This window comes from Candidatus Saccharimonadales bacterium, assembly GCA_036388415.1.
Classification (GTDB): domain Bacteria; phylum Patescibacteriota; class Saccharimonadia; order Saccharimonadales; family UBA4665; genus UBA4665.
Genome location: DASVRW010000002.1, coordinates 1,037,313 through 1,094,983 on the forward strand (window position 1 = coordinate 1,037,313; position 57,671 = coordinate 1,094,983).

The window sequence follows — 57,671 nt, forward strand, 5'->3', positions numbered from 1 at the left end:
GTGCAGAACATGTTATTTTGCCTGCGCCGCTGCAGTATGCAGAAACTGACGAACTAGTAGAAAAGACTATAGATGTCGCGGCGGATTCAATTGGTTTAACAGAGCCGCAAAATACCGAACAAAATATTGAACTTGGCGAGCGAGCAGTGCCAGCCGAACTTGAAGCGCTCACCGCTGCAATAACCGAACGGTACAAAGGAGAGCTCCGCAAACGTGCCGATAATGTAGAGACTACCAGCCCTCAATTTGCCCGCTTGGCAACAAGCATCGAACAATTATCGACCACCAAAAATCGACTACCCGTCGAGGCCGCCCATGCATTGATATTGGAACAATTGCAGCTCCTCGGGTTTGAGCGGCCTATGCAAACACTTCAGTATTACCACACACATTACGGAGAAGAATTTCTGCATGACATACTGAATCATTTGCGCCAGTTGATTGTCGACGGCAATACATTCGAAAGTATCGGTGGTCATGCCCGGCCGACTGCCGCTACGTTCCGTCATGGTGACGATATCACCGCCACTGTCGGTAAGTTTGTATTGCTTATTTTTGGTAATAAAGCCAGGTTCAGTACTCAGGTATAAATTGGCATGCAGTTGCATGTATTGTACTCAGCGTGATCTTTCGATGTTCGCAGAAACTTATATCAGCAAAACACTTCGCGTTTAATGCTGTCTTAAGTTAATCTTAATGAATAGAGCATATACTGAATACGTAGTAGCAATAATAGGGGGCAGATATGGACAATGACAGAGGCAATACCAGGAGTGCTGATAATAAAAAAACAAAGCTCATTGCGTGGGTTGTTATATTAGCTGCAATCGCAATAGTATATATTGTGGTAGCGTCGAGAAATAGCCAGGAGCCGGCGCCAGCATCAAGCACGACAACTTCGAAAACCAGCGCTGCTGACACTACTGGTGCTAGCGAGACTAACGCAGGCGAGCAGGACACTGCTGCGAGCAGTGCGTACACCGATGGCACATACACGGCGACTGGGTCATACCGCACGCCCGAAGGCACGGAATCGATCGATGTGACGCTGACAATTGCCAAAGGCGCGGTAACCGATTCATCGGTTGAAACCTCGGCCAGCGACCCGAAGTCAGCAAGGTATCAAGAGGACTTTACTGACAACTACAAGCAATATGTCGTTGGCAAGAGTCTGGACGAAATTAATCTGTCGCGTGTTTCCGGCTCATCGCTGACTTCGAACGGTTTTAATACGGCGCTGGAAGACATAAAGACAGAAGCAGCCACGCCAGCTGGCTAGGTACGAAGATAACATGCAGGATACACGCTACCGTTTCGAGGCAATCGGCACAACCTGGACAATTGATATTTTTGATGCGATTGCAGCGGATAGCGCTGAACAATTAATGCAGGCTGTGCATGAGCGGATTGAACGATTCGACAGCACCTATTCGCGCTTTCGAGAAGATTCAATGGTTACTAGCATGGCCGCTGAAGCCGGTACATATGTACTACCGGATGACGCTAGACCGCTGATGGACATGTATCAAAAGCTTTATGAAATGACAGATGGGCTGGTGACGCCGCTGATCGCCAGTACACTTGCTGAAGCTGGGTATGATGCTGCATATAGCCTGCGTCCTGGACGCATTATAGCGCCGCCAACATGGGAGGACGTCTTGGTGTATGACTTTCCAAACTTAACGCTCCAGCAGCCAGCGCTGCTGGATTTCGGCGCCGCTGGCAAGGGCTATCTGGCTGATATTGTCGGAAGTATACTGGAAGAGCAGGGCATATCGGGGTACTGTATCGATGCCGGCGGGGATATGGTGTATCGCACGCAGAACACTGAAAAATTAGATGTTGCGCTCGAACATCCGTCTGATCCGACGATGGCGATCGGCGTAGCAAAAATATATAATCAAAGTATCTGCGGATCATCCGGCAACCGGCGGGCATGGGACAAATATCATCACATCATAGACCCGGCATCTCTTGAGTCACCGCGTCATATCGCTGCACTCTGGACGGTGGCTAATACGGGGCTGATGGCCGATGGGATCTCGACGGCACTGTTTTTCGTCAGTCCCGATGTGCTAGCGCGCCATTTCGAATTTGAATATGCTATTGTGCGCAGCGATTTATCGCTGGATGTGTCATCCGGCTTTCCAGCAACATTTTTTGATAATACAGCCACGCCGCCCGACAGGACGCAGGAGTAATATGCTACGACCGATTGACGACTTCTTGAACAAAGTAACGATGTACCAGCTGACGCTATGGGGTCTGCGACTGTTGGCTGTGATCAGCATTGCCCTGAGCTTGACGGGTGCTCTGCCGCTGCCGACGACGGGGTTGCTGCTATCGGCGGTCCTATTGGCCGTCAGCAGCCATGTATCGAACAAAATACTGTCGCGCATCTGGCGGGCACCAGCCAACAATGAGTCGTACGCCATTACCTTACTTATCCTATTCTTTATTCTGCCGCCCGTCACATCTGTATCAGAAGGAGCGTTCACTGCTGTAGCTGGTGTCTTGGCAATGGCGTCAAAGTATCTGCTGGCGTACAACGCGAAGCACCTGTTCAATCCAGCTGCATTCGCTGTTGTTGTACTGGGTGTGCTTGGTGTGCTGCAGGCAACCTGGTGGGTAGGCAGTGCTGCTCTGTGGCCGCTGGTGCTGGTGCTTGGTCTGCTGATATTGCGCAAAATCCGCAGATTTGAGCTCTTCGTGGCGTTTGCGGCCGTCGCTCTGTCCGTACTAGTTTTGACTGCCGTAACCGACGGAGATAGCGTCGCTGATACGATCCGGTTTGCGATCACATCGTCGCCGCTTATCTTTCTCGGGACTATTATGCTGACTGAGCCTGCCACGATGCCTGGGCGAAGGCGGCAGCAAATTATTTTCGGTGCCTTAGTCGGGCTGCTCTACGCCTTGCCGTGGAACATCGGCCCGCTGACGCTGTACCCCGAGACAGCCCTGGTCATCGGCAATTTGTATGCCTTCGCAGTTAATCCGCGCTACCGGCTGCGACTTCGTTTGAAGGAAATTCAAAAGGTGTCGGACCGAGTATACAACTACGTCTTTACGCCAGACAGAAAGGCTGATTTCCGACCGGGCCAGTACATGGAATGGACATTGCCGCATGATAAGATCGACAGCCGCGGCAACCGGCGAACATTTTCTATCGCGTCGTCACCAACTGAGCCAGAAATTCACCTGGGCGTCAAATACTATACGCCGCCGAGTAGTTTCAAGCGAGCGCTCGCGGCCATGCAGCCGGGCGATGAGATCATGGCAGGTCAGATCGCCGGAGATTTTACTCTGCCATCTGACGCAGGTCAAAAACTACTAATTGTAGCTGCCGGCATCGGCATTACGCCGTATCGAAGCATGCTGAAATATGCTACAGATACCAAGGCGAAACGCGACATGGTGCTTATTTATGCAGTGTCAGACTCTGCAGAAGTTGCCTACAAGGACGTGCTGGCCGATGCCGAAACACACGGTATCCGTGCCATACTGCTGCTGACTTCTGGTACATCGCCCGCCAAGAGCACATCATCAGGCTGGAAAGGCTTAATTGGTACATTGAATAGCGACTTTATTGAGCAGCAGGTACCTGACTACAAAGACCGCGTAGTGTATCTATCGGGCCCGAATACGACCGTCGACAATGTCCGTAGTGGTTTGCTGCAATCAGGCATGAGCCGCAAACGCATTAAGACTGATTATTTCCCCGGATACTAAATTCAGTGTGCTCCAAGGTAATAATATTGACAAATAAACATAAACATAGTAATATATTGTGTGTACGTATTCTAGTATTTCATAGGCCATGACAATGTCAGAAGCATTTCCAACATCAGACGAGCAATATCCTAAAATCTTACCTTTATTCGAAGACGTTGATCCCGATGCTGTGCAGTTTTTAATAGATAAAACTACTCGCGGGAAGGATGTGCTTACAACGCTGCACTATTTGCAGCCGGATGACACTGCATATGAAAGACAAGTGGACAATATGCTTTTATGGGGTACAACGACAGGACTGATTCCAAGTAAGTGTACAGTCGAATTGCCTGATCCAACCAATCGCAAGCCTGATGGAACGCCAGTTATCAAATCTATAGAACTTGGGGATGAGCCATCGTATACAGGCACGCGGGATGCCTTAACCCAGACTTTTGGTGAAGATAACGTTACGCAGTCTACAGAACTGCTCGTTGAGCGCTTGATTGATGACGGCCATTATAATAACAGTTATGTACGATGCACGCAGCATAACGAATTTGCGACCCAAGAAGCAGACGCTATTGCCAGCGAATTAGAAGCATTACGTCGCCAACTCGGCGAGGATTTATAATCGTCTCAGTCAGCTCGGTTGCTTGTAATCTATATCGAGTCTCTACTTTAGTTTCGAGGTGATACCTTGCAAGCTCTGCAGACTGGGCAGTTCCTGCTTTTGGAATTTATCTGCCTCTTTTTTGATTTTGGCAACGTGCTTTTTGGCTTCTTTGACTTGTTTTTTGGTTTGATCGATCTCTTGCTGAGCCTGTTTTATCTCAGGGTCAGGGGGTTTATTATCAGCCGGTTTGGGGGGGCGGAAAAAGGCTTTGGCGAGTTCAGCGACCGGATAACCGGCTATTGTTGCCGCGCTACTGCCAGAGCCGCCCGATTTTTGCTTTAATTCATTCTCTGCCTGTTTGATTTCTTGTTCGGCTTTGTCGAGCTCGGCTTCTGCACGGTCGGCCTCGGATCGAAGTTTGCTTGCAAGCTGTCTGGTTTGCTCGCCGGTTGCTGTGACCGGCTCAATGGCAGAGCCAAGTTGTTTTTTGGAGTTTGCCGGCTCGTCTTCGACACTGTCTGACTGCGGAGTGGTTTGTTGCGCGTTACCGGATTCGGACAGCTGCTCTGCAGGTATTTGTGTCATTTGCGAAGCTCGGGCTGCTGGCAATGCTTGCTCGACAATCACAGCTTCATCAATCGATGGAGTGGGTTTTGTTGGCGTGACGGTCGCATCGGTAGACGACGTAGCTGGATTAACGTAAATATATCCCTCACGGCTATTTTGAGTTGTGTTTGGTTGCATGTATTCTCCTTACCGGTATAAGTCTAGCAACCCGCTGAATTGCAGCAGTAATTTATCTCGCTTGCTACAAAAGACTTTTCAGCCACGAGCAGGCGTGGACATCTTACTCCGTGCGGTTACTAGTTCGTTATCGCACAGCTTGAATAATTGGTGTGTATTTGGGAAAATCAAGTCAACGCAGCAGAAAATCAAGAGAGGAACTGGATGACTGTAGTGAGGACGCATGGAGCGTAACGAAGATCTGTACCGCCTCTTACGGGTGATACCTGCAATGGTCTCTGTCACTGCAGGACCCGAACATAAATATGAGTTCGCTAATTCGCAGTATCTCAAAATTGTCGGTAAAACGCAGGCTATTATCGGGCGGTCTGTCGCGGAAGTGTTTCCTGAGCTAAAGGGCCAAGGGATACTTGAGATACTCGATAAGGTATACCGCACCGGCAAAGAGTACCGAACGAACGAACAGCTGGTTGAGCTTGATACGCGTAACGACGGCAAGCCCAAAAAACTATATTTCAATTTTGTCTATTCGGCACTACGCGGCACTGACGGAAAAGTGAACGGTATTATGTCGCACGCCGTCGAAGTATCAGATCAGGTGTATGCCCGCCTTAGAGCCCAAGACAATGAAATACGTTATCGCTCACTCTTCAACTCAATAGATGAGGGATTCTGTCTGGTAGAAATGATTTATGACGCGACTGGCGCTCCGATTGATTATCGCTTTGTAGAAACTAATAAAGTGTTTGAAAGCCAGACCGGCCTGAATCGGGTTGTCGGCAAAACAATCAAACAAGCGGTTCCGGGTATAGAGGCATTTTGGATCGAACGCTACGCTAAAGTAGCTGCAACCGGCAGGGCAGTGCGGTTTACGGAAAGCTCAGCTGTTATGGATCGTTGGTTCGATGTACACGCTTCTCGTGTCGGAAGTCCGGGCCAATATCAGGTTGCGATACTGTTCAAAGACATTACCGCACACAAGCATCTGGAAGCCCAACAGCAGACGGCTATGAGCCAAGTTAACGAAGTTCTGGAGTCAATGGGCGACGCATTTATTATGCTCGATAAAGACTGGAATATTGTCAGAGTCAATAAAGTGTATGAAAAGATATCAAGAACGAAGCGCAAAGATGTCGTTGGTGTAAATTTTTGGAATGTGTTTCCAGATGCCGCGCATCTAAAATACTGGACTGAGTATCACAAAGCTATGACAACGCGACGGTCATCTCACTTCGTTGAGCGCTACGCCCCGCTGGATATATGGACAGAGACTGACGTATTTCCGACAAGTGAAGGCGGTATATCGATCTTTTTCCGCGATATTACTGCATCACGCAAGACTCAAACGGCTCTGCGTCAGAGCGAAGAGCGATTCCGAACTTTGATCGAAAAGAGTACTGATGCTATCCAGCTGGTCAATCCAGAGGGCAAAATACTATACTCAAGCGAATCGCTGAAAAACGTCCTGGGATATACACCGGCCGAACTGCAGGGAGTCGGCGTCAGGCCATATCTGCATCCCGATGACGTTGATTATTTTTATGAGAAGTTTGCTGAAATTGTCGCTAAGCCAAAGCGCACAATTTTGCTGGAATACCGCGTCAAGCACAAGGATGGTTCGTGGGCCTGGATAGAAACAACGGGCGTCAACCATTTGGATACACCGAATATCCAGGCAATTGTCGGCACGTTTCGCAATATAACCAAGCGCAAGCTGAATGAGGAACAGACGCAGTACCAAAAAAGCCTGCTGGAATCACAGCAGGAAGTGTCACCGCTAGGAATCATGATTGTGTCTGAATCTGGAAAAATAATGTCATACAACCAGCGGTTTGCGACTATGTGGCGTTTTCCGCGCCGGATGCTTGATACAGAACCGGACGAAGCCGTGCGGGAAGCGGTCAAGTCGCAATTAGTCCATCCGCAAGGCTTTATTGATAAGGTTAACGAAGTCTACACACGACAGATTCCCAACAATGAACAACTGCATTTTATCGATGGGCGTACTTTCGACCGCTACGGCGCGCCGCTGTTCGGCCATGACAAGCGCTACCGTGGTTATGTGTGGTATTTCCTCGATGTGACGGAGGAGAAACGAGCCAATGATGCATTAAAGGCAAGCGAAAAACGTTTGCAGTTCATGGCAGAATCAATGCCGCAGCTGGTATTTACCGCCGGACCTGACGGTAAAGTAGATTATTTTAACTCACAGTGGGCTGAGTATACCGGAATATCAGTCAAGGAGCTGCGCCGGAACGGCGTTCGGAACCTGATACACCCTGAAGATCTAGAGCCCAATATGAATCAGTGGTATAAGGCGCTGAAGACTGGAAAAGGTTTTCAGAATCAACAGCGAATGCTACGGGCGGACGGTACGTACCGCCACCACATCAGTCATGTCCGGCCGATGTATGATGACAATGGCAAAGTGCTGCGCTGGGTCGGGTCGATTACTGACATCGAAGATATACTGGTAACGACAGCCCGCAACACAGAGCTGGAGCGTATTGCTGCCGCCCTCGAGGAGCAGCGCAGCCAGTTGATTATCGTCAACAAAGCCAAAGATGAGTTTATTTCGCTCGCTTCTCACCAATTACGAACGCCCGCCACAGGTGTCAAACAATACGTCGGTATGCTCCTGGAAGGCTACGCCGGTGAAATCACTGACGAGCAGCATCGTTTTCTTAAAAGTGCATATGAAAGCAATGAGCGGCAGCTGAAGATTGTTAACGACTTGCTGAAAGTAGCCAGTGTCGACTCGGGCAAGGTTGCGCTGCGGCTCGAATCAGTACCGGTCGCACCGCTTATAAAACTCATTTTTGCCGAAATGGCATCACAGTTTGAGTCCAAGCAGCAAACAATTACTTTTAAGCACGCCGGCGATGATTGTGTTGTGCATGCCGACGCGCATTTGCTGCGCATGGTTCTGGAAAATCTGATTGATAACGCCCATAAATATACCTATGAAGGCAAGGCGATCGAGGTGTCGGTTACAAAGCATCGCAATACTGTACGCATTAATATACGCGACGAAGGCGTCGGTATACCGGCCGGTGATATCGAGAAACTGGGTGAGAAGTTTATCCGTCTGGACAATCCATTGTCGACACAGGTTGGCGGCACTGGTCTGGGGCTGTATTGGGTGAAAAAGGTGGTTGAGCTTCATCAAGGTACGCTGACGATTACGTCTGTAGAGGGAAAGGGTTCGACATTTAGTATTAGTCTCCGACAATTTGCGTAGGTGGTACTGTTATATGTCGTAGTCAAATATACAACTATATGTAGATACGGATACGATTCGTCATAAAAACAGGCCGCAGGCGTTTCATTACGTTTATGGTTTTGTTATACTGACTGCATAGTGAAAAATCTCAGTAAACGCAGTACGTTGATTCTTGTAAGTTTTGTGGCTCTGGCGCTCGTCATTGCTGGCGGCGTGTTCCAGTACAATCATATTCAGCAGCGGGAACGCGAGCAGCGCCAGGCAGCCTTGGCCGCTGATACTCAGAACTTCAAAGTAGTAATGAAACAGGCTTCAGGTCTGCGACTACAGAAACGCTATGCAGAAGCAAATATTGTACTAAAGGCTTACAACTCCAAGGCGTTAAGTGTCCAGAATAAGACTGACGCACTGATCTCAACTGCGATAAATTACGAAATGATAGGCGACAATAAAACAGCCTACGCGACGTACCTAGAGGCCGAAAAATTGAGTCCAAAGGAAAATTATGCTATCTACTTTGGTGCAGCCAGAAGTGCAGAAACGGCGGCTGACCACGGCTCAGCACTGAAATACTACCAAAAATGTCTGAAGATGCTACAAGCTCTCAAGCCGGATGATGTCAATCAGTCAGACATAGAGATGATTATGAATGACATAAAAACACAGGAGTCCAAGGTATGAACCGTAGAAAACTCTTGATATGTACCGGGCTCATAGTATTACTTGGTGCGGCGTATGGACTGGTCCGGCCACAAACTGCATCTGCCGATTACGGGCGGGAAGTTGATTTTACGTATTATACCAACTCGGTAACCACCAGAGACTGGTTATTTTTTGATTCCCCAGACATCCCATACAAAGGCATATCTGCTGATTGGGCGACGCCTGGTTCGATGAACGTCGATAAGCTTATAGAAGAAATGAAAAAGCGTCTGAATTCAACTACTGACTATAACAGCAGCCGGGCTGCCGCTGTAATCAATATGATGATGGGCATAGATGGTAACAGCGCGGCCTATGACGGCCCGGAATCCGAACGCTGGCGTAATGGCGTAACGGTAGCGAAGGCGAATTTAGCTGATTGGGAGAGGCGGGTTCGTTACTATGACGCGCAAGGCAGAATAGAGTTTAATGCAACGTATACAACTAACCCAGGTGAAGTCACCAGGGATTGGCTCGGCTCCGTCACGGCGAGGAGGGGAATACGAACCCAAAACCCGGATATTATCCTCAAAGACATTACTACCGAATACAATGACGCCGCTATACAGTTTTTAGCAGCTGACAAACGGACGCCAACATTTACCATAATCAAAAAATGCGCTAACTTAGTCGGTAATTTGTCACCATTGGAAGAACCGCCCGTTATTGTCACACCTCCGCCACCACCGCCTCCGCCACCACCGCCACCAGTTGCGCGTCCGTACTTCCAGACTAATGGTGGGGATATCGTTGCCGGATCTAGCATTGCAACAGACGGCCGCACTTCGACTGATATTCCGATCGCATGTTCGGCAGCTAAGAAAATTGCAAATGCCGGAATTGCCGGCTGGAATAACCGGGGTACGACTAACTTTGCTGGTGCTGGCGGCGAGTATGCGGCCATTGCCTTTGGTCAAATCCAAGATTATGTAACCAGGCAGGGAAGCGGCCCGCAGACTCCCGCCAATGTGAACGAAGCGACGCGATTGGCGATCGCTAATACTGCCAACGTAGATGCAGCTAATGGTATGTTTGGTGGTATGTTTGGCAATGCGCCATGTGCGAATTATTGGAGTGACCGTCCGGCTGTAACTACGGCAATTCCGACTAACCGGGTTTGGGATTTGCCGAGTGGCACATACTACATTGACACCGCTCAGACGACACTCGATACAGATATTCTCCGACAAATAGGTACTGGTAAGCATATAACATTGTACGTAAAGGGTGATGTATCTATTACCGGTAACGGTATCAGATATCAGGATGTTGGCCCAGGTGCAACGAGAAGGGACATCCCATCCTTCAAGCTCATCGTCAACGGACGTATATTCATACAGTCGGGCGTGGAGCGGCTGGACGGACTGTATGCCGCCATACCCGATGCCGGCTACGATACAGCGGCACAAAACGAATTTGCCAATCCGCCAAATGGAACGATCTCCACTTGTAGTAACGGGTTTGCAAGCTACAACCCGACAGTGGCTGCCGGGGCAATGTATGCCGCTTGCAATCGTCAACTGACTGTTAACGGCAGCTTCGTCGCCCTGCAGGTCTGGCTTCTGCGCACCTACGGAACGTATAATGGCTCGCTTGGACCAACGGCCACCACAGGACCGGTAGCACCGGCCGAAATATTCAACTATGTCCCGGATACCTGGCTAACACAGGACACATCGGCTGGGGGTGGGGCATTGGATCAGGGCTATCAATCAATTATTGGATTGCCACCAATACTGTAGGTAAAAAAATGAAAATAATTAGCAACTTTACGTCACGCTTATGCTATAATCGGAGTTAATATGAGTTTACTGAGTGGGGTTTCAGAATTTTTCGGATTAGACATCGGCACTACGGCCATTCGGCTGGTAGAGCTGAAGGGTACGAGTGGCAATAAGTCGCTCGTAAAGTACGGATATTTACCAATTGATCCTAAAATCGCTATCAGCGATTCCAAAGCAGATCAGCAGAAGCTGGCTGAAGCGATCCGCGAATTGGTAGAGAAGTCACGTATTACGACCCGCAATGTTACGGTTGGTATACCGTCGCTGCGCGTCTTTACGACGGTTGCTGACATCGACAAGCTGCCAAGCTCCGAGCTCGGCAAATCGATTCGCTACCAAGCTGATTCGTTGATTCCGACACCGGTTGCCGAATCTAAGCTTGATTGGGCACTGATCGGCAAATCTCCCGTGGAAGAGTCGAAGCTCGAAATATTACTATCCAGCGTCCCGAATACCTATGTTGAACAGCGGCTGGACATGCTGGAGAGTATCGGACTTAATGTCATAGCCTTTGAGCCGGACAACTTAGCGCTGACGCGGGCACTGGTGCCGATCGCGGCAACTGCACCAATGGTGATTGTCGACATCGGCCGGCGCAGTACGGATATCGTCATCACGATGGACGGTATTCCACGCTTAACCCGTGCTATTCCGACTGGTATCGACGCTATCGTCAAGGCTGCAACCCAAAACCTCAACATCGACGAAAAACAAGCTGAGCAATTTATCTTTAAGTTTGGTGTCAGCAAAGACAAGCTCGACGGGCAAGTCTATCAGGCGATCATCGGCACGATTGATTCATTGACCAACGAAATTGATAAGTCTGTCACGTTTTTCCAAGGCCGTTACGCTGGCGTCAAGTTGGAGCGGCTGATCGTGTCCGGCGGGGCAGTGATATTGCCGGAGTTCCCGTTGTATGTCGCCAACCGCTTTGGACTGAATGTAGAAATAGGTAACGCCTGGCGCAATGTTGCATTCGCACAGGATCGTCAAAATGAGTTAGCTGCACTGTCCAATCAATTTGGGGTGGCAGTCGGACTCGCAGAAAGGGACGAATAGATGATTCAGTTTAACTTACTTCCCGATATTAAGCTCGAGTATGTCCGCGTGCAGCGTATCAAGCATACTGTCATAAGTGCTTCATTGATCGCGGCAGGCACCGCCTTCGCGGTCTTTGCGCTATTGTTCATAACAGTAAATGTCGTCCAAAAAAAGAGTATGAATGATCTGACCAAAGACATTAAAACATACAGTACTGAACTCAAAAATACGCCTGATCTCGACAAGATTTTGACAATCCAAAATCAGCTGGGCGCATTGCCAAACTTGCATGCACAAAAGGTTGCCAGCAGCCGGACATTCAAATATATCGAGCAGGTGACATCTCCGGATATTTCGCTCACAGATTATACGAATGATTTTGATGCAAAAACGGTCAGTATTACCGGGGTATCACCCAGCTTGGACAAAGTGAATACCTATGTCGACACACTGAAGTACACAACTTACAAAGACGGTGCTGACACTGACAAAAAAGCTTTCTCGAACGTCGTCATGTCACAATTTACTAAGACGCCACTCGCTACTACATTTACTATCACCGCGAATTACGAACCGGCCCTGTATGACAACACGAGTAACGTGGCGCTGACCGTTCCGAACCGCGTCAGTACGTCGTCAGTCGTCAATTTACCGACAGTTTTATTTAAACAAGCTCCGACTAGCGGAAATAATTAAGCGGACAATAATACAATGGCTCAAACATCCAACAGACCACTATCAATGAAACATATGGGCGTCAGCAAGACGAATTCCCGGATTGTTGCCGTTACCGCAGGGGCAGCCTTTCTGGTAGTTTTCTTCGCAGTCGCCTCAGTATCGCTGTACGGTACACTGACCTACCAAAACCGCATTATCAAAGCTAAAAAGGAAGCCACGACGCAGCTCAAGGCTAACCTGACGGCCCGCGACAGTCTGGTCGAATCATACAAGAGCTTTACCAACTCACCGACGAACATCATCGGTGGGTCGGCTGACGGTGTCGGCGCCAAAGACGGCGCAAATGCAAAATTGGTTCTCGATGCGCTGCCAGGCAAATACGACTTTCCGGCTGTTACTGCTAGTCTTGAAAAATTAGCTATCGAACAGCAGGTGACTATCGAAAGTATTACTGGTACTGATGATGAGGTCGCGCAAACCGCGCAGCAATCCGGTACACCGGCGCCAGTTGAAATTCCGTTTGAACTCAAGGTGTCAGGTGATTACCTGGCAGTCCAACGGCTCGTAACGGCTATGGAGCGATCTATCAGGCCAGTTCAAGTACAAAAGTTACAAGTTACCGGCGATCAGAAAGCCATCAATCTCGTCGTTACCGCCAAGACATATTATCAGCCCGAAAAAGCGCTTAACATCGGCACAAAGGTCATAAAATGAAACAAAAAGATATAGCTCTCATCCTTGTCATCAGTATCGTCAGCGGCATATTTTCGCTGATAATCGGCCACTTCATATTCGCAGCTCCCAAGGACCGCCAGCAAAAAGTAGAAGTTGTCAGCGCGATCACGACGGATTTCGCGATACCAGACACGAAATATTTTAATAACGATTCTATCAACCCGACGCAGTTGATCCGCATTGGTGAAAGTACCAACAGCGCACCATTCAAAACCGGCACCCAATAAGCAGAAAGGACTGTAGCGTATGAACGTCCTGTCTGCGGCCAATCAAAAACAGGTAGAAGATAGTCTTGTATCAAGCAAACTGTTGACTGCCGAAGCCTTGGCCGATCTGAAGGTGCAAGCCGATGCTCAGCATGTGCCGCTACTGAGCTTTTTGGTGCAGAAAAAAAACGTCAGCAACGAAGCGCTGACAAAGATTATTGCCAATATTAACAAGGTGCCATACGTAAATCTGAGCGATACAAAGATTGACGCCAAGATTCTGGCGCTGCTACCGCAGGACATCGCTGAGCGCTATATGGCGGTACCGCTTGGTGAAATGCAGAACCGTATGGTTATCGCTATGCTTGACGCTGACAATGTGCAGGCTGTCGACTTCCTGAGCAATAAAATTGGCCGACCGCTCAAAGTCTACGCCGCCTCCGAAGAGGGCATTCGCCAGGTGCTGCATCAATACGTCTCGAACATATCCAACGATATGGCAGGTGCCATCAGTGGCTTAGAGAGTTCAGTGGCTATGACATCCGCCGAAACTGCGCAGCAAGTCGCTGACAACGGTGGCTCGGCTGAGAAGAACATCCGGACGCTGGTGCAGGATTCACCAATCAGTAAAGCCTTGTCATCAATCCTCGAGTTCGCCGCGGTGCACAACGCCAGCGACGTGCATATCGAGCCACTTCAGGACGCGCTCAAGATTCGTTGCCGGATCGACGGCGTGCTACGGGAAATTATGAAGCTGCCGAAGTCAACTGAGCCGCCGCTGGTGTCACGTATCAAAATCCTAGCCAATTTGAAGATTGACGAACACCGTGTGCCGCAGGACGGTGAATTCAGCATATCGGTGGCTGGTCGTGACATTGACCTTCGTATCTCGGTATCACCGGTGGTGTGGGGAGAGCAGGTGGTTATCCGTCTACTCGACAAGTCTGGCACTAGCTTGCACCTGGAAGACATGGGCTACGCCGGCCGTAGTTTGCGCATGATCCGGGAAGGTCTCAAGCAGACCAACGGCATGATCCTGACATCCGGACCAACTGGCTCCGGTAAGTCGACCTCACTGTATGCGCTGCTCCAGGAAGTCAAAGACGATAGCGTTAACATCGTTACCCTGGAAGACCCAGTGGAATACAAAATGTCCGGAATCAATCAGATCCAGGTGAACGGTGATGTTGGCCTGAGCTTTGCAGCCGGACTGCGCAGTATTCTGCGGCAGGACCCCAACATCGTCATGGTCGGGGAAATCCGTGACAAAGAAACTGCCGAACTGGCAGTGCAGGCATCGCTGACCGGGCACTTAGTGTTTAGTACGTTGCACACCAACTCCGCAGCCGGCATCCTGCCACGGTTACTCGATATGGGTATCGAGCCGTTCCTGATCGCCAGCACGGTGCATACGGTTATCGGCCAGCGGCTGGTGCGACGGATTGGTGCCGAGTCTGAAGAATATCAATCCAGCAAAGCCGAAACAGAGGCAATTCACAAGGTACTCGGCCATCTGCTGCCAGCCACAGAAGCCGACCGCGCCAAAGTATCTGCAGATATTGGATACGAAAACTTGCCACTGAAGGACGATAGCGCTTATACTTTACGCAAGGGCATCGATGGTCCTGGCCAGCCGAATGGGTATAAGGGACGTATGGGCATCTACGAGGTGTTCAGCGTCACCGATCAGATTCAGGATTTGATCCTCAAACGGTCGACCAGTTCTGAGATTCAGAAAGTGGCCCAAACGCAGGGAATGGTCACCATGCGCGAAGACGGCTATCTGAAAGCACTCGCCGGAAAAACAACTATCAACGAAGTTAACCGCGTCGCGGCAACTGATATAGCATAAGCTCACCAGGAGATATAGATATGGCAGAAACAGTACGGATCGAAATATTACTCGAAGAAGTTATCAAACGAAAAGCTTCCGACCTTCACTTGCAGGTTGGGCTGCCACCGATGATTCGGGTGGACGGCGCTTTGGCGCAGGTGTCTGGCATGAGCCCGCTCAACGACGAAACCATTGAGACACTGATCTTCTCAATTCTCGATGAGGACCAGAAACAAATCCTGCTCAAAGACAAGGAATTCGACTTCAGCTTCGCCTTTGGTGATCTCGGTAGGTTCCGCGTCAACGCCTTCCACGAACGAGGCAATTTGGCTGCGGCGCTTCGTCTTATCACCAACGACATCCTGACCATCGAGCAGCTCGGCTTGCCGCCGATCGTCAATAAGTTTGCCGATTATCCGCGCGGACTTGTCCTGGTGACTGGCCCAACCGGCTCCGGTAAGTCGACGACACTGGCAGCCATGATCCACAAGATCAATAGCGAACGCGCCACCCACATCATCACCATCGAAGATCCAATCGAGTATACCCACCGTTCAATCAAGTCGGTTATCGTGCAGCGCGAAGTTCACTACGACACATATTCCTTCTCGGCTGCACTACGAAGCGCGCTGCGTGAAGACCCGGATGTCGTGCTGGTCGGAGAAATGCGCGATCTGGAAACCATCGCCTCCGCCATTACTATTGCCGAGACAGGCCACTTAGTATTTGCAACCCTGCACACCAATAGCGCTGCTCAGAGTATCGACCGTATGATCGACGTCTTCCCACCGCACCAACAGCCACAGATCCGCTCACAGCTGTCGAACATCCTAACGGCCATCGTTTCGCAGCGCCTGGTGCCGACGATCGGTGGCGGCCGAGTCGCAGCAGCCGAAATCATGGTTGCGACGCCAGCTGTCCGTAATATTATCCGTGAAGGCAAAACGCATCAGCTCGATGCTGTCATCCAGACCGGTGCCGAATTCGGTATGCAGTCCATGGATAAAACACTGGTCAATCTGATCCACGCTGGCACTATCACCTATGATGAGGCCCGCCTGGTAGCTGTCGATATCGATGAGCTGGATCGGTTAATGAGGAGTTAATGAGATGACGGTAAAGACATGTTAAATTATCAATACGTTGCCCGTAATCCTTCGACCGGACAAAAGGTATCGTCCGATGTCGAAGCCGACAGTGAAGCGGCCGCAATCCGGCTGATCCGGTCGGAAGGTTTAGTTCCTGTCGACATCAAGCTCGGCAAATCTGCTACAACTACGAACCGGTTCGCCCGTGTATCCGCTAAGGACCGGGTGCTATTTTCGCGCCAGCTATCAACACTGATTAATGCCGGCTTGCCGCTCGTTCAAAGTCTGCGCAATGTCAATCTGCAAACAACCAATAAGCAGCTTCGGGCAGTGTCGGGCAAAGTTATAGCCGATGTCGAAGCCGGCACGACGTTATCGACGGCGATGTCCCGTCACCCGAAAGTATTCAACAAAGTCTACATCAGCATGGTTGCTGCCGGTGAGGTGTCCGGTACGCTTGATATGTCGCTGGTGCGGCTGGCCGATCAGCAGGAGAAGGACGCTGACATCGTCAGTAAAGTCCGCGGTGCCATGATTTATCCGTTGATCGTCTTGGTCGTTATGGCGATCGTGATGGGCTTCATGCTGGTTAAGGTGCTGCCGCAGGTGCAAGTGCTCTACGACGGCTTTCCAGGCGCCGAACTGCCACTTGTCACGAAGATACTGTTGGCGCTGTCAGCGCTTCTCAGTAAATTCTGGTGGATAGTACTCATCGTCGCTGTGGTGCTGTCGGCTGTGCTGGGTAAGTGGGCCAATACTGGTCCTGGCCGGGAAGTCTTCGACAAGCTGAAGATGCGTTCGCCGCTCATAAAGGGACTGTTCATGAAAATGTACATGGCGCGGTTCTCGCGGACGGGTTCAACGCTGGTATCCAGCGGTGTGCCGCTGCTGCAGATGCTGGACATCACCGGCGACGCCGTCAACAATATCCACGTCAAGCGTTCGATCGATAAAGCAGTCGAAAAGGTCAAGGGCGGTAAGTCGCTGGCTGACTCAATAGATGGTGATCCGAGCTTTTTGCCGCTGCTTCCGAACATGCTGCGTATCGGCGAGCAGTCGGGTTCGATCGAGCAAATGCTTGTCAAAACGGCCGATTACTATGAAAAGGAAGTCGACAACGAGATCAAAAACGTCCAGACCATCATCGAACCAGTCCTCATGGTGGTGCTCGGTATCGTAGCCTTCATCATCGTGGCTGCCGTGCTGCTACCGGTGTATGGATTGGCTGGCAAGTCGTTTACTGTATAGACGCATCGATGGCGGTGGATAACATAGCACTGCCTATCATGGCCTCATCACCGGTCGGTTCGTAAAACGCTTGCGTTTTAATCAACAATTATGTACTATTTTAAGCATAAGCTAATAACACAACGCAAAGGGGGCATTTGCAATGTCAAAATTCAACATTAAAGATAAAAAAGGTTTCACGATCATCGAAGTTTTGATCGTCCTAGCTATTGCTGGTCTTATCCTGCTTATCGTATTCCTAGCCGTGCCGTCTTTACAGCGTAATTCACGTAACACTGCCCGTAAAACTGATGTTTCGAACATCCTCGGTGCAATGTCAGAGTATACGAACAACAATGGTGGTCAGTATCCTGCTAGCTGTGGTGCCGGTGCTTGTACTACAACGCCTTGGTTAACGAATGCTAAACTTGGTACGATTGACGGCACAAGAGTAGCGTTTAGTCTTCAAACCGGTCCAGCTGTACCGGCAAGCCCAGCTGGCCTTGACTCGGTCGTTTTGGCTAACTACGCAAAATGCTCTACAGCTTCTGCAGCAACCGCTACTAATGCCAGCAAACGAAGCTTAGTCGCGCTATACTATGTAGAAACAGGTGGCGCCAATCAGTTACAGTGTGTTGAGTCCGGTTCATAATATTACCAACATACTCATTAAAACAGGCTCTTCCGGGAGCCTGTTTTAATGTACTCACATAAAATGCTACTATATCCGTAATGGTTATAGTTATATTACTCCTGCTCGGCATCTGCTTCGGGAGCTTCGTCAATGCCTTTGTCTGGCGGTTCCACGAGCAAGCCGAAATTGCTGAGCAAAAGCAGCAGGGAATTGTTAGTAAAGCCGTCCAGGCAGTCGCGGGCAAACTCCGCGGCAAACGGCAGCTGACTGCAGACGAATTGTCGATCACCAAGGGACGTAGCATGTGCGTGCACTGCTACCATGAGCTGGCAGCCAAGGATCTGATCCCTGTTTTTAGCTATTTATGGCTGCGTGGCCGCTGTCGCTATTGCGGCCAGCCAATTCAGGATACGCCGTTGCCGGAGCTGGTCACGCCACTGCTGTTCGTCGTGTCATATCTGTTCTGGCCGATGCCGCTGAGCGGAGCAGGGTTATTCGTATTCTGTCTGTGGCTCGTGTTCCTGGTCGGGTTTGTGGCGCTTAGTCTGTATGACTTACGCTGGTACGAGCTGCCACACCGCATTGTATTGCCGCTGATTGGGCTAGCCTTGTTGCAAACGGTTGTCGTATCGACTATCTACGGCGGCGGCCTGCAGACATTGGGCAACGCCGTTGCCGGTGCGCTGATTGGGGGAGGCCTATTCTATTTACTATACACATTTTCGCCCAAAATCGAGCTAGATGACGGCACGCGTATCAGCAAATGGATAGGTGGCGGCGACATTACGCTTGGGACGCTGCTGGGGCTTCTGGTCGGCGGACCAGGCAATGCCTTGCTGCTGATATTTACCGCTTCACTGATCGGAACGATTATCGCAGTTCCGCTGCTGGCAGTCGGCCGAGCCGACCGGGGCAGTCACTTACCGTTTGGGCCGTTCCTGATGGCTGGAGCAATTATTGTCATGCTGTGGGGCGCCCGATTGATCGATTGGTACACGAACCAACTCGCGTTGTAGCCGCGGCTTAACGCACAAAAATGCTAAGCTATTTTGCTATTTTCTGGACAAAATGTTTATCATGCTTATGGTATACTTATAGACATGAAGCGTAGTCTTTTCTATCGATCGCTCTCCGGGGGAATGAGCCGGCACTATAAGCGCGTGTCTGCCGGCGAGGACGCTGGATTTACGATTGTCGAAACTATGATTGTTTTGCTCGTCACCAGCGCACTTTTCGCGAGTGCCGCTGCATTGATCAATGGCAGGCAGAACGCAACGTACTTTAGCCAGTCCATCCGCGATGTACAAACACAGATGCAACGCGTCATAAGCGACGTCGGCAGCGGCTATTATCCAAATGATGGATCGATCAAATGTGAGACAGGCGGCCCCGGCGGCGGCGTAAGCTTGACATCTGGAGTCGCCGAACAGGGAACCAATAAAGGCTGCATATTCCTCGGTAAAATCATGCAGTTTGGCGTAACGCCCTCCACTGATCCAGAGGTATTCAATGAATACACAGTAGTCGGACTAAGCGGTGCCGGCAGTGTGGCCGGGAGGAATTTAGCCGAAGCGAAAGCCCGGGTTGTGGCACGGGCCGCAGGTGAGCCGGCTAGTGTACCAAACGACTCATTTGAGCAGCGCAAGCTACTCTATGGCCTGACAGTATCGAAGATGTATTACGACGGTGTCGCTACGAACAATATTCGTGCTTTCGGTTTTAGTTCACGACTGAACAGTCTGGCTGATGATGATCCGTCGCAGCAGTTAGACCTTGTGGCCATTCCATCTAATCCTGCTCCCGTTGATACTGCAAATGGGGTCAGACAGATAAATGGCAGCCTTATAAATGCTGCCGGCTTCCCGGCAGCCGTCGTCAATCCGTCCAAAGGCATTCAAATCTGCTTCAATAGTGGTTCCACAGACCAGTCCGGATTGATAACGCTCGGCGGATCAAACCGACAGGGCAGCGTACAGCTAAAAATTTATGAGGGGCGGAACTGCGTATAATGAACAGGTTGTCTTCGCATCAATCTACACGCACCAGGCAGGCTGGCTTCACGATCATTGAACTGCTGATCGCCACCAGCGTGTTCTCGGTAATGCTGATCGTTATTACAGCGGCTGTACTGCAGTTCAGCCGCCAGTATTACAAAGGCGTCATATCAAGCTCGACGCAGGCGACGACGCGGGCGCTGATCGATGAGGTCAATCGTTCGCTGCAATTCAATGGCAGCAGCTTCAGTAAATTTGGCACAAACGACGGGTACTGCATTGGCGCAAAGCGCTACAGCTACAAATTGAATCAACAAGTGATTGACGACGGCCCGAATGCAGCGGCTCACCAGAGCTACCATGCGTTGGTGACGGATACGTTTTCCGGCTGTAATACTGGAACACCACCATTGTCTCTAGCGGCGGCAAATTTCCCAGGAACAGTTGAAAACCCGCGCGAACTGCTCGGTGAGCGTATGAGGCTGCTCAAGTTTGACATCGTCGAGGTCAATGATATGTATACTGTTACTGTCCGTGTTGCCTATGGTGACGACGATCTGCTCTGTAGTCCATCGACAACAGGTGACTGCACTAACCCCAATTCATTAGCTGGCGTGAACAACAATATGTCTGATCTTACCTGCCGCTCAACGATCGGTTCACAATTTTGTGCAGTATCAGAGTTAACAACAACCACAAGGAAACGAGTAAACTAATGGCAAACCAAGCACTTCGACGTAGTAAATCCACAAACCAGGCCGGTATGGTATCCATTCTAGTTACTGTAATTATGATGTTCGTCATCAGCCTGATTGTCCTAGGATTTGCCCAGGTATCTCGCCGCGAGCAGCGCCAGTCGCTCGACCGCCAGCTCAGTTCGCAGGCCTTCTTCGCGGCCGAAAGCGGTGTCAATGATGCCCGCCAAAAAATTAATGATGACCTTGCAAATGGTCTCGGCGTCACTGAAAAGGAAAACTGCGAAATGGGCGAGGGGTATACTGCTGTTCCAGAAATTGACACCGCCGTATCCTACACCTGCCTGCTGGTCACCAGCAAGCTCAAAAATTTATTCGTCAGCCCGCTGACGGCCAGTGGCCGCTCGGTAGTATTGCCAATAAACCCTGACAGTGGACGCATCGATACGATGCGTATCAAGTGGTCGGCTCTGAACGAGCCGAGTTCTGCTGAGATAGCTCAGTGCCCTAATGATGCAAATGATGGTTTCCCGCAAAGCTCAGCCTGGGTTTGTCCCTACGGCGTTCTGCGAATGGATATCGTGCCGACTGATAGTCTGAGCCGAGCGGACACGACTAATCGACAGAAAACGATATTTCTATATCCCGTAAAGAATGGGGGTATACCGAGTCATAATTACGCCGATGCCGGTATCGACGGCACCGTCCGCGCTATATATTGCCAGCCTAGTGCAAAGATCTGCGAAGTTGATATCGCCAATATGGCCGGTTTTGATAATTACGCCTTGCGACTGAGTGCACTCTACGAGGATGGTTCAGTCGACGTCACGGTGAGCCGCGGCGGTACAAGTGTACTGCTCAAAAACGCCCAAGTTCAAATCGATGCCACCGGCAAAGCCCAGGATGTCCTGCGCCGCATCCAGGTGCGCATACCGTTCACTTCGTCGACGAACGTACCAGAGTTCGCGTTGCAATCAGGTAGCTCGATCTGCAAGCGCTTTGAGGCTAGTCCCGCTGCATTTACTATCCCCGCTGGCTTGACCGGCCAGGATACGCGCAACCCGATGTGTCGATAACTTTGATATATTTGTAGATTAGACTTTCGTTCATTGCCTAAGACTATTTGTGACGGGAGTGCATAAACGCGCGGATGGACGTAAGTAAGGTATGAGCCGATTAATCGGCGTGCGTGCCGTGAAACTTCTCGTGAATTTTCTTGAGATGCGGATCGGTAACGTGGGTGTATATTTGGGTCGTCGCGATATTGCTGTGCCCGAGCATGGCCTGTACGCTGCGTAGATCAGCGCCGTTCATGAGTAGATCAGTCGCAAACGAATGCCGCAGCGTATGCGGGCTGACATGCTTGGTGATACCGGCCAGCAGGGCATAGTGAGCGACCAGCCGCTGCACGCTCCGAGCTGTTAGCCGATGATAGTTTCCAGATAAATCAACCGTTTTGCGGCCGCCGTAGCGGACGAACAGCGGATTGGTGCTGTCTGTCCGTTTGTCGATGTAGGCCTGCAGCCACTCGGCCGCTGCGTCGCTGATGAATATCGGCCGGTCCTTTTGGCCCTTACCGCGTACCATGAACTCCCGGCGCTTGAGATTGATGTGAGATTTATCCAGCCCTACCAGCTCAGATACGCGCAGTCCGCTGCTGAACAGCAGCTCCAGTATCGCCCGGTCGCGCAGTCCAGCTTCGGTTCGTATGTCGGGCTGGTCGAATATCCGCTCCAACTCTTCCGGATTTAGGAACGTCACTTGTTTGCGGACAGTTTTGGCCAACTCAATTTTGTCGGCAGGCAGCGCAGGGATGTCTCGTTTGGCACAGAACTTTAGAAAGCTACGCAGGGCTATTAGATGGTAGTTTTGAGTGCTCTTTTGCAGCTCGTCAGACACATTGGTGCCCAGCCGGTTGAGCCACAGCCGCCACTTGCGGATCAGCTCCGGGTCGATATCGCTGATCTGGATATCACCAGCAAAATCGCTGAGCCGGCTCAAATAATGATCGTAGTTGGCGATCGTCTTTTGTGATCGGCCTTGCTCGACTTCGAGATATTCCAGGAAATCTACGATTGCTTTGTTATATTTCATCTTGCTTAAGTATAGCGCAGGCTGTCGACGTAATGACAGCAGCTTATCTCGTGCCCCTCCATAGAATCATAAGCTCGACAGCGGTGGAAATCTCACACGTATTCTGTTAAAATCAGTAAAACTAATCAGGAACCTCACCCCGTATGGAAAAAACACTTATAGTCTTCAAACCAGATGCCGTCCAGCGTGGCATCGTCGGCGAAATCATCACTCGCTTCGAACGCGTCGGCCTCAAAATCGTCGGTACCAAGATGTTGCAGCCTGACTACGACCACTACCACAAGCATTACGAAGGCATTGGCACTCTCAAGACACGCAAAGGCGACCAGATCTTTGAATATCAGCTCAAGACCATGCTGGAAGGCCCAGTAATCGCCATGGTCCTTGAGGGCGTCGACGCCGTCGAAACCGTCCGCAAAATGGTCGGTGCTACCGAACCCAAGTCAGCCGTCCCCGGTACCATCCGCGGCGACTATGCCCACGTCAGTTACAGCGCCGCCGATGCCAGCGGCCGCAGTGTCAACAATGTCATTCACGCTTCAGCCGATCCCGCAGAAGCCGAGCAGGAGATTGCCCACTGGTTCAGCGACGTTGAAATGTACGACTACCAGGCAGTCCACGAGAAGTTCACGCAGCCTAAGTCATAATCGCCACCAAATATCGCCGAAGTGGGATAATTTATAGTCGCCTCCACATTGCCCGGTTATAGTAATGGGTACTATTCGGACGCGGGTAGTCACAGTCAATATAAGTCGTTGAGACAAGTAAAAGACGGAGGACAACACTATGGCAACAGGCAATCAAGGACTCGGTTCTGACAACATGAGCCAAACAGACAAAGATAAGATCCACTCAATGGGCGGCAAGGCGAGTGGCGGCAATAACTCACGCAGCGCCAGCACCGGCAGCAGCAATGTCACCAAGAACAGCTCCGGCGGTGGCGGCATCGACAAAGACGCCCAAAAGCGTGGCGGCCAGAACAGTCGGCGCAGCTAGCCAGCATTATATAGAATACAAATTCGCTCCCGAACAGGGGGCGAATTTTTTGTTGTCTAGTATAATACGGTCGTAGCAACCATCCAGCCCCCGTAGTTCAATGGATAAAACAACTCCGTCCTAAGGAGAAGCTAGCGGTTCGAGTCCGTTCGGGGGCACCAGATTAATGTTTAGGTGGCTCGTCGATACTACCCGCATAACAGCTGTGGTACTATCAGATTATGAATAAAAAGCATAACCACATTAAACTGAACCGTTATACGATTGGAACTCTTGTTATTTTGACCGTTTTGGTGGCATCATCCGCCGGAGTAATGATAAAGAATAATCGGGCCCAAGCTTCTCCTGCCGTCAATCAAGCGGTGCCTAGAAATGTTCAGTCGCAGTTTACCTTCAATGGGGCAGCAGATTGGCGACAAGGTCCAACACGGCTGAAAGACATGGCATTATTCCATGATATTCAAGATAGTTGTTTTACCTCAATGCAACGTAAGACAGGTAGTGTTGCTGCCGACAAAACTGAGCACGATAAAACTAATGCTGACCTCATACGTGACGGACGCGCAGTTACACCGGGTAATGCTGTATCTGTGACGCTGCAGACAAACGACGGTCTAAAATCATACCAATTACAGCAATTCATGATTACCACACCTCCTGGCGGAGAAAAACTCCTCGGCGGCATGGAATACGGCTACCTGCCACTGTCAGAAAATGATTACATACTCATTGAAGGACACTGCGAGACGTACGAGCAGCTAGCAGCCACCATCCCAGCATTGCAGGCAATCACATTTGATGCTTCTCAAGGCGCGGCTAGTAATTAGTTGCTGGCTGGCAAATGTGTATACAGCCAGACTAGCTCCGCAATCTCATTTAATTAGTGCCTGTTTAGCATAAGCTCGGCGAGTTGTAGTTCGTTTGCAGTCACGCCGCCCCGCGAGCGGTATTATTGACTTTCCGGTATAACTTTTGTTATACTATGTACATGAAAACTGCAATTTCAATTCCAGATAGTTTATTTCAATCAGCTGAGCAGCTGGCGTCCCGATTGGGAAAGTCCCGAAGTGAGCTGTACGCCAATGCCATTACCGATTATGTGGCCCGGCATTATGATAAAAAGGTAACTGAAAAATTAAACACCGTGTATGGCCAAGACGATACCATAATTGACCCGGTGCTTTCCAAATTACAGGCAGCCTCACAACTGAAAAACAATTCATGGTAGCAAAGAACGCGGCCAGAAAACTAAAAAGGGGTGAGCTATGGTGGGCTGAACTCGGTGACCCAAGCGGCTCAGCTCCCAGCTTTAAACGCCCGGTGCTTGTTGTACAGGCTGATGCGTTTAACGCCAGCAAAATTAGCATGGTCGTCGTCATTGCCCTAACGTCCAACATGCGACTAGCCGAAGCCCCCGGTAACGTCAGTTTGCTGAAAAGCAAATCTGGGCTCACCAAAGACTCAGTTGCCAGCGTCTCGCAGATTATAACAATCGACAAAACTTCTCTACAAGAATCAATTGGCAGCATTGATAAACGCGTAATGGCTCAAATCGATGACGGACTCAGACTCGTATTGGATGTGTAGATCTATGACGCATAAGTGTTAGGTGGACAACAGCATAACTGCAAATTACAACTGATTGGTTCTTGCATGGATGCTGCTTCGTCCGCCTCACGTATACTTTCTATGACAAATTTCAGTATATTCTCAGTTTTTATCACCCCCGTTAGTGGGTAATTTTGTGAGAAATCTTACTGCTTCTGGGCATATGCTGGCATATCATCTCTTTACCAACTAATAAGGAGATACCATTATGGCAGACGACTACAATACAAGAGACCGAGACTACGACCGAGTACGGGATGCGCACACTAATTCACATGTAGCTAAACTGCTATCGACACTAGCCCTCATCGCTTCTGCTATTGCACTCGCTGTGGCACTTAGCGCCATGAACAAGGCAACCGACGCACTGAACCTCGCCAACCGAAATATGACTTCCATCCAGCAGACTCCGTAACAGATTCGCTTAATCCTTAACGACCCGCTCTTCAGGGCAGGCAGAGGTACGGCCATTTAGAGAGCCCCAAGCGGGCTCTCTTTGCTATTCATATTCCGGATGATATCTGAGATACTGTCTGTAGATACGGCTTATGGCAGAAAAATATTTCGAAGATCAATTTGACGGCGAGGAAGTCCTATTTGTTTTTCGCAAACATCCGGTTGTTATGCGCAAAGGGCTGATCATCGCCATGGCGATGTGGCTGGTCGGACCGGTCTATACGCTGGCATTAACGTACCTGCGGCCGGATAATTATCCCTCTGTCAGTTTCTTTTTCCTGAGCCTGGTCGCGAGCATCGTCCTGGGTATCGTCGTCTTTATGCCGTGGTATATCAGCTGGCATTTTAGCGTCTTTATCGTGACCGATCAGCGGCTGATACAGATTACCCAAAAGGGGTTATTCAACCGTAGCGTCGTCGATATGGGGCTGGGTCAGATACAAATGGTAAACTATCAGGTGGCTGGCCTGCAGGAAACTTTGCTGGGATTTGGTACAATAACAATGCAGACATTTGTCGGCGACCTGATAATCCATGATATTCACCATCCTGCCAAGATCCAAAAGAAGCTTTTGGAAATCCTGCGTGATAGTGGGGTAGCAGTTGATTCGTATCCAGCGCCCGGTGACGCGTCGCAGCAAGATCAAATTCCCGGGGATGCCTAAATTATATGAAGCATAAAAATTCCACATCGAAACTGAAGCTGCCGAAATTTAAACGGCCGGCTGTTCTACATGCCGTCAAACGCCGGCTGCCAGGCCGCAAAAAGTCGAGTAGCCCGCTGGAGACGCTGAGCGATCTGCCGCGTATCACCAACGAGACGATCGCCGAGCACCGCGAAGAAATCCTCGGCAGCGCTCGCAAATACATTTACCCGCTGCAGCACTCCCGCGACCGCATTCTCAAAGTGTCTGCCACGCTGCTAGTAGTAGCAGTCGTCGCTTTCTTCGCATACTGCGGACTGGCGCTGTACAAGTTCCAATCGGCCTCGACATTTGTCTACGAAGTCACCAGAGTTATTCCATTCCCCGTGGCCAAAGCCGGCAGCAGCTTTGTATCCTACGAAAATTATCTGTTTGAGCTGCGCCACCTGACACATTACTACGAAACGCAGCAAAAGGAAAACTTCGCGGACGAATCGGGTCGGCGCCATCTGACGAAGTTAAAGCAGGATTCTCTGCAAAAGGTTATTGATGATGCCTACGTTAAACAACTAGCCGCCAAGAACAACATTACCGTCACCAACGGGGAAGTCGAAGATCAGATCGCCCTCGTTAAGTCGCAGAACCGTCTTGGCAGCAACGACCAGATGCTGGCCGACGTCCTGAAGCAATTCTGGGGCTGGTCAATCGTTGATTTCAAACGTGAGCTCAAATCACAGCTGCTATATCAAAAGGTCGGCTCCGAGCTCGACACAGCGACGCATGCCCGTGCAGACAACGCACTTGCCGAACTACGCGGCGGGGCTGATTTTGCGGCTGTCGCCGCAAAGGTTTCTGACGATGCGACCACCAAGGACAAGGGCGGCGCCTATCCGGCAGCAATCGGCAAAACCAGCCGCGACGTGCCACCGCAAATTGTTGATGCGCTATTCCGTCTCAAGCCCGGAGAAACCTCAGACGTCATAGAAACCGGGTACAACCTTGAAATCCTGAAGAGTATCTCAGTCGCCGGCGATAAAGTGCAGGCTGCCCATATATCCTTCAAACTGCAGGATATATCTACCCATCTCAAACCACTCAAAGAGCAGGCCAAGCCTACCCGGTTCATAAAAGTCTAGCCCGCACTCCTAATGTTGACGCCAACAGTTGCTTTTTGTGCCATAGCTTGGTATGATTACCCCTGTTGTTTACCGTACATGCGCCGCATGTGCTCTCAGCAATACCGATAACCCAGATGCGCTCGTAGTGAAGTGGTTATCACGCCTCCCTGTCACGGAGGAGATCGCCGGTTCAAGTCCGGTCGAGCGCGCCAATTAAAAAACTCCAGCCATCGGTTGGAGTTTTTTAATTGCATGTCCCACTACGGACTCGAACCGGCGATCTCAGCGAACGAAGTGAGCAAAGAGATCGCTGGTTCGTCGGCAAGCTTCACGCACAGGTGCTTCATCGAGCATGAGGCGCAGGCGTGCGCTAATCCGGTCAATCCCATCAAATAAGTATATTAAAAAAGCTTTTTAGAGCTTTTCGTATTTTTTTCAAGTACGTTTTTCAAACACCAATCTCTCTGTCGAGCGTGTATTTACAAAAACACGTCCTACAGGTAAAATAAAAGGTATGAAAATCTTCCTGTCCTATAGAGATTACTTGCGCAATTTTGAGTCATTTCTGCATGGCTTTGATCCGAGTGAGCCAGATAAACTTGAAATAACAACTCATGATACATGGGTTAACGTTCATCCAGTTGTACTCACTATGATTGCCGCTTTAAGTCAAACGGTAAAGGTTGATCGCATCACAATCGATGATGTTACTGCTACATCGGGACATTACTTGGCTCGTATGGGCTTGTTTGAAGTTATGGGAAAGCCGTCCCCGTATTCAATTGAAGAGCATGAACCGGCAGGTCGTTTCATTCCTATCACACAGATTCGTACGCAGGACGAGCAATCAAAATTCATAACGGAGATGATACCGTTACTACACTTGGAGCCCCAGCAAGCTGACGCAATTAAGTATATGGTCGGAGAGCTCGTGCGCAATGTGCTAGAGCACTCCGGTGCTAAGGCCGGGGCATTCGTAGCAGCGCAGTATTACCCGGCGGCGAATATGGTAAGGCTGGGTATTTGCGATGCGGGTGTAGGCGTCTGGCGAACTATTCACGAGAACTGGCCCGCAAAGACAGACATTGATGCGATTAAGCTGGCACTGGCTCCGGGTATCACGGGCACTACTAAACGCGAAGGTGGAACAGATAATAACGCAGGCGCAGGCCTGTTTTTCGTAAAATCGATGGCGATGGTTGCACGTGACTATTTTATAATCTATAGCGGTACAGGGCTTTACAAGCTAACGAAACGTGATAAGCGGAGAAAGGGTCTGCCTCGTCTGCGAGCGAATCCGGAACAAGACGCTCATGCGGAGACTAATCAGGCACCAAAGTTTCCAGGAACTGTAGTTGGTATCGATATATCACTAGATCAAACCAAAGAGTTTACTTCTTTGCTATCAGTTATTCGCAGTGCGTATACCGAAGCAGTAAAAGAACGTAAGAAACTTCGATATAAAAAGCCTAAGTTTATATAAGCAAGGAAAGTACAATGAAGACCATAGTTATTAAAGATGCAGCCGGGACGTTCGCCGAGAACAAGGACGTGGCACGTAAACTTCGCGTAGAGATTATAATGCCTGCCCTGGAACAGAATGAGGAAGTGATCATAGATTTCGAGGGTGTAACTGGTGCTACTCAATCATTTGTGCACGCCCTCATCAGCGATGCAATTCGTAAATATGGCAACGAAGCGTTGGAGAAGATATCGTATAAAGATTGTAGTCCGGTAGTACGGGAAATTGTCATTACAGTAACTGAGTATATGCAAGAAAGCTAATGATTTGTAAAAGAGTCGCACCCGTACCTATCTTCATAACAACTGACGTTGTAGGTAGCTAGTCCTTGAGCTGGCTCTTGAACATTCGGACGTATCTGTCTTGCTGGGTGATCAGCTCTGCATGCGTGCCACTCTCGACTAGTTTACCGTCTTCGAGCATGAATATAGCGTCGGCTTTTTGAACAGTTGATAGGCGGTGACTAATAGTGATTACCATACGCTGTTTATCGGCAAACAAGTGTTTGAAAATACGTGTTTCAGCGAGGGCGTCGATGGCTGAGGTTGGCTCGTCAAGAATGACAATGGGCGCGGCGCGGTAAAAATCGCGGGCTAGCGCCAGCCGCTGCCACTGGCCGCCAGATAGGTCGACACCTTTGTTGCCTTTATCGTCTTCCATCCAGTTGTTAACGTACGTATTTTCTCCCTGAGGTAGTTTGGTTACAAATTCGTCAGCCTCCGCCAGTTTGAGCGCTTCTCTTATACGTTCGGTAGTGTGCGGGCTGTCTACCGCGCCGAAGCGGACATTGTCGCGGGCAGTAGCAAAATTATAATGTATGAACTCTTGCTGCAGTACGCCAAGCTGTTTATGCCAGGAGGCGATGTCATATTCGTCGAGACTAATACCATCCAGTAAAATTCTACCCTTGGTCGGTATATAAAGTCCGGTCAGTAGCTTAATAAGTGTCGATTTGCCGGCGCCGTTTTCGCCGACGATGGCTACATGCTGATGAGCGGAAATTGTAAACGATAAATTATCGATAGCCGGAGCCTTACTGCCAGGATAAGAAAACGTTACATGTTCAAAAATGATCTGCTGTGGGGGAGTAGTCAGTACTTTGCCGCCTACTTTGCGCGTCGGTAGCTGCATAAACTGCTCGTAGTCGAACAAGTTGGCAATGTCCTCGTCAATCTGTCCCAGGGTGGAAATAAACGACGAAGCGTTCTGCATGGCGCGCGACACGACCTGCTGAACATAAATGAACTGTCCGACCGGTTGATTGCGGCCGATAATCTGCAAACTTATCCATATCAGTGCACCGAGTTCAACTATGGCTTCGAGGGCATCGGTGGCAATCCGGATCGGCATGAAGGTCTTTTCAAACTCAATCCGACCCTTCTCGTCTGTGTCACGTAACTTGCGACGGTGGCGCAGCATGAAATCAACCATACCGTATAAACGGAGTTCAGAGATGTATCGCGGCTGGTTGAGGTGCCATTCCAGTAAATTCTGGGCACGGCGGACTTCGACGTTTTCGTTCCAATGGGCGATTTGCTTACGGGACAACCTGAATTGCAAATATATGCCCGGCGCAATGGCCAGGATCACTGCCAAGGCGAGCCATGGCTCTAACAGTGCCAGTGCGATAGTCGCAGCCGCAACCCCGATCAGTTGTGATATCAGTGAAGCTAGACGGTCAAATATCCAGGAAAAGAACTGTGAGAATTTCAGCGCCCGGTCGTATAAGTCGGCAGTATCCTTGTCGTCATAGCGCCAGAATTCCAGCGCCAGGAAATGGGCATACATCCGGTCGCTGACTGCCGCTTCGACTACATAGCGCATCTTTGATTGGATATAGCTGTCCAGGCTTCTCCAAACGGTCATCAGCAGACCGAGCAGGGCAGTAATTACAATGAAGATTATAGCTTGCCTGCCGGCGTCACTGTTACCGGCATACGCATCCACTAATGCGGTCGTCGTTCGTGCCGCAAAGTAGGTGGTCAATATTGGCAGGACGGCATCTATGAACGCGCCAGCTAACTTGAACAGTACGGGCCCGGGAGCTATTTTGAAGCTGAGGCGTGCTACACCGCCAATTGCTTTTGCTTGTTCTTTGGTAGTCAACTTCTTCGGTTCGCTCATTGGAGGTCTCGAATTATAGTATAACAATAAAGAGAATAGACGGGTTTGTAGCGCGCATCGAGAAAGCCCGCAGCCGTGCGATTAATCCGGTCGAGCCACGCCAATCTAAAAACCCCACTTTGTCTGGGGTTTTTAGATTACATATACGCGGCAGGGAATGCAGCATAATGCTTACTACCACCGATGAGCAACATCGATGACGATGCGGTTGTCCAGGCTGAATACTCTGAATGGTAGTTTGGAGCGCACGCCGAGCCCAATCGTGGTTTGACCTTCGAACGAGCCCGCATATTTGGCGTCCTTAAATGTCGTGTAGCCAGTTAGATTCACACCCGGTAACGTTCTGTTGATTCGACCTGCATAAGTCGGCGAACCGCCAGAAGTGTAGGCCGGTGATTTGGCGATAATACTGAGCTTCGCGCCGCCAGCCAGTGATATCAGCTGTCCGGACCCATCAGCGCGCACGTTTGATACGTACCGCACATTGTAGCCTGATTTGTTTGCCGCCGATACACTGATGACCATGCGATCAAAACAAGCGTGCCGGCCGGTTTTAATATTTTTGAGTACTTCGCCCGCGCCTTTGTCGGCGACTGATTTTGGCTGACTGCCCCATGCAATACCGCAATAGGGTGCCGCCGATGCGCTTGAGCTAAACACTAGACCCGCTGTCAGTACAACTCCCAGTAATAAGCTTACGTAATATTTTTTCATGCGTGATCCTCCTTAGTACTTACGCTATACCACACAAATTGTGCTTATGCAATGGATTATTTAACACATACAGTGGTCGATGCCTACGTCTGTCGTGCATGGTAATCCTAAAGCCACTCGCACGAACTTCGTAAGTAGATCGGCCGACGGGGCAAATCTATCATATTCATTGCATAACGCTTCTGGCAGTCTTGACACATGACTGCCAGTTTTGCTATACTAAATATAGTAAATCACATCTCTTCAGTCGCCCGCATACATACTGCATCTGGCTCATAACCGCGGGAATCCGAGTGGTACGTCACGTCTAACAGACCTTACCGGGAAGGGGTAAGGCACGATATAACAGGGAAGCTCCACTCTCAAAGAGGCCCAAACAGGAGCAAGAATAATATATAACTATTATATATAACTATTATAAAGCTAGCACCGCCAATACACACTATGCGGGCGCTATATAGATACGAGGAACAAGCATATGCACGTAAAGACAACTAACTCTCAGCAAATTTGGCAATCGCCAGACGGCAAGCGGACAATTTGGGAAGTAACCCTACGCGCAGCCGACGGCAGCGACTATAAGCTCAAGACGTACAGCCGTGACGTGGCCAAACTCGGTTTCGGTGGCGAGGTTCGCAGCTACCTGAACCCGCGCGGTGACCGCTTTGTGCGACAGGTAGCCGATGTCTCCAAGGCTAAGCCGAGCTACCAGCGCGATGATAATGCCATCCGAGCCCAGTGGGCAATCGGGCAGGCTATCAACCTGGCCTCTGTCAAGATGGACCGTGAGGCAATTACGCTGCCGGTTATCGAGCAGTACGCCCGCGAGCTCTATGAGACAGTCAGCCGCGTCAAAGGCGAGCCGATTAGCTCTGCCGACAAGGCTGAGGCTGAGAACTACATCAAGGGACTAACGCAGATAGCCGGGACATTCTAGCCCTGCTACTCGGCTTGTCCGAACGCTATAAAAGCCAGGGAGACCTGGCTTTTTTGCTACTAACTCGATTTGGTTGGGTATATACTGAATATACAATTCAAGTAGTAATAGATTGGAGAAACAATGCAGACCCGGTTAAATCCTTACCTGAGTTTTCAAGGCAATGCCGAAGAAGTCGTTGCATTTTATCAAGAAATTTTCGGTGGTAACCTAACGAAATCTACGTTTGCCGAGGGCGGCATGCCGCATGATCCGGCTGAAGCTAATTGGATTATGCACGCCATGCTTGAAACTGAAAACGGCATGGTGCTGATGGCATCCGACACGCCGACGAGTATGGAGTTTAAGCCGGGCAGTAACGGAGCAATATCGCTCAGTGGTGATAATGAGCCAGAGTTACGCGGCTATTACGAAAAGTTGTCCGCTGGCGGTACCGCCACGCTGCCACTGAGTGCCGCGCCGTGGGGTGATGCATTTGGCATGTGTACTGACAAGTACGGTATAAACTGGATGGTCAATATATCAGGCGTGTCAGATTCGGCACAGGAGTAAGAATTATTTGAAATTGTGCAAACTGGCGTGAATATTGCTGGCGGCGCTCGTCCCCATAGCGCAAGCGACGACTACTAACTCTTCGCGTGGGGTGATATCACCGGCTGCATAGACACCGGCGACGCTCGTTTCCTGCTTGTCGTTGATTACAACGGCGTCGTCGGCAATATTGCAGCCCAGTTGCTCAAGTAACTCCAGACGAGGGCAGTGTTTGATATTGTAAAAGATCGCCTCTGCCGGTATCGATCCTCCATCGGCCAAGGCGAGCGAGCGGATTTTGCTGGTGGTGTCTGGTTTTGGCTGCAGACCGACGATCTTGGTGTCAATGACAGGAATGTTACAGCCCTGTAAGATCTGTCTGGCCTCGTTGTCGATCTCATTGGCGTGCCCATGCGTCAGTACTAGTATGTCTGAAGTATAGGTTAGGAATTCCTGGGCGTATCCGGCAATGTGTGCGCCCCAGCCGATGATAGCAACACGGCGACCGCTGTATTCGTGGCCGTCGCAGGCGGGGCACTGCCAGGCTGTGACACCAGCAAAGGCGGCAAAGTTGGGAATATCAGGTGCGACGTCTGACACGCCTGTAGCCACAAGCACGCGTTTGGCTAAATATTGTTTTTCCTCTGTCTGACACGCAAAGTATAGCTTTCGTTTCCGAATTTGCGTTACCGTACCATGCGCAAACCCCGCTCCGTAGCTTGCGGCTTCCTGCAGTATCTTTTTATGTAAATCCATGGGATTTTCGCCGTCATAACCCGGATAACCATGGATGACATGCGCTGCAGCGTTGCGCGGCTGGCCTGAAGATATCACGACCACCGACCGGTGGAACCTGCCAAGCCAAATCGCAGCGCTCAACCCGGCGTAACCACCACCGACTATTATGACATCATATATTTTTGAGGTTTTCATGCCAGCGCTATTATACTCATATGACCAAGCCTGAAATTTAAGAATTTTCACATTCAAAGAAATATAGTAAAAATACAGACGCTAGGTAACAATTTCAGGGTCGTCTGTCTGCTATAATATTGTTTGATCTGGTCGCAACTACGACCATCAATCTGCCGTCTTAGCTCAGTTGGCTAGAGCACCGCTTTCGTAAAGCGGGGGTCAAGGGTTCGAATCCCTTAGATGGCTCCACGATATATAGACACTTGACTCTCAAAATCTCCACCTTGAGTGGCAACCTGCGGGGCAGACCCAAAATTATTTATCTATGATAAAAATTTTAGGGGCGGACAGGTTGACGAGGCTCATGGGTAGGTTTCGAGAGTCAAATATAAACGTTTTGCTATACTCATCCATGTAGATTTGCGGGTATCGTATAGTGGCTAATATGCGACCTTCCCAAGGTCGAAAGGAGAGTTCGATTCTCTCTACCCGCACCACAGTTCTATTTAATCTTTTGAGCTAGTTATTCTTAATATTGAATTAACGGGTGATCGTGCTCGACAAGCTGCAGAGCAAAGCTAGATACTTAAACGTTAGTTACTGGGTCCATTGCCCAGGTCTGCGTATCCGGCCCGTGAAGTGATACAATATGATTAACAATGGTGACGATTCCAAAAAAGTATTTTCATGACCGGCTGATCCTGTTGCTACTTAGTATTAATGTCTTTATGGCGTTTTTGGCGAGCGTGTGGGTCTTATTTAAGCTCGACAGCGGTCGTAGCGCCGGCTATATCGTGGAATACCGGTCAAGCCTGGGTATCAGCGCCCTCAAAACGGGAGATGCCGGTGAGCTGATTGCCTTTATTGGCTTTGCGCTGCTAGTGCTGGTGGTGCACTTTGTGCTGAGTGTTCGAATATACGATATTAAACGCGAAGTCTCGGTGATTGTACTGGCGCTCGGCGCGCTGCTGCTGGTTATGTCGACAATTGTCAGTAATGCGCTATTGGTATTAAGATAGGTGCGTCATGACTGACATTGAGATTCCATATAATCACGAACGCGGCTGGAAATATCGGATTTTTGAAATCATGCCTGGTGCGCTCAGCTGGTCAATGTTATTTTTGCCGCTTGTCCTGAGCCTTATCAATGTTACCGTTGCATCAGTGTTTATCTTAGCGTATTTGCTGATATTTTTTGCGCGCAGCGTCGGCGTCAATTTGCGGGCGCTCCAGGGATATCGGACAATGGAACGACACAAAAAGCTGCCATGGTCAGATATGCTTGACGAACTGGAGAGCGGTAAAGTGGCTCATGCTACTTCGAAGCGGCCGACCTGGCATCTTGATAATATTATGCGCCTGCAAGTCAAACCGGCGATTTTACCGCCATCGGACATTATTCATGTTGCAATGATCGCTACTTACAACGAAACGCGTGAAGTCGTTCAGCCGACCATCCAGTCATTGATTGATTCAGATTATGATATGAAAAAGGTCATTTTGGTGCTGGCATACGAGGAGCGCGGCGGCGAACATATCGAAAAGCAATCGAAAGAGCTCGTCGAAGAATACAAAGACGTTTTTATGCACGCCATGGCTATCAAACATCCGCACGATATACCGGGCGAAATTCGCGGCAAAGGCGGCAACATTACCTACGCCGCCCGCTTACTGCAAAAATATCTTGAAGCAGAGGACATTGATCCGCTACGCGTCGTCGTTACGACGCTTGATGCCGACAACCGGCCACACCCGAAATACCTGGCCGCGCTCAGCTACATGTACGCCATTTATCCAGACCCCGAGCATATCTCAGTTCAGCCGATATCGGTATACAACAACAATATCTGGGATGCGCCCGCACCGATGCGGGTGATTGCCACCGGCAATACATTCTTCAATATCGTGCAGTCGCTGCGCCCCCACATGTTACGCAATTTTTCAGCACACGCGCAGGGTATGAAATCGCTCATTGAAACAGATTACTGGAGTGTGCGGACAATCGTTGAAGACGGTCACCAATTCTGGCGATCGTATTTTCGCTTCGACGGTAATTACCGGGTGCTACCGCTGTATATACCGATATATCAGGATGCAGTATTGGCCGACGGCTATATCAAGACTTTAAAAGCGCAGTTTATACAGCTCCGCCGCTGGACCTACGGCGCATCCGACATCGCCTATGTTATTACTCAGGGATATTTCAAAAAGAATAATGTTCCAAAGTTTGATTTGTTTACCAAAGTCTGGCGCCTAGTCGAAGGGCATGTCACCTGGGCGGTCGGTCCGCTGATATCGCTGACTGCCGGCTTTATTCCAGCACTCGTGCATCAAGATAGTTACGCTGCCAATGAGCTGCCAATAATTGTCAGTAATATTCAGACAGTTGCGCTTATTGGGCTGAGTGCGTCATTGTTTGTATGCTTTAAGACACTGCCGCCACGGCCAGCCCGCTATAAACGGCACCGTTCATTATTTGTACTGCTGCAGTGGTTGTATCTACCCGTTACGACCATTTTCTATAATTCGTTCGCCGCGCTGTACTCTCAGACCCGTCTGATGCTTGGCAAATATTTGGATAAGTTTGACGTGACCGAAAAAGCTGTCGTTACGACGCAGGGTGAGACAATTTCACGCGATTCCAAGGAATAAGTAACTTGCCGATTTTCGTATACTAAAGACGAGTACTCGGCCATAGTACGTGGTCTGGAAGCAAACCAGCCATATCATAAAACATCTTGGTGGAAAGCCTGGTAGACGGTTGCTGCGACTTTGTCGAAACGCTGCAAGGTTTCGAACGTCATCGTGGCGATGGCAGTTGACGTCAACTCGCCGTGCTGAGTAACGCTGCCGAGTTTACCGATAATGGTCGCTGTCAGTTCAAGCGCGTCGGGTAGGGCAGTCGGCCTATGCTGTAAACTGGCGTTAACGCTGATTAGTAGCTTGTCACGCATAAACGCCTGATCCGGACTGCTGATATATTGTACGACCCAAGATTTCTCATAGCTAACCTGTTCTATGGTCGTGAACACGCTTTGGCAGGTGGTACATTTCCGGCGCCGCCATACACTGTTGGTCCGTTTCTGAGGACGGGAATTTATAACCTGCGTTTCAGCCGAACAATATGCACATACCATAGCTACATATTGTCATCAGGGAATAAAAATAGCAAGTGGATAACGGGTGGATATGCCTACAAGTTGCATGCGTGACGTCGGACTGTGTATATGACTGAAACATCATGAGACGCTGCTTAAATTGATTATAACGACCTATACAGAGCTGAAATTATCGCTAAATGCAAAAACTCCAGACATGTGTATGTCTGGAGTTTTTGTCGTGTGAGGCTAATTCTATACTATAGTATTACTATATTAGGCATCGAGGCGTTTGCGCTTGATACGGCTAATTGGTTGCGTTGCGCTCAATTCTTCGTAGAACAACTGGAAATCATCCAACGCTTGTTGTTTGCTGGTACTCACATAAAGTCCCTGTTTAACCTAATGTATCCTAACATATCGGAAACATATATGTCAATATTAGCGTACGATTGTAAAGCTTATGGTTACTCAGTTTCAAAAACACGTTACAAGCTGGGATTGCCATTTTACATCTGTTACGCTATAGTCTTAGATGTTAGTTATCACAGTAGCCTCCGTACCAAGCAAATTTGATACCAGGCGACAGTTTATCGGGTGATTAGCTCATTTGGCTAGAGCGCCGCATTGACGTTGCGGAGGTGAGAGGTTCGAATCCTCTATCGCCCACCATACAAAAAGACCCTTGCAGGAGGGTCTTTTTGTATACCAAGCTTTAAGTATGTTCATTTCCATAAAATATACTGTTCGTACTCCACGTAACCGCTCCTTGGTTGCACAGTTACGTTACGTTTTTATGCTCAAGAATGATGCAGATCGGTACGGCTGCAAAGCATATATGTACGCGAGACGGCTAGGCCGTGCGGACTTGGACAACGAACTGCGTCAACGAACCACATACTTGAACGAATATTGTTGCAGTGTGAGGAATCGTACAGAAAATGTATTCACGGGTGTTACAATAAGTTCAGTGCATAACAAATGCACACAAAATATTTGTCATAGACAATTGTGAATTTACTCAGAACATTACCAACAGAGCAGAGCACACGACTGTATATGGATTATTCCAAAATTACGTCGTAGGAGGTATATTTTGGTTTACGTTATCCACAAGTGGGTATGTACAAAAAACACCATAAATATACTAGCCGTATAGTACTAAGCTTGGTATACTACTTTGTAGGTGAGTTTTGACAGGGTGTTTTTACCCGCAGTAGTAATACTGCATTTCCTAGAGCGGTTCAGAGAAATGCGAGATCTCTGAACCGCTTTTTTGTTGTCAAAGATTTTGATTGTAATGAGAGGCAGCTTCTATAACAATGGTTGAAATGGTATTATAAGGACAAGTGCTACGTAGCTATAAATGACCATAGGTTTCATATCTGTCGCCAGACACGTACACCCAGACTCGGCGCAGATGCCTGATTATATCCGGCATAATGACAGTCAATATTGTACGACATTCCATTTTCATCACATAGAGTGGAGTCAGTCGGTCGTATGGTGAATATATGCGACACGCATACATAATCTAGAAGTGTTTTAGTATCAATCAACAGAGCAAAGGACATGCTTACTATGGCAGATCAACTGAATTCAGACGCCGATAATCTGTACGCAATGCGCCATTCTATGGCTCATATCATGGCGTCGTCCATACGGCACCTATGGCCAGACACGAAGTTTGGAGTCGGTCCCGTCGTAGAGAACGGCTTTTACTATGATGTTGACCTCGGTGGTACGACCTTGTCGGAAGCTGATTTTCCAAAGATTGAAAAGGAAATGCGCCGTATTATTGCCGAAAATCAGCAGTTTAAGCGTTCCGAAATGCCGGTTGATGATGCAATTGCGTGGGCTCAAAGCAACAAGCAACCATACAAAGAAGAGTTATTAAATGATTTGAAGCGCGCTGGAACGACAATAGCTAAAGATCTCGATATTGCTGAGCTAGGCTTAGCGACAGATCATGATTCCGTTGTTAAAAACGTTTCATTTTATGAAAATGGTGATTTTTTTGATTTATGTCGTGGTCCTCATGTCGAATCCACCGGTGTTGTTGGTGCATTCAAACTCATGAGAGTCGCCGGTGCTTACTGGCGTGGCAAAGATGACAACCCACAAATGCAGCGTATATACGGTGTGGCATTTACAACGAAAGAAGAACTTGATGGCCATATTGTAATACTCGAAGAAGCTAAAAAGCGTGATCATCGTATTCTTGGCGAAAGTTTACAGCTTTTTACCGTCAGTGAAGACGTCGGTAAAGGTCTGCCGTTGTTATTGCCACGTGGTTCCAAGGTTAAAAATCTGCTGAGCAGATACATGCGACAAATGGAGGAAGCCGAAGGCTACCAGTATGTTGACACGCCGGTCATTGCCCACGAGCGGTTATATCAAAAATCTGGCCACGCCCAGTTTTATGCTGATGACATGTTTACGATTGTTGATTCCGAAGGTCAGAAATTTTATGTCTCGCCAATGAACTGCCCGCATCATCACAAGGTGTATGAAAAACTGGTTTATAGTTACAAAGATTTGCCATTGAAACTGGCCGAACATGCCGGCCTATATCGCCATGAATTATCCGGTACGCTAACCGGACTCATTCGAGTCCGCGGACCGATCACTCAAAATGATGCTCATATATACGTCACGCAGGAACAACTCAAAGCTGAATTTTTGAGCGTTTTACAGCTGTTCAAGCAAGTATACGAAACATTCGGAATTACTGATTACTGGTACCGTCTGTCATTGCCCGATTTCCAAAAAAATAAATTTGAGGGCGACAAAGCGGCATGGGAGTCGGCCGGCAATACAATTCGCCAGGCGCTCATTGAATTCGGTGCTGAATTTGTTGAAGCCGAGGGCGAAGCTGCTTTCTATGGACCAAAAGTCGACATTCAGACCCGCAATGTTCTCGGCAAAGAGGATTCGATCGCTACGTCACAAATCGACCTACTGATTCCTGGCCGTATGGACCTGACTTACGTTGACGAAAATAGCGATGAACAGCGTCCGTTAGTTATTCACCGTGCAATTCTTGGTTCATTGGAGCGATTTTTAGGCTTTTACGTAGAAAAAACTGCTGGTTGGTTCCCGTTTTGGCTGGCTCCTGAGCAAATCCGTATCCTAACAATCAACGATTCAGTGCTGCCGTATGTTGAGCAAATTACAGCTGTCTTGTCCAATACACTCCTGATGGAGCCGCTCAAATACAATGAACTCCGCTACAGTATCGACGATCGCAACGAATCGCTCGGTAAAAAAATCCGTGAAGCGACGACTATGAAAATTCCTGTCCAGCTCATCGTCGGGCCGAAAGACGTTGAGGCTGGCGAGGTCAGCGTCAGGACGCAGCAGGGTGAACATAAGCTGGCGCTCGATAAGCTGGCAGAGTACTTGAAGGGCTTGTAGCGAGCAGTAGATGGCTAAGCCGATTATCGCTATTGATCTGGACGATGTGCTGTCGGACAGCACAGAGTCGCTTCGTCAGGTTGTAAATACGCAGTACGGTGTTAGTTTAGAGCCTGAGCATTATAGAATTCCCGGTGAATATTCACGGTACTACGAACGCGTATGGGAGATGCACGGCATCGGCAATACAGTGTCGTATGCAGACCTTGAAGGTCAGATGATATCCGACCAATCGCACATGCCAGTAAAGTTCGGCGCGGTTCGTGTTCTCAAACAGCTACAGAAACATCATGACCTGGTTGTGCTAACTGCCAGGAACCCAGATTGGGAAGTCGCCACGTCCGCGTGGCTGAACATTCATTTCCCGGGTATATTTAGACGGGTAGTGTTCGGCGGCGGACGTAAAAGCGTGATAGCAAAATCAAAGGGTGAGTGGTGTGCCGATATTGGTGCCAGTTGGCTGATAGACGACAATCCGGAGCACTGCCAAACTGCCGTAAAACACGGTATTACTCCAATTTTGTTTGGTGAATACGGCTGGCATCTACGTGTCCCTATGGAATTTCAGCGCTGCAGGAATTGGGAAGAACTGAGTGAGTATTTTGAAGAGCATTGATGCCGTACCCGGTGGCTTTCGGGAGCGGGTTGAAGCCTTGGTGCGTCAAATCCCTCGTGGCCGGGTAATGACATATGGCCAATTGGCTGCACTGGCCGGTAGTCCGATAGCAGCTCGGATTGTTGGTGGTATTGCTCATTTTGGTGACCCAGAGCTGCCATGGCAACGCGTCGTTAATAAGCAGGGCGGTCTAGCCAGCGGATACCCAGGTGGCCGGGCCGGTCACGCTGCTGCGCTTATTGATGAAGGCATTGAGCTCTCGGATGACTATTATGTCGATGTTGCAAAGCTGCTGTGGTGGCCAGAGCGGGAGGATGTATGACAGCACCACTTATTGTCATCATTGGTGAGACCGCCTCTGGTAAATCAGCACTTGCATTACAACTATCACAACATTTAGGTGGCGAAATTTTGTGTGCAGATGCATGGACGGTGTATAAAGATTTCGATGTTGGTACGGCGAAGCCGACTGCGGCTGAGCGGGCGTTGATAACACATCACCTGCTTGATATTGCTGACCCGGCACAGGGCTTCAGTGCTGCAATATTCAAACGGCTGGCAGTGGAGCAGATAACTGATACTGCATCACGCGGACGCTTACCAATCCTGGTGGGCGGTACGGGCCTGTATATTGATAGCGTTTTGTACGATTATGAATTTTTGCCGCCGCCTAGCGATGTTCTGCGCCGCGAGCTGAATACGTTAGATCTGGAAGCGCTGCTAGCTCGGGCTTCGGGCCTCGGTCTGGACACGTCTGTTGTCGACCAGCGGAATAAGCGGCGGATTATCCGGCTGATAGAAAATAATGGCCGAATACCAGGTCGGAAAGATATGCGTCCAAATACCCTAATTCTTGGCCTTCGGCCGAACCGCGAGCTACTCGTACAGCGAATATCTATGCGTGTCGATGCGATGCTGAAAGCCGGCCTGCAACAGGAGGTCGCCCGGCTTGCTGAGCGCTATGGCTGGGATGCGGAACCAATGAAAGGGATTGGCTACCGGGAGTTCAGGCTCAATGAAGCTGAACACCCAAATATCGAACAAGTGCGCCAGGCGATCATACGAAACACGATCGCACTCGCCAAAAAGCAGCGCACCTGGTTCAAGCGTAACAAAAGTATTCACTGGCTTACTACCGATGATAAAGTGGCTGAAGCTGTAGATATCGCAACAACATTTCTGAACAAATAACTTTCAATACGCAGGCTTATACTGCTACAATGAGCATATGATTGAACAACTCTTCGGCTCCAAAACTCGCGTCAAACTTTTACAGTTGTTTTATAGCAATCCGAACCGATCATTCTATGTGCGCGAGATAACCCGCAAAATTGATGAACAAATAAATTCCGTCCGCCGCGAGCTGGCGAATCTGCTCAGTATCGGCATTATTGTCTCTGACAATACAAACAACAAGCTCTACTATGAAGTAAACCAAAAATACGAATATTTTGATCCACTGACGATTATATTCGGAGCTGGCGGCAGTGGCAAAAAGCTGCCAGCACAGATCTCTATTGCTATAAGCGGCGGCTTGCCAGCGGCAACAGAAATCCCGGCTGTTCAAAGCTTCAGCGATAATATTGATATAAAGACACTTGGTAACGTCGAGATTGCTGTCTATACTGGACAATTCACCCGTGACGAATCCACGGGTGTCGATGTGTTTTTGGTCGGCGACATCAATACGACCAAACTGCAGAAGTTTATGGCAGACCTGGAATCCAAAGAAGGCAAAGAACTGCGCTACACTATGATGAGCCTGAGTGATTTTCAGTACCGGCAGCAGATCAAGGACCGATTCGTATCAAATGTCATGCGGGCCAAAAAACAAGTTATAATCGATAAACATGCCTCGCTAAAGGCCTAAGAAAGGATACGACAGATATGGATATACAATTTTACGGGGCAAACTGTATCGTACTCAGCACCAGGAACGCCCGTGTCGTTATTGACGACAACCTGGCACAGCTCGGCGCCAAGAGCGTCGTCCGGGCCGGTGATATAGCGCTATTCAGTAGCAGTATTACCCATACTCCGCCCAAAGTAGAAACCAAACTAGAGATTAATCATGGTGGTGAGTACGAAGTATCTGACATATCGATTTACGGCATCCCGGCTCGCAGCCACATCGATGAAGACGGCAAGCAGACAGCTACTATGTACAAGATTATCTCCAAAGAGCTGAGCATTTTTATTCCCGGTCACATCTACCCGGACCTTACCGACAGCCAGCTGGAATCGGTCGGCATGGTCGATGTAATGTGTATACCGGTCGGCGGTAACGGCTATACGCTTGATCCAGTCGGCGCGCTCAAGATTATCAAAAAGATCGAACCTAAGATCCTCATTCCAACGCATTATGATGACAGCAGTTTGAAATTTGAAGTGCCGCAGCAAACATTGCAGCAGGCTATCACCTCGCTTTCGATGGAGCCGATAGAAGGTGGATCAAAACTGAAGCTGAAGCCAGGTGAGTTGCCGGAGATCATGCAGCTGACCGTGCTCGAACGGTCATAAATAATAAGCCTGGTTCACGCTAAAAGGTCACGTTAATAATAAAAATACCGCTCGTTACCAGAGCGGTATTTTAGTGTCGGTTACCGACGGAGCGGTGCTATTTTGCGGCTTGGGTAATGATACCCTTTTTCTTGAGTGTACGAATCGCCTGCGTACTGATCTTCATGGTGACTTTTTTGCCATCGACGATAATGGTTTTGGTCTGAAGATTAGGCTTCCAGACTTTCTTGGTGTGGCGCTGTGAAAAACTGACATTGCTGCCGTATTGCTTTCCTTTGCCGGTGAGTTCACATATGTTCATACTGTATCCCTATATTTATTGCATCATTCAAAGTGTTATTGTACAGATTTGAGGCTGCAAAGTCAACGAACGCACAGGTTTTGATGAGACGGTTGCTGTTTGCTAAGCATGCGTGGCGGTGTAGATGATTGAAACTAGCCGTATAATGCTAATACTGTTGATTAGTTACATCCTGAACTAGCCGTATAGTACTATTTATAACGCTTACCCATCATTATTGTATCTGTTATACTAATACACAATGTTTGGCGAAATAACCCTCCTGCAAATCCTCATCATCATCGGTGTACTGCTAGTGTCTATGTCGGTGCACGAAGCTATGCATGCTTTCGTCGGTCTCAAGCTCGGCGATGACACGGCAGCGGAAGAGGGGAGAATCAGCCTTAATCCGCTCAAGCATATCGATCCGTTTATGACGGTGCTACTACCGGCAATTACCTTGATACTGTTCCAGGCGCCGATCCTTGCCGCCAAACCAGTCCCGTTCAACCCCGACAGAGTGAAATTTGATGAATTCGGCGCCGCCATGATTGCCGCGGCCGGACCGCTGTCCAACCTGGTACTAGCAATCCTGGGTGCGGTGTTTGCCAAGATGGTCATGCCAGGGGGCGTCCTCGAAGACATTACCATGATCTTCATATATTTGAATGTCAGCCTGTTCGTCTTTAACCTGATTCCGATACCGCCGCTCGACGGTTCGCGCGTCCTCTATGCCTTTGCACCGGAGCCAGTGCAGCGCTTCATGCAACAGATTGAGCCATATGGACTGTTCATCATCTTTGGCCTGATTTTGTTCGGTGACTTTGGGCCGTTCATCTATGACCTCGTTATGTCGGTGCAGCAGCTCATAGTGTAGGGTGCTATATGTTGCGGTTTTGTAAGCGCGAGTAGCATCAGCTGCCGAAGCTCAGTATAATAAGAGGTGGTCAGGCAATGAGTCTTCGGACTCAGCTGGTAAATGATTATCTGAATACTAATCATTAGGGAGCCTAATATTTTTGCAGGTTTCGGCCTGCAAGTGCAGGTTCCCACCTAGCTTTTGCTCAGGTTAATCACGCCAGCAGCCTGACTATACAATACCCGCCTTCATAGGCGGGTATTGTATATGTGGCGTCTCAAGGCAAATGTAGGTATTGTTAATATCGTTATTGGTCGGGGTGACAGGACTTGAACCTGCGACCTCACGGCCCCCAGCCGTACGCGCTACCAACTGCGCTACACCCCGATAGATGCAGACATAGTATACATGATTAGAAGGGCCTGTGGCATAATGAGGCATATGAAGTCGTTTCAATTAGATCATGCAATTGCCGAGTTAATTGCTCACGGCCAACTCGACACAATCGTGCGGCTGCCTAGCGACGATAGTATAGTGGTACACGATGAAGTTCGCATCATAGACATGGGCGATCCGCAGCGGGTAGAGTCATGGAACGTTATAGGCAGTGCCAGGATAGAGCAGATAATTGAAAAACAGCTTGGCAGTCTGACCGACAGCGATATAGGAGCATTCGGCTACAGTTCGCTTGATACTCTTATCACAACACTACAAAATCAAAACAATAATGATGTTTCAGAAACAACGATATTATCTGTTGTTAAAATATTAGTAACCAGCGATCAACAGATCAGCGATGTTTCAAATACAACAAAAATGATGAAAAAGCTGAAGATATATACTGATGGAGGTTCGCGCGGTAATCCTGGTCCTTCGGCCGGAGGCTATGTAATATTAGATGCAACGAATGACATGCTTTTGGTTGATAAAGGTGTCTATTTCGGAGTTACGACCAATAATCAGGCGGAGTATCTAGCACTCAAGTTTGCATTAATTGAAGCCAACGCCATGGGCGCGACTGACATATTTGTCTACATGGACAGCATGATGGTCGTTAATCAAATAAAGGGTTTATTTAAGGTCAAGAACCGTGATTTATGGCCGGTTCATGAAGCTATTCGGGAATTACTAAAGTCATTTACGCATACATCTTTTACGCATGTGCCACGCGAGTTGAACCGGCCGGCTGATACTGCAGTCAACCGAACACTTGATGCACAGCAGTCAGCGGCTAACACTGCGTAATATGCCTACGCCATATTTGTCATAAATAGCCATAGGGGCTATACTAAGCACAGCCAGATTATCGGCTAATCGCTTCGGTAGCAATATCGAAGAGGAAAGTCCGGGCAGCACAGGGCAAGACAGTCGCTAACGGCGACCGGGGGCGACCCTAGGGAAAGTGCCACAGAAACAAAACCGCCTACGCAGCTTCGGCTGCAATGGTAAGGGTGAAACGAGCAGTCTAGCTTGCTAGGCCTGTGTGATAGCACGATAAGTGCAATTACGCTGAGGTAAGAGCTTGTATCGACCAGCGGTGACGCTGGAAGACGGTAAACCCTGTCTGCTGCAAGGAGATGGATTCTTTGAGGCTAAACCTCGAAGTACCCGCTAAGGATTCATCATAAGAACCGCTCGATCATATCGGCAACGATACGACTAGATAGATGATTAGCCGTCCACGGTGGGCAACTAGCATGGACGACAAAACCCGGCTTATAGATAATCTGGCTACTATATTGATTATAATCTTTGATGACAAGGAATACTTATGACAGAAAAAACGCCGTCCTTTCATGAAAAACCTGAAAATGTATGGGGCGAGTCGACGACAATGGAGTTCTTCGATACGTATACAGACAGACATCATCAGGCAGGAACTCTACTGTCATGGGCACGAGCACTACAGGATGAATATCCCCAAACTGCGGTACCTAAGGACGATGGTCCTTATGATCGGGTGAATATAGAAGAAGCATCCCAAAGGATATTCGATCCTGCAATTGTCTTAGGTGTTCAAGAGCTCGGATCGTCATTAGTTCCTCCCGCCGGGTCCACACGGGAACCCGCAGTCGATGACAGGGACTATGGTATTGTTGGTCTGAGTGCTAGAACCGGCCGGACATTTGATGAAACTGGCTGCTATGTCATGACTCTGGATGGCTCGCACGGCATTGTAGATAGGTATCCGGAATTTAGTGGTGAGCAAATCGAGCTTATTCATGAACAGCTTGCTGGCCAATTGGCGCGGGGAATCAATCTTCGCAACACATAGTTTGTATGCATTGCAGTGCTCTTTTGAGACTGCCAGCTAATGATATCAATTAAAAAGCTTCTGCTTGAAGGGCAGAAGCTTTTTTGTATTCAACTTACGAATAACAGATAAGAAAATACTACTTTGTAGCAGCCTTTACAACAGAACTAAAGGCAGTGGGCTCATTAACTGCCAGCTCAGCTAGTACTTTGCGGTCAAGTGTGATGCCGGCAGTGCTTAAGCTGGAAATCAGCTGTGAGTACGTCGTGCCATTTAAGCGGGCTGCAGCGTTGATACGGGCGTTCCACAGTGCGCGGAATGTCCGCTTCTTATTGCGTCGGTCGCGGTAAGCAAACTGCAGTGATTTGGTGACAGCTTGTCGGCCCCGCTTGATACTAACGCGGTTAGGGTGGCTAAAGCCTTTGGTTGCTGAACGGATCTTGGCGTGTTTGGCGTGGCTGGTAACGCCTCTTTTGACTCGCATAAGTTATGCTCCTAATTTCTTCTTAAGAATCTTGGTATTTGCGCCAAGAAGGGTATGAAGACCGGCCAGGCTGCGCTTGCGGCTGCCGCTCTTCTTTGACATAAAGTGGTTCCTGTTGGGGCTGCCAACACGAACTTTGCCGTTCTTGGTCAGCTTGACGCGGTCCTTGGTGCCGCTGTGAGTTTTGAGCTTCGGCATACTGATTCCTTATCTTACGTTATTCGTTGTTATTCGATGGTGGTGCGGCCTGGTGTGGTAGTGGTATCGGGAGTTTGTGAGGCTGCCAGAGCTGCTTTTTGTTCTTTTTGCAGTTCCTTTACTCTCGTAGGGCTGGCCCTGACGACGAAACTCAGTTGCTTGCCAGCAAGCTGCGGTGCCTGATCAACGACGATACTGTCGCCAAAGTCATTGATGACTTTCTCGGCAATTTTGAAGCCGAGATCTTTGTGTGCAAGTTCGCGGCCTCGAAAGAACGCCGTGATCTTCACTTTGTGGCCGGCATCGAGAAAGCCATTTACTTTTTTCATTTTAACACCTAGGTCGTGATCGCTGATCTTGAGCCCGAAACGCATCTGTTTCATTTCCAGGGATTTGGTCGTGCGCTTGTTTTTCTGCGCCTGCTTCGTCCGCTGGTAATTGAACTTTCCCCAGTCGACAATTTTGGCAACTGGCGGGTCAGCATCAGGGGAGATCTCTACAAGGTCGAGACCCTGTTCCTCGGCAAGACGCAATGCTTCGCCGCGGGATATGATGCCAAGTTGAGATCCATCTTGGTCAATCACTCGTAGCTGTGACGCCCGAATATGTCCGTTCAGGCGGGTAGTCTTGCTTATAACGGTGAGTCTCCTCGCTTAGGTGTTAATAACGGATTTTATTTTACCAGATGAGAAGGGCCGGGTCAACTTTGGTAAACCTGAATCTCAAAACTCCACCTTGAGTGGCAACCTGCGGGGCGGCCCCAAAATTTAATTCATCATAGATGAAGGATTTTAGGGGCGGACAGGTTGACGAGGCTCATGGGAGGTTTTGAGATTCAGGTTAGTGAAGATAAAACTACACGTGGTTACAGCGCAGTCTGGTAATTCCGGCTGCGGTACTGCAGCGCCTCGGAAATATGGACAGGTTCGATGGCCGGGCTTTCGGCCAGATCGGCGATAGTCCGGGCTACCTTGACGGAGCGCATGTAAGCGCGGGCCGACAGGTCCAGGCCTTGTGCTGCCGTGTCGAGCAGGGCTTTAGCGTCTTTGGTGAGCTGCGCATGCTCCGTCAGGTCACGGTTAGTCATACTGGCATTCAGCTTGGCTATGCCACCGTAGCGGGCGGTCTGGCGCTGCCGCGCGCTTGTGACACGGTTTTTAGTTGCGATGTCAGTTGTCTGGCCTAGGGCGCCTGACGCGTTCAGGAGGCTGCCATGATCAACCTCATGTACTTCACTGTATAGATCAATTCGGTCCAGTATCGGCCCGGAAAGTTTAGCACGGTAGCGCTGTATGGCGGCTGGCGCACAAGCGCAGCGCCGCCCCTGGCTGCTTTCGGATGTAGTGGTACCGTAATATCCGCAAGGACAGGGGTTGGCCGTTGCAATCAGGATGAAGCTTGCCGGAAATTCCAAACGGTCATTGGCGCGGGCAATGGTAATCGTGCGGTCCTCAAGCGGCTGACGCAGCGCTTCGATAGTCGCACGGTTGAATTCCGGTAATTCATCAAAAAACAAGACACCGCGGTGGGCTAAGCTGATTTCGCCGGGCCGAAGTATGTTTCCGCCGCCAACAATGGCAACATGGCTGGCGCTGTGATGCGGCGCCCGGAAGGGCCGTTCAACGACAAGACGGTCATATTCCTTACTGGCCAGGCTGTGCAGATGGGTTACTTCCAGCATTTCCTCACGTGTCAGTATCGGCATGATGGACGGCAGGGCACGAGCCAACATACTTTTGCCGGTGCCAGGCGGGCCGTTGAGTAACAAATTATGACCGCCGGCTGCGGCTATCTCAAGCGCTCGTTTGGCCTGCTCCTGGCCGATGACGTCACTGAGGGCAACTGGCTGGCTCGGCGTCGTCTGAGACGAAGCGGTCGCAGTTGCCGCTGATACTGCTCTAAGGGGAACATCGGCTTCATCTGGCGCGTTGGTATGTATCGACGGCTGTTCGACACCACCGAGCAGATAATTGTATAGTTCCGACAGCTTTGTAACGGGCACGAGCGTCACACCAGGCACTAACTTCGCCTGAGGTAGATTGCCGGCCGGGATGTAGAACGTCGTTATGCCCATAACTCTACCGGTGGTAATCTTGCCGATAATGCCGCGAACTGGCCGGACTGATCCATCGAGTCCGAGCTCGCCCATGACGGCTGTATGCATGCCGAGGCTGACAGGTGTATGCGCAGCTATATCAACGGCTGATTTCGTTATTGTCGTCCGGACCGTTGCTGACCGCGGAATGAGCGGTACTGTATGCGCTGCTCGCTTGGCAGGTTTCTTGACGGCTGCCGCGGCTTGCATGATGGCGGCGGCAATGGCCAGGTCGAAGCTGCTACTTGCTTTTGGTATGTCGGCCGGTGCGAGATTGATAGTAATACGCTTGCGAGGCAGATCGATACCAGAGCTGGCAAAGGCGCTTCTGACTCGTTCGCGGGCTTCATCAACGGCTTTACTGACAAAACCGACAATCACAATATTAGGAAGACTATTTGATAAATGGCATTCGATGTCGACGATCAAACCTGACGATCCGTAGTCTAATAAGCTCTGAACATTACTACTCATAAAATTTGATTGTAACCCGCAAACGGCCAATAGCAAGCATGAGAAATATAAATTGCAGATTTGTTATAGATGCTGCCTATATATGAAAAACCCGCCAGGTGAGGGGCGGGTTTTTCATATTTTGATTTATTTTTGAAGTTTCGATTTTGCGGTTTAGTTTTTAGGTGAGTGCATTTCTTTTGATTGTCTTTTGGTGTGACAACGACTTGCGAGAAACCGTTGTCACTATTTTTTTGTCTTCTTTGTTTTTGAGCACTTTTTTTATTCAAGTGCTACGCCTATCTTATAAATTGTCATTTAAAGTGTCAATAACAATTTCAACTATAGGTACAGATTCCTGTGTATAACTTTTTTATCATTGTTGTAACAGTTCAATCTGCTTATGCATATCACGAGGTTTTTTCGTATTTTTGTTCCTCACACGGACATCCACATAGCAATCGTACTGGAGTAGCAACGATAAAACTATGAAATATCTAACAACTTCGTTATTCAGATATTTTAGGAAAAATTCTATTTTTGGCTGCGCTAGATAGCTACACGTATGCTTATTTGGAAAAATATCAGTGCGATATAGAAACTACTTGACAATTCTTATGCTTTGTAGTAGTATTGAAATTGTAAGTTACAAAATAAAAATTACAAAAATAAAAATTCGATTGTACTTACAAACGGTCTGAACGGCAGCAATAGCCACATGGGTCCAAACCATAGTAGCAATTGCACAGGGCATATAAACGTCCAAAACGCTCAGACCGATAACGCTCAGACTACCTTACCGGTAGAATGAGCGGTCAGTCACGCCTTTGGCGGTAAGCGCTATAATAGTTTAATTTATACGAGCGCATTTACCGCCTAGGCACTAGAATCTTCCCGCACCGTCATTTTGGCGGTGTTTTTATTACTATTTGAGTATCTATGCGGCGGCCTTGTATAGTACATACTATAAGGTCAAAGAAAGACACGTATGTTAGAAATCCCTAAGTTACAATCCCGCGTCGGTACCTCAAAAAATGACGGTGCTCTCAATGGCGCTGCTTCTATGCCGCGTCCGCCGGAGTCTATGAAAGCTCCTGCAAGGCAATTCACGTCATCAAACAGGCTGTTCGTAGCAATGATTGCTGGTAGTCTTGCGTTCTTTGCTTTTACTACGCCAAAATCAGCACCGTCGGTCATGTTGATTGTTGGTTTTATCGTCTTGGCGCTTTTGCTGTATAGTCTCATCAAGCTGTTATTGGTCACCACTGGTCTGTATGACCGGCTGCCGCGAATATATGCACGCAGTATCATCATGACATGCACAGTGTTCCCAGTTATGCTGCTGGTCATGCAGTCGATCGGGCAGCTTACAATACGTGACATTTTGACATTGGCTGGATTGTTTGTGATTGGCGGCTTTTACGCAATCCGGGTACGTCGGGCGACTCGAGCGTAAGCGCTTGCTCGCAGGCAGTTTGATAATTTACTCGAAGTTCTTAGATATGGGAAGAAAAAGTTGTATAATAAACCTAGATGAATCCACAAACAGGCCAGGATAGAGACGTGTATACAACAATGCCCGCTGCGGGTTCTAGCTCCGTGCCGTTGACGCAGCTGCCAGGCCAGTCAGACTATCGATCAGACCAGTCGGCTATGACTGCCGCTGATCAGCCGCAGCAACCACTCGGCCAGCAGAACCCTCCTGTTCCGGGCCAAGCGCCACCGCTGACAATGCAAGCGGCCGTACTGTCAGCTTCGCAGGCGGCTGTTACCTCTGATATCGATGCGAATATTCCGGCCGCTCCAGTCGCCGAATCGCCGATGGAGCCAGCCCCTATAGCCGATCCGAGCGCAGAGGCGGGTGCATTACGAGAGGTTCCAGACGAAGCCGCCGACATTGATGTTATCGAAAAAGAGTGGGTCGACAAAGCAAAGCAGGTGATTGCTGAAACAAGAACAGATCCATATAAGCAGGTTCGTGCACTGCACGCACTTCGAGCTGACTATATGAAAAAACGCTATAATAAAGACATAAAATTACCGGACGCTTAGCCATGACAACATTTATTATTATTCTATTGTTTTTGATCGTGGCTGCAGCAGTCGCAGGACCAATTATGTATTCGCGCTACCGCAAAAAATTCCGTGAATTTAAGGATTTTGAACGCGGATTGAAGATGGTACCATTATTTATTCACCTGCCGCCACCAAGCGACGACACGCAGTCTAATGGCCGGGATGTCCGCGACCTAACAGATGAGAATATCTCAAAGGCAACAATTATTTACAACATTATTGCCAGTACGATTCAGAAGGGATTTAAGTCGAAGTTCTATGGTCAGCGGCATTTTACATTTGAGGTTGTCGGTAGCCAGGGCTTCGTATATTTCTATGCCGCAGTACCGATTGCGCTTGTTGATGTCGTGAAGCAGGCGGTTATCAGCGCCTATCCTTCGGCACGCTTAGAGGAAGCGGCTGAGCACAATATTTTTAATGCGGTCGGCAAGATGTCTGGTACTGTCGGTGGTGAGTTTAATCTGAAAAATTCGTTTGCCTACCCAATCGCAACCTATCAGGATCTGAAGCGTGACGCCATGCAGTCGCTACTAAATGCCTTATCGACGCTCGATAAAGAAGACGGTGCTGGCATACAGATTTTGATGCGCCCGGCTGATCCGTCGTGGCGCAAAGAGGCCTCAGCTATCGCGAGCAACAAGCGTAAAGGTAAAGATAATAAATCTGGATTCGAAGCGGTCTGGCCGGTAATTAAGTCGCTTGTCATGGCATTTGTGCAGCCGCCAGGGGGAGACAAGGGCGAGAAAGATAAGCCTAAGGAACTGTCCGCAATGGAGCAGAGTGTACTCGACTCAATTGACGAGAAGACGCGTCACCCCGGTTATGAAGTGCTGATCCGCGTGGTTGCGTCGTCGAATGTCTCGGGCAGGGCGCAGGCAATACTAACAAATATTGTCGCAACTTTCTCACTGTATGATGCGCCCGGCAAAAACGGCTTCAAATACAGCGCGACCAAAGATATGGAAAGTTTTGTCACCAGTTATATTATGCGGTTCTTCCCGCAGCGTAAGAAAAAGAATATTTTAAATGCCGTCGAGCTGGCGACAGTATTTCATTTCCCAGATCAACGGAGCATTCCAACATCGCAGCTGACACGCCAGGCGTCTAAGCAGGTCGATGCGCCGCGCAATATGCCGGATGACGGAATGCTACTTGGTTACAACCTGTTCCGTGGCGCCAAAAAGCCGATACGGCTCGCGCTGGGCGACCGCCAACGGCACATGTATGCTGTTGGGCAAACCGGTACTGGTAAATCGACCTTTCTCGAAAACTTGGCCCTCCAGGACATGATAAATGGCGACGGCTTTGCATTCATAGATCCGCACGGTGACACGGCTGAAAAGCTGCTGTCGATGGTACCCAAGGAACGGACTGAAGACGTCATATATTTCTCGCCGGCTGACATGGACTATCCAATGGGCCTGAATCTATTTGAGTTTAGCAATCCGGACCAGAAGGACTTCTTGATCCAGGAAACGCTAAATATGCTGCAGAAATTGTACGATCCACAACACCAGGGAATCATGGGACCGCGCTATGAACACATTTTTCGTAATGCCGCATTAGTAATTATGGCCGATCCGAAAGGTGGTACATTCGTCGACATACCAAAATTGTTCGTTGATCCGCAGTACCTGAAGCAAAAGTTACAACACGTTACCGACCAATCGGTGCTCGATTTTTGGCTCAAGGAATTTCCGGCTTCACAGCGTTCAAATGATGGCGGTGAGGTCACTGCCTGGTTTGTCAGTAAATTCGGCGCCTTTATGAGCAACCAGATGATGCGTAACATTATCGGTCAAACGAAGAGTGCAATCGACCTGCGCGATATCATGGATAATAAGAAAATCTTGCTGGTGAATTTGAGTAAAGGCCGTACCGGTGATCTGAACTCCAAATTGCTGGGTATGATCTTCGTCATGCGCTTTCAGGCTGCTGCCATGAGCCGGGCTAACATCCCAGAGAGCGAACGCCAAGACTTCTGTCTGTATGTTGATGAGTTCCAGAACTTCTCAACCGATTCGTTCGCGACGATTATGTCCGAGGCTCGTAAGTATCACTTGAACCTGATTGTAGCTAACCAGTTTACAACTCAGCTGACACCGGAAATCCGGGATGCCGTATTTGGAAATATGGGTACCGTCGTTTCATTCCGTGTTGGCCAGCAGGATGTAGAATCGTTAGCAAAATACTTTCAGCCGACGTTCGACGACAGCGACCTACTGCGAATTCCGAGCTACAACGCCATCGTGCGAACATTGACAGGCGGGGTGCCGACAAATCCGTTCAGTATGTCGACCTTGCCGCCACTCGGTAATCCAAATCCAAAACTTGCTGAAGCGCTGAAGCAGTTATCTGCTGCCAAATACGGACGTCCGAGAGCTGAAGTCGAAAAGGACATTTTCGGTCGGATGGCGTCACCAGTTGATCCCGGGAAGCCAGCCGGGTTTGGTGCGGGTGCTGGTCCGGCGGGAGCTCCGGCAGCCGGACAGCGATCATATGCGCCGCCTGCAGCAAATGCAACGAGTGGTTGGGGAAGTGCTGGCGTTACAGCCAGTCCAGCTGCGCAACAGCGTCAACCGTTTGCCAATGCTGCTAGCCCTGCAATGACTCAGACGACAGCCGCATCAGGACAACCGTACGCCGGGTCCGGCACGCAGCCAGCGTACGGTCAGCAGCCAGTTTACAGCCAACCGTATGGTCAGCCTCCAGCTCAATCTCACGGTCGGCCTTTCGGCCAGGCCTCGGCGCCAACTGCTCATTACCCAGCCCAACCTGTAGATCGTCCTCGGCCAGCTGCTCCGGCGCCGTCAACTTTCCTGGATGACTGGCTCGCCAAGCGTTCAGTTGCGGCCCCGCAAGCTAGTGCGCCATCAAATAGCAGTAATGCAGCAATCAGCACAGCACCTCAGCCAAGCTATGCTTCAGCTGCTCCGGCATCGCAGCCCCAGCCAATGGCAAACACCCAACAGAGTGATAATCCACCTAGCCAATCTGCCCCACCACAAGCTGATTCATTGGCAGCATCGACGCCACCACCGCAAGCTGAGACGGCGTCAACACAGACACCGCTCTCATCGGAAAATAGTGTTAGTACGGCCGCTCCAGTTAGCCAAGCTGCAGCATCACCGCAAGCCGACTCATCACCAGTCAATAACGACGCTGACAGTGCCGATAGTATATATATTGATGAAAACGGCGTACTGCAAACTCGCTAGTCTGATTCAATCGCTTACGCTTGCCATGACCGCTCAGGAAGCCGTCTGACGGGCTTTTGGGGCTTCAGTTGCGAATTATGTGGCTGCGAGCTATACTGAGTTTATAGCAGCAGTCTGCGCGTCAAATAAGGGTTAAAGGGTAGTATTCTCGTGGCTAAACAAGATCAAACAAAAGGCTATGAGGCCGAGCAGATTCAAGTTCTTGAGGGACTGGAGCCGGTGCGCAAGCGTCCTGGAATGTATATTGGTGGAACTGGTGTCGAAGGACTTCATCACCTGATATGGGAAATCGTCGACAATGGTATTGACGAAGCCTTAGCTGGTCACGCTACCGAGGTTACGGTTAAACTTTTGGCCGATGGCGGCGTGACGGTATTCGACAATGGCCGTGGTATCCCGACCGGCATACACCCTAAGACCGGCAAAAGCACGGTAGAAACAGTACTGACAGTACTTCACGCCGGCGGTAAATTCGGTGAAGGCGGATACAAAGTCTCTGGTGGTTTGCACGGTGTCGGTGTCAGTGTTGTCAACGCCTTGGCCGAGAAGCTGATTGTCAATGTCTACCGCGAAGGCCGTGAGCATCGGCAGATATACGCCCGTGGTGTTCCGCAGGGAGATCTAAAAGTTGTCGGCAAAACGAATTTGCAGGGAACAGAGATAACCTTTTATCCGGATTTCTCGATTATGGAACGCAACAAATGGAACTACGATACGATTCTGGATCGTCTGCGCCACGCAGCTTATCTCACAAAAGGTATCAGAACTTCCTTGGCAGACGAAGCAACTGGCGTACGGTACGGGTTTTATTTTGAAGGCGGTATTCAATCCTATGTGAAGCACCTCAATATCGGCAAAGAAGTAATTGATGATGATGTGTTTTATGTCGACAAGCAAGTCGAGGCAGCTCAGATTGAGGTGGCTATGCAGTATACCGATGCCTACACAGAGCAGATCAAAGCCTTTGCCAACAACGTCTACAATCCCGACGGTGGTTCACACATTACTGGATTCCGGTCGGCGCTGACCCGCGTCATTAATGACTATGCTCGCAAGTCAGGCTTACTCCGTGAAAAAGAAGAAAATCTCTCAGGAGAAGATACCCGTGAAGGTCTGACTGCTGTCATTCTCGTCAAACTGCCGGATCCGCAGTTTGAAGGTCAGACTAAGAACAAGCTCGGCAACCCGGAAGTTCGCGGCTACGTCGAGCAGGTGCTGGCTGAAAATCTCAATTATTACCTCGAGGAGCATCCCCAGATTGCCCGCAAAATTATCGGCAAAGCGCTGCTCAGTGCCCGCGCCCGTAAGGCAGCCCGCGCCGCCCGTGAGAACATCATTCGTAAGGGCGTCCTGGAAGGGGCCAGCATGCCCGGCAAGTTAGCTGATTGTTCGAGTAAGGATCCAGCCGCATCTGAACTGTATCTTGTGGAGGGTGACTCAGCCGGTGGTTCCGCGAAGTCTGGCCGTGACAGCAAGACGCAGGCGATCCTGCCGCTGCGTGGCAAGGTTCTTAACGTCGAACGTGCCCGCCT

At 49.4% G+C, this 57,671-nt stretch carries 59 protein-coding genes, 6 tRNA genes and 1 other RNA gene (2 of these 66 cut by a window edge); 53 read left to right on the forward strand and 13 right to left on the reverse strand.

What is annotated here, in order from left to right; all coding sequences use genetic code 11:
- The 5 genes from VF575_05505 to VF575_05525 all read left to right on the forward strand — a co-directional run.
- A protein-coding gene (locus VF575_05505) for a hypothetical protein (protein HEX8183027.1) crosses the window boundary here: on the forward strand, positions 1-590 show its end. 1,348 nt of this gene lie to the left of the window's left edge; only the last 590 of its 1,938 coding nucleotides appear in the window; its start codon lies off the left edge, out of view; it ends in the stop codon at positions 588-590.
- A 155-nt stretch (positions 591-745) separates the two neighbouring features.
- Positions 746-1,279 carry a hypothetical protein gene (locus tag VF575_05510; protein HEX8183028.1) on the forward strand — a complete coding sequence of 178 codons (534 nt, stop codon included), beginning with the start codon at positions 746-748 and terminating at the stop codon, positions 1,277-1,279.
- A 13-nt stretch (positions 1,280-1,292) separates the two neighbouring features.
- Complete coding sequence (locus tag VF575_05515) at positions 1,293-2,201, forward strand: FAD:protein FMN transferase (GenBank protein HEX8183029.1); 909 nt, start codon at positions 1,293-1,295, stop codon at positions 2,199-2,201.
- A gap of 1 nt (position 2,202) precedes the next feature.
- Positions 2,203-3,729 carry a hypothetical protein gene (locus VF575_05520; GenBank protein ID HEX8183030.1) on the forward strand — a complete coding sequence of 509 codons (1,527 nt, stop codon included), beginning with the start codon at positions 2,203-2,205 and terminating at the stop codon, positions 3,727-3,729.
- A 94-nt stretch (positions 3,730-3,823) separates the two neighbouring features.
- On the forward strand, positions 3,824-4,345 hold the full coding sequence (locus tag VF575_05525) for a hypothetical protein (GenBank protein ID HEX8183031.1): 522 nt from the start codon (positions 3,824-3,826) through the stop codon (positions 4,343-4,345).
- A gap of 42 nt (positions 4,346-4,387) precedes the next feature.
- Here VF575_05525 and VF575_05530 read toward each other — a convergent pair whose 3' ends face one another.
- Positions 4,388-5,071: a hypothetical protein gene (locus tag VF575_05530; GenBank protein ID HEX8183032.1), complete on the reverse strand. Its 684-nt coding sequence runs from the start codon at positions 5,069-5,071 to the stop codon at positions 4,388-4,390.
- A gap of 223 nt (positions 5,072-5,294) precedes the next feature.
- Here VF575_05530 and VF575_05535 point away from each other — a divergent pair, with 223 nt between their 5' ends.
- From VF575_05535 to VF575_05605, 15 genes are all read left to right on the forward strand, one after another.
- The gene (locus VF575_05535) at positions 5,295-8,312 is read left to right on the forward strand and encodes a PAS domain S-box protein (protein ID HEX8183033.1); all 3,018 of its coding nucleotides are present in this window, start codon (positions 5,295-5,297) and stop codon (positions 8,310-8,312) included.
- A gap of 120 nt (positions 8,313-8,432) precedes the next feature.
- Entirely contained in the window at positions 8,433-8,975 is a 543-nt protein-coding gene (locus tag VF575_05540) for a hypothetical protein (protein HEX8183034.1), read from the forward strand.
- Entirely contained in the window at positions 8,972-10,738 is a 1,767-nt protein-coding gene (locus VF575_05545) for a hypothetical protein (GenBank protein ID HEX8183035.1), read from the forward strand. Before VF575_05540 ends, VF575_05545 begins: the two co-directional genes overlap by 4 nt.
- 60 nt (positions 10,739-10,798) lie before the next feature.
- Entirely contained in the window at positions 10,799-11,839 is a 1,041-nt protein-coding gene (gene pilM / locus VF575_05550; GenBank protein HEX8183036.1) for a type IV pilus assembly protein PilM, read from the forward strand.
- Positions 11,840-12,517: a hypothetical protein gene (locus VF575_05555; protein HEX8183037.1), complete on the forward strand. Its 678-nt coding sequence runs from the start codon at positions 11,840-11,842 to the stop codon at positions 12,515-12,517.
- 15 nt (positions 12,518-12,532) lie between these two features.
- Positions 12,533-13,213 (forward strand): type 4a pilus biogenesis protein PilO, encoded by a 681-nt coding sequence (gene pilO, locus VF575_05560; protein ID HEX8183038.1) that lies wholly within the window; start codon positions 12,533-12,535, stop codon positions 13,211-13,213.
- Positions 13,210-13,461 carry a hypothetical protein gene (locus tag VF575_05565; GenBank protein ID HEX8183039.1) on the forward strand — a complete coding sequence of 84 codons (252 nt, stop codon included), beginning with the start codon at positions 13,210-13,212 and terminating at the stop codon, positions 13,459-13,461. Before pilO ends, VF575_05565 begins: the two co-directional genes overlap by 4 nt.
- A gap of 19 nt (positions 13,462-13,480) precedes the next feature.
- Positions 13,481-15,292, forward strand: a complete 1,812-nt coding sequence (locus tag VF575_05570; protein ID HEX8183040.1) for a GspE/PulE family protein — start codon at positions 13,481-13,483, stop codon at positions 15,290-15,292.
- Between the two features lie 20 nt (positions 15,293-15,312).
- The gene (locus VF575_05575) at positions 15,313-16,380 is read left to right on the forward strand and encodes a type IV pilus twitching motility protein PilT (protein ID HEX8183041.1); all 1,068 of its coding nucleotides are present in this window, start codon (positions 15,313-15,315) and stop codon (positions 16,378-16,380) included.
- 18 nt (positions 16,381-16,398) lie between these two features.
- Complete coding sequence (locus VF575_05580; protein HEX8183042.1) at positions 16,399-17,610, forward strand: type II secretion system F family protein; 1,212 nt, start codon at positions 16,399-16,401, stop codon at positions 17,608-17,610.
- Positions 17,611-17,752: 142 nt separating this feature from the next.
- On the forward strand, positions 17,753-18,241 hold the full coding sequence (locus VF575_05585; GenBank protein HEX8183043.1) for a type II secretion system protein: 489 nt from the start codon (positions 17,753-17,755) through the stop codon (positions 18,239-18,241).
- Positions 18,242-18,321: 80 nt separating this feature from the next.
- A complete protein-coding gene (locus VF575_05590) occupies positions 18,322-19,239 on the forward strand; it encodes a prepilin peptidase (GenBank protein HEX8183044.1) in 918 nt (305 codons plus the stop codon).
- An 84-nt stretch (positions 19,240-19,323) separates the two neighbouring features.
- Complete coding sequence (locus VF575_05595) at positions 19,324-20,232, forward strand: hypothetical protein (GenBank protein ID HEX8183045.1); 909 nt, start codon at positions 19,324-19,326, stop codon at positions 20,230-20,232.
- Positions 20,232-20,933, forward strand: a complete 702-nt coding sequence (locus tag VF575_05600; GenBank protein ID HEX8183046.1) for a prepilin-type N-terminal cleavage/methylation domain-containing protein — start codon at positions 20,232-20,234, stop codon at positions 20,931-20,933. Before VF575_05595 ends, VF575_05600 begins: the two co-directional genes overlap by 1 nt.
- On the forward strand, positions 20,933-21,988 hold the full coding sequence (locus tag VF575_05605; GenBank protein ID HEX8183047.1) for a pilus assembly PilX N-terminal domain-containing protein: 1,056 nt from the start codon (positions 20,933-20,935) through the stop codon (positions 21,986-21,988). The genes VF575_05600 and VF575_05605 overlap by 1 nt, the downstream gene beginning before the upstream one ends.
- 100 nt (positions 21,989-22,088) lie before the next feature.
- On the opposite strand, the gene xerA is transcribed toward VF575_05605, so the two are convergent.
- The gene (gene xerA, locus VF575_05610) at positions 22,089-23,006 is read right to left on the reverse strand and encodes a site-specific tyrosine recombinase/integron integrase (protein HEX8183048.1); all 918 of its coding nucleotides are present in this window, start codon (positions 23,004-23,006) and stop codon (positions 22,089-22,091) included.
- A 143-nt stretch (positions 23,007-23,149) separates the two neighbouring features.
- Here xerA and VF575_05615 point away from each other — a divergent pair, with 143 nt between their 5' ends.
- The 12 genes from VF575_05615 to VF575_05670 all read left to right on the forward strand — a co-directional run bounded on the left by VF575_05615 (position 23,150) and on the right by VF575_05670 (position 29,613).
- Positions 23,150-23,653, forward strand: a complete 504-nt coding sequence (locus VF575_05615; protein HEX8183049.1) for a nucleoside-diphosphate kinase — start codon at positions 23,150-23,152, stop codon at positions 23,651-23,653.
- A gap of 139 nt (positions 23,654-23,792) precedes the next feature.
- Complete coding sequence (locus VF575_05620) at positions 23,793-24,002, forward strand: hypothetical protein (GenBank protein HEX8183050.1); 210 nt, start codon at positions 23,793-23,795, stop codon at positions 24,000-24,002.
- Positions 24,003-24,088: 86 nt separating this feature from the next.
- Positions 24,089-24,163 (forward strand) — tRNA-Arg (locus VF575_05625).
- Positions 24,164-24,223: 60 nt separating this feature from the next.
- On the forward strand, positions 24,224-24,829 hold the full coding sequence (locus VF575_05630) for a hypothetical protein (protein ID HEX8183051.1): 606 nt from the start codon (positions 24,224-24,226) through the stop codon (positions 24,827-24,829).
- Positions 24,830-24,990: 161 nt separating this feature from the next.
- A complete protein-coding gene (locus VF575_05635; GenBank protein HEX8183052.1) occupies positions 24,991-25,230 on the forward strand; it encodes a hypothetical protein in 240 nt (79 codons plus the stop codon).
- Positions 25,224-25,589, forward strand: a complete 366-nt coding sequence (locus tag VF575_05640) for a type II toxin-antitoxin system PemK/MazF family toxin (protein HEX8183053.1) — start codon at positions 25,224-25,226, stop codon at positions 25,587-25,589. The genes VF575_05635 and VF575_05640 overlap by 7 nt, the downstream gene beginning before the upstream one ends.
- 229 nt (positions 25,590-25,818) lie before the next feature.
- Positions 25,819-26,025: a hypothetical protein gene (locus tag VF575_05645; protein HEX8183054.1), complete on the forward strand. Its 207-nt coding sequence runs from the start codon at positions 25,819-25,821 to the stop codon at positions 26,023-26,025.
- Between the two features lie 133 nt (positions 26,026-26,158).
- A complete protein-coding gene (locus VF575_05650; GenBank protein ID HEX8183055.1) occupies positions 26,159-26,731 on the forward strand; it encodes a PH domain-containing protein in 573 nt (190 codons plus the stop codon).
- Positions 26,732-26,736: 5 nt separating this feature from the next.
- Positions 26,737-27,846 (forward strand): peptidylprolyl isomerase, encoded by a 1,110-nt coding sequence (locus VF575_05655; protein ID HEX8183056.1) that lies wholly within the window; start codon positions 26,737-26,739, stop codon positions 27,844-27,846.
- A gap of 118 nt (positions 27,847-27,964) precedes the next feature.
- Positions 27,965-28,040: transfer RNA gene (locus VF575_05660), tRNA-Asp, on the forward strand.
- Between the two features lie 302 nt (positions 28,041-28,342).
- Complete coding sequence (locus tag VF575_05665; GenBank protein HEX8183057.1) at positions 28,343-29,311, forward strand: hypothetical protein; 969 nt, start codon at positions 28,343-28,345, stop codon at positions 29,309-29,311.
- 14 nt (positions 29,312-29,325) lie between these two features.
- Complete coding sequence (locus tag VF575_05670; GenBank protein ID HEX8183058.1) at positions 29,326-29,613, forward strand: STAS-like domain-containing protein; 288 nt, start codon at positions 29,326-29,328, stop codon at positions 29,611-29,613.
- A gap of 58 nt (positions 29,614-29,671) precedes the next feature.
- On the opposite strand, the gene VF575_05675 is transcribed toward VF575_05670, so the two are convergent.
- Together VF575_05675 and VF575_05680 are read right to left on the reverse strand one after the other, a co-directional pair.
- Positions 29,672-31,474: an ABC transporter ATP-binding protein gene (locus tag VF575_05675; GenBank protein HEX8183059.1), complete on the reverse strand. Its 1,803-nt coding sequence runs from the start codon at positions 31,472-31,474 to the stop codon at positions 29,672-29,674.
- 174 nt (positions 31,475-31,648) lie between these two features.
- Entirely contained in the window at positions 31,649-32,188 is a 540-nt protein-coding gene (locus tag VF575_05680; protein HEX8183060.1) for a hypothetical protein, read from the reverse strand.
- Between the two features lie 478 nt (positions 32,189-32,666).
- Here VF575_05680 and VF575_05685 point away from each other — a divergent pair, with 478 nt between their 5' ends.
- Together VF575_05685 and VF575_05690 are read left to right on the forward strand one after the other, a co-directional pair.
- Positions 32,667-33,125 (forward strand): hypothetical protein, encoded by a 459-nt coding sequence (locus tag VF575_05685; GenBank protein ID HEX8183061.1) that lies wholly within the window; start codon positions 32,667-32,669, stop codon positions 33,123-33,125.
- 123 nt (positions 33,126-33,248) lie between these two features.
- Complete coding sequence (locus VF575_05690; protein ID HEX8183062.1) at positions 33,249-33,677, forward strand: VOC family protein; 429 nt, start codon at positions 33,249-33,251, stop codon at positions 33,675-33,677.
- A 3-nt stretch (positions 33,678-33,680) separates the two neighbouring features.
- Here VF575_05690 and VF575_05695 read toward each other — a convergent pair whose 3' ends face one another.
- Positions 33,681-34,589 carry an NAD(P)/FAD-dependent oxidoreductase gene (locus tag VF575_05695; GenBank protein HEX8183063.1) on the reverse strand — a complete coding sequence of 303 codons (909 nt, stop codon included), beginning with the start codon at positions 34,587-34,589 and terminating at the stop codon, positions 33,681-33,683.
- A gap of 154 nt (positions 34,590-34,743) precedes the next feature.
- Between VF575_05695 and VF575_05700 the strand changes: the two genes are divergently transcribed.
- The 4 genes from VF575_05700 to VF575_05715 all read left to right on the forward strand — a co-directional run bounded on the left by VF575_05700 (position 34,744) and on the right by VF575_05715 (position 37,223).
- A tRNA-Thr gene (locus VF575_05700) sits at positions 34,744-34,820 on the forward strand.
- Positions 34,821-34,993: 173 nt separating this feature from the next.
- Positions 34,994-35,068, forward strand: a tRNA-Gly gene (locus tag VF575_05705).
- Positions 35,069-35,230: 162 nt separating this feature from the next.
- The gene (locus tag VF575_05710; protein ID HEX8183064.1) at positions 35,231-35,590 is read left to right on the forward strand and encodes a hypothetical protein; all 360 of its coding nucleotides are present in this window, start codon (positions 35,231-35,233) and stop codon (positions 35,588-35,590) included.
- Between the two features lie 7 nt (positions 35,591-35,597).
- Positions 35,598-37,223, forward strand: a complete 1,626-nt coding sequence (locus VF575_05715; protein HEX8183065.1) for a hypothetical protein — start codon at positions 35,598-35,600, stop codon at positions 37,221-37,223.
- Between the two features lie 74 nt (positions 37,224-37,297).
- On the opposite strand, the gene VF575_05720 is transcribed toward VF575_05715, so the two are convergent.
- A complete protein-coding gene (locus tag VF575_05720; protein ID HEX8183066.1) occupies positions 37,298-37,603 on the reverse strand; it encodes a hypothetical protein in 306 nt (101 codons plus the stop codon).
- A 661-nt stretch (positions 37,604-38,264) separates the two neighbouring features.
- On the opposite strand from VF575_05720, the gene VF575_05725 reads away from it, so the two are divergent.
- From VF575_05725 to VF575_05755, 7 genes are all read left to right on the forward strand, one after another.
- A tRNA-Val gene (locus VF575_05725) sits at positions 38,265-38,341 on the forward strand.
- 909 nt (positions 38,342-39,250) lie between these two features.
- Complete coding sequence (gene thrS / locus VF575_05730) at positions 39,251-41,086, forward strand: threonine--tRNA ligase (GenBank protein HEX8183067.1); 1,836 nt, start codon at positions 39,251-39,253, stop codon at positions 41,084-41,086.
- A 10-nt stretch (positions 41,087-41,096) separates the two neighbouring features.
- Entirely contained in the window at positions 41,097-41,702 is a 606-nt protein-coding gene (locus tag VF575_05735) for a hypothetical protein (GenBank protein HEX8183068.1), read from the forward strand.
- Positions 41,689-42,024, forward strand: a complete 336-nt coding sequence (locus VF575_05740) for an MGMT family protein (GenBank protein HEX8183069.1) — start codon at positions 41,689-41,691, stop codon at positions 42,022-42,024. Before VF575_05735 ends, VF575_05740 begins: the two co-directional genes overlap by 14 nt.
- A complete protein-coding gene (miaA, locus tag VF575_05745; GenBank protein ID HEX8183070.1) occupies positions 42,021-42,893 on the forward strand; it encodes a tRNA (adenosine(37)-N6)-dimethylallyltransferase MiaA in 873 nt (290 codons plus the stop codon). The genes VF575_05740 and miaA overlap by 4 nt, the downstream gene beginning before the upstream one ends.
- A 37-nt stretch (positions 42,894-42,930) precedes the next feature.
- The gene (locus VF575_05750) at positions 42,931-43,572 is read left to right on the forward strand and encodes a transcriptional regulator (protein ID HEX8183071.1); all 642 of its coding nucleotides are present in this window, start codon (positions 42,931-42,933) and stop codon (positions 43,570-43,572) included.
- Positions 43,573-43,589: 17 nt separating this feature from the next.
- On the forward strand, positions 43,590-44,222 hold the full coding sequence (locus VF575_05755; protein HEX8183072.1) for an MBL fold metallo-hydrolase: 633 nt from the start codon (positions 43,590-43,592) through the stop codon (positions 44,220-44,222).
- Positions 44,223-44,319: 97 nt separating this feature from the next.
- On the opposite strand, the gene rpmB is transcribed toward VF575_05755, so the two are convergent.
- Positions 44,320-44,523: a 50S ribosomal protein L28 gene (gene rpmB / locus VF575_05760; GenBank protein HEX8183073.1), complete on the reverse strand. Its 204-nt coding sequence runs from the start codon at positions 44,521-44,523 to the stop codon at positions 44,320-44,322.
- Between the two features lie 241 nt (positions 44,524-44,764).
- Here rpmB and VF575_05765 point away from each other — a divergent pair, with 241 nt between their 5' ends.
- Complete coding sequence (locus tag VF575_05765; protein HEX8183074.1) at positions 44,765-45,379, forward strand: site-2 protease family protein; 615 nt, start codon at positions 44,765-44,767, stop codon at positions 45,377-45,379.
- Between the two features lie 293 nt (positions 45,380-45,672).
- Here the strand turns inward: VF575_05765 and VF575_05770 are convergent.
- Positions 45,673-45,748 (reverse strand) — tRNA-Pro (locus VF575_05770).
- Positions 45,749-45,802: 54 nt separating this feature from the next.
- Between VF575_05770 and VF575_05775 the strand changes: the two genes are divergently transcribed.
- The 3 genes from VF575_05775 to VF575_05785 all read left to right on the forward strand — a co-directional run bounded on the left by VF575_05775 (position 45,803) and on the right by VF575_05785 (position 47,636).
- Complete coding sequence (locus tag VF575_05775) at positions 45,803-46,606, forward strand: ribonuclease HI family protein (GenBank protein HEX8183075.1); 804 nt, start codon at positions 45,803-45,805, stop codon at positions 46,604-46,606.
- A 53-nt stretch (positions 46,607-46,659) separates the two neighbouring features.
- Positions 46,660-47,096: RNase P RNA component class A (gene rnpB, locus VF575_05780), an RNA gene on the forward strand.
- Between the two features lie 36 nt (positions 47,097-47,132).
- The gene (locus tag VF575_05785; GenBank protein HEX8183076.1) at positions 47,133-47,636 is read left to right on the forward strand and encodes a hypothetical protein; all 504 of its coding nucleotides are present in this window, start codon (positions 47,133-47,135) and stop codon (positions 47,634-47,636) included.
- Between the two features lie 118 nt (positions 47,637-47,754).
- Here VF575_05785 and rplT read toward each other — a convergent pair whose 3' ends face one another.
- The 5 genes from rplT to VF575_05810 form a co-directional block, all read right to left on the reverse strand.
- Positions 47,755-48,099 (reverse strand): 50S ribosomal protein L20, encoded by a 345-nt coding sequence (gene rplT, locus VF575_05790; GenBank protein ID HEX8183077.1) that lies wholly within the window; start codon positions 48,097-48,099, stop codon positions 47,755-47,757.
- Between the two features lie 3 nt (positions 48,100-48,102).
- Positions 48,103-48,297, reverse strand: coding sequence for a bL35 family ribosomal protein (locus tag VF575_05795; GenBank protein HEX8183078.1), 195 nt, complete (start codon positions 48,295-48,297; stop codon positions 48,103-48,105).
- Positions 48,298-48,326: 29 nt separating this feature from the next.
- Positions 48,327-48,932 (reverse strand): translation initiation factor IF-3, encoded by a 606-nt coding sequence (gene infC, locus VF575_05800; GenBank protein HEX8183079.1) that lies wholly within the window; start codon positions 48,930-48,932, stop codon positions 48,327-48,329.
- Between the two features lie 230 nt (positions 48,933-49,162).
- A complete protein-coding gene (locus VF575_05805) occupies positions 49,163-50,866 on the reverse strand; it encodes a YifB family Mg chelatase-like AAA ATPase (GenBank protein ID HEX8183080.1) in 1,704 nt (567 codons plus the stop codon).
- On the reverse strand, positions 50,863-51,135 hold the full coding sequence (locus tag VF575_05810) for a hypothetical protein (protein HEX8183081.1): 273 nt from the start codon (positions 51,133-51,135) through the stop codon (positions 50,863-50,865). The genes VF575_05805 and VF575_05810 overlap by 4 nt, the downstream gene beginning before the upstream one ends.
- 698 nt (positions 51,136-51,833) lie before the next feature.
- Here VF575_05810 and VF575_05815 point away from each other — a divergent pair.
- The 4 genes from VF575_05815 to gyrB form a co-directional block, all read left to right on the forward strand.
- Positions 51,834-52,301 (forward strand): hypothetical protein, encoded by a 468-nt coding sequence (locus tag VF575_05815; GenBank protein ID HEX8183082.1) that lies wholly within the window; start codon positions 51,834-51,836, stop codon positions 52,299-52,301.
- A gap of 77 nt (positions 52,302-52,378) precedes the next feature.
- Positions 52,379-52,897 (forward strand): hypothetical protein, encoded by a 519-nt coding sequence (locus VF575_05820; protein ID HEX8183083.1) that lies wholly within the window; start codon positions 52,379-52,381, stop codon positions 52,895-52,897.
- A gap of 2 nt (positions 52,898-52,899) precedes the next feature.
- Positions 52,900-56,139 (forward strand): ATP-binding protein, encoded by a 3,240-nt coding sequence (locus tag VF575_05825; protein HEX8183084.1) that lies wholly within the window; start codon positions 52,900-52,902, stop codon positions 56,137-56,139.
- Between the two features lie 150 nt (positions 56,140-56,289).
- A protein-coding gene (gene gyrB, locus VF575_05830; GenBank protein ID HEX8183085.1) for a DNA topoisomerase (ATP-hydrolyzing) subunit B crosses the window boundary here: on the forward strand, positions 56,290-57,671 show its 5' portion. The gene runs 607 nt beyond the window's last position; only the first 1,382 of its 1,989 coding nucleotides appear in the window; the start codon lies at positions 56,290-56,292; its stop codon lies beyond the right edge, outside the window.

Bases quoted from the DNA above. Each gene is read 5' to 3' on its own strand.
- VF575_05510 (HEX8183028.1), top strand. From the start codon at position 746: ATGGACAATGACAGAGGCAATACCAGGAGTGCTGATAATAAAAAAACA.
- VF575_05515 (HEX8183029.1), top strand. From the start codon at position 1,293: ATGCAGGATACACGCTACCGTTTCGAGGCAATCGGCACAACCTGGACA.
- VF575_05520 (HEX8183030.1), top strand. From the start codon at position 2,203: ATGCTACGACCGATTGACGACTTCTTGAACAAAGTAACGATGTACCAG.
- VF575_05525 (HEX8183031.1), top strand. From the start codon at position 3,824: ATGTCAGAAGCATTTCCAACATCAGACGAGCAATATCCTAAAATCTTA.
- VF575_05530 (HEX8183032.1), bottom strand. From the start codon at position 5,071: ATGCAACCAAACACAACTCAAAATAGCCGTGAGGGATATATTTACGTT.
- VF575_05535 (HEX8183033.1), top strand. From the start codon at position 5,295: ATGGAGCGTAACGAAGATCTGTACCGCCTCTTACGGGTGATACCTGCA.
- VF575_05545 (HEX8183035.1), top strand. From the start codon at position 8,972: ATGAACCGTAGAAAACTCTTGATATGTACCGGGCTCATAGTATTACTT.
- pilM (HEX8183036.1), top strand. From the start codon at position 10,799: ATGAGTTTACTGAGTGGGGTTTCAGAATTTTTCGGATTAGACATCGGC.
- VF575_05555 (HEX8183037.1), top strand. From the start codon at position 11,840: ATGATTCAGTTTAACTTACTTCCCGATATTAAGCTCGAGTATGTCCGC.
- pilO (HEX8183038.1), top strand. From the start codon at position 12,533: ATGGCTCAAACATCCAACAGACCACTATCAATGAAACATATGGGCGTC.
- VF575_05565 (HEX8183039.1), top strand. From the start codon at position 13,210: ATGAAACAAAAAGATATAGCTCTCATCCTTGTCATCAGTATCGTCAGC.
- VF575_05570 (HEX8183040.1), top strand. From the start codon at position 13,481: ATGAACGTCCTGTCTGCGGCCAATCAAAAACAGGTAGAAGATAGTCTT.
- VF575_05575 (HEX8183041.1), top strand. From the start codon at position 15,313: ATGGCAGAAACAGTACGGATCGAAATATTACTCGAAGAAGTTATCAAA.
- VF575_05580 (HEX8183042.1), top strand. From the start codon at position 16,399: ATGTTAAATTATCAATACGTTGCCCGTAATCCTTCGACCGGACAAAAG.
- VF575_05585 (HEX8183043.1), top strand. From the start codon at position 17,753: ATGTCAAAATTCAACATTAAAGATAAAAAAGGTTTCACGATCATCGAA.
- VF575_05590 (HEX8183044.1), top strand. From the start codon at position 18,322: ATGGTTATAGTTATATTACTCCTGCTCGGCATCTGCTTCGGGAGCTTC.
- VF575_05595 (HEX8183045.1), top strand. From the start codon at position 19,324: ATGAAGCGTAGTCTTTTCTATCGATCGCTCTCCGGGGGAATGAGCCGG.
- VF575_05600 (HEX8183046.1), top strand. From the start codon at position 20,232: ATGAACAGGTTGTCTTCGCATCAATCTACACGCACCAGGCAGGCTGGC.
- VF575_05605 (HEX8183047.1), top strand. From the start codon at position 20,933: ATGGCAAACCAAGCACTTCGACGTAGTAAATCCACAAACCAGGCCGGT.
- xerA (HEX8183048.1), bottom strand. From the start codon at position 23,006: ATGAAATATAACAAAGCAATCGTAGATTTCCTGGAATATCTCGAAGTC.
- VF575_05615 (HEX8183049.1), top strand. From the start codon at position 23,150: ATGGAAAAAACACTTATAGTCTTCAAACCAGATGCCGTCCAGCGTGGC.
- VF575_05620 (HEX8183050.1), top strand. From the start codon at position 23,793: ATGGCAACAGGCAATCAAGGACTCGGTTCTGACAACATGAGCCAAACA.
- VF575_05630 (HEX8183051.1), top strand. From the start codon at position 24,224: ATGAATAAAAAGCATAACCACATTAAACTGAACCGTTATACGATTGGA.
- VF575_05635 (HEX8183052.1), top strand. From the start codon at position 24,991: ATGAAAACTGCAATTTCAATTCCAGATAGTTTATTTCAATCAGCTGAG.
- VF575_05640 (HEX8183053.1), top strand. From the start codon at position 25,224: ATGGTAGCAAAGAACGCGGCCAGAAAACTAAAAAGGGGTGAGCTATGG.
- VF575_05645 (HEX8183054.1), top strand. From the start codon at position 25,819: ATGGCAGACGACTACAATACAAGAGACCGAGACTACGACCGAGTACGG.
- VF575_05650 (HEX8183055.1), top strand. From the start codon at position 26,159: ATGGCAGAAAAATATTTCGAAGATCAATTTGACGGCGAGGAAGTCCTA.
- VF575_05655 (HEX8183056.1), top strand. From the start codon at position 26,737: ATGAAGCATAAAAATTCCACATCGAAACTGAAGCTGCCGAAATTTAAA.
- VF575_05665 (HEX8183057.1), top strand. From the start codon at position 28,343: ATGAAAATCTTCCTGTCCTATAGAGATTACTTGCGCAATTTTGAGTCA.
- VF575_05670 (HEX8183058.1), top strand. From the start codon at position 29,326: ATGAAGACCATAGTTATTAAAGATGCAGCCGGGACGTTCGCCGAGAAC.
- VF575_05675 (HEX8183059.1), bottom strand. From the start codon at position 31,474: ATGAGCGAACCGAAGAAGTTGACTACCAAAGAACAAGCAAAAGCAATT.
- VF575_05680 (HEX8183060.1), bottom strand. From the start codon at position 32,188: ATGAAAAAATATTACGTAAGCTTATTACTGGGAGTTGTACTGACAGCG.
- VF575_05685 (HEX8183061.1), top strand. From the start codon at position 32,667: ATGCACGTAAAGACAACTAACTCTCAGCAAATTTGGCAATCGCCAGAC.
- VF575_05690 (HEX8183062.1), top strand. From the start codon at position 33,249: ATGCAGACCCGGTTAAATCCTTACCTGAGTTTTCAAGGCAATGCCGAA.
- VF575_05695 (HEX8183063.1), bottom strand. From the start codon at position 34,589: ATGAAAACCTCAAAAATATATGATGTCATAATAGTCGGTGGTGGTTAC.
- VF575_05710 (HEX8183064.1), top strand. From the start codon at position 35,231: ATGGTGACGATTCCAAAAAAGTATTTTCATGACCGGCTGATCCTGTTG.
- VF575_05715 (HEX8183065.1), top strand. From the start codon at position 35,598: ATGACTGACATTGAGATTCCATATAATCACGAACGCGGCTGGAAATAT.
- thrS (HEX8183067.1), top strand. From the start codon at position 39,251: ATGGCAGATCAACTGAATTCAGACGCCGATAATCTGTACGCAATGCGC.
- VF575_05735 (HEX8183068.1), top strand. From the start codon at position 41,097: ATGGCTAAGCCGATTATCGCTATTGATCTGGACGATGTGCTGTCGGAC.
- miaA (HEX8183070.1), top strand. From the start codon at position 42,021: ATGACAGCACCACTTATTGTCATCATTGGTGAGACCGCCTCTGGTAAA.
- VF575_05750 (HEX8183071.1), top strand. From the start codon at position 42,931: ATGATTGAACAACTCTTCGGCTCCAAAACTCGCGTCAAACTTTTACAG.
- VF575_05755 (HEX8183072.1), top strand. From the start codon at position 43,590: ATGGATATACAATTTTACGGGGCAAACTGTATCGTACTCAGCACCAGG.
- rpmB (HEX8183073.1), bottom strand. From the start codon at position 44,523: ATGAACATATGTGAACTCACCGGCAAAGGAAAGCAATACGGCAGCAAT.
- VF575_05765 (HEX8183074.1), top strand. From the start codon at position 44,765: ATGTTTGGCGAAATAACCCTCCTGCAAATCCTCATCATCATCGGTGTA.
- VF575_05775 (HEX8183075.1), top strand. From the start codon at position 45,803: ATGAAGTCGTTTCAATTAGATCATGCAATTGCCGAGTTAATTGCTCAC.
- VF575_05785 (HEX8183076.1), top strand. From the start codon at position 47,133: ATGACAGAAAAAACGCCGTCCTTTCATGAAAAACCTGAAAATGTATGG.
- rplT (HEX8183077.1), bottom strand. From the start codon at position 48,099: ATGCGAGTCAAAAGAGGCGTTACCAGCCACGCCAAACACGCCAAGATC.
- VF575_05795 (HEX8183078.1), bottom strand. From the start codon at position 48,297: ATGCCGAAGCTCAAAACTCACAGCGGCACCAAGGACCGCGTCAAGCTG.
- VF575_05805 (HEX8183080.1), bottom strand. From the start codon at position 50,866: ATGAGTAGTAATGTTCAGAGCTTATTAGACTACGGATCGTCAGGTTTG.
- VF575_05815 (HEX8183082.1), top strand. From the start codon at position 51,834: ATGTTAGAAATCCCTAAGTTACAATCCCGCGTCGGTACCTCAAAAAAT.
- VF575_05820 (HEX8183083.1), top strand. From the start codon at position 52,379: ATGAATCCACAAACAGGCCAGGATAGAGACGTGTATACAACAATGCCC.
- VF575_05825 (HEX8183084.1), top strand. From the start codon at position 52,900: ATGACAACATTTATTATTATTCTATTGTTTTTGATCGTGGCTGCAGCA.